At 65.4% G+C, this 56,168-nt stretch carries 57 protein-coding genes (2 of these 57 running past the window's edge); 24 read left to right on the plus strand and 33 right to left on the minus strand.

The window, feature by feature from the left end; genetic code table 11:
- The 8 genes from AC5Y5O_RS17885 to AC5Y5O_RS17920 all read right to left on the minus strand — a co-directional run.
- A protein-coding gene (locus AC5Y5O_RS17885) for a virulence factor Mce family protein (RefSeq protein ID WP_096290252.1) crosses the window boundary here: on the minus strand, positions 1–196 show its 5' portion. Its footprint begins 1,238 nt before the window's first position; 196 of the gene's 1,434 nt are visible here — the first part of the coding sequence; the start codon lies at positions 194–196; its stop codon lies beyond the left edge, outside the window.
- 16 nt (positions 197–212) lie between these two features.
- Positions 213–1,277: a virulence factor Mce family protein gene (locus AC5Y5O_RS17890; protein WP_096290253.1), complete on the minus strand. Its 1,065-nt coding sequence runs from the start codon at positions 1,275–1,277 to the stop codon at positions 213–215.
- Positions 1,264–2,319 carry an MCE family protein gene (locus tag AC5Y5O_RS17895; RefSeq protein ID WP_096290254.1) on the minus strand — a complete coding sequence of 352 codons (1,056 nt, stop codon included), beginning with the start codon at positions 2,317–2,319 and terminating at the stop codon, positions 1,264–1,266. Before AC5Y5O_RS17895 ends, AC5Y5O_RS17890 begins: the two co-directional genes overlap by 14 nt.
- Complete coding sequence (locus AC5Y5O_RS17900) at positions 2,319–3,521, minus strand: MCE family protein (RefSeq protein ID WP_500026284.1); 1,203 nt, start codon at positions 3,519–3,521, stop codon at positions 2,319–2,321. Before AC5Y5O_RS17900 ends, AC5Y5O_RS17895 begins: the two co-directional genes overlap by 1 nt.
- Before the next feature lie 17 nt (positions 3,522–3,538).
- Positions 3,539–4,381: an MlaE family ABC transporter permease gene (locus tag AC5Y5O_RS17905; RefSeq protein WP_096290256.1), complete on the minus strand. Its 843-nt coding sequence runs from the start codon at positions 4,379–4,381 to the stop codon at positions 3,539–3,541.
- Between the two features lie 19 nt (positions 4,382–4,400).
- Positions 4,401–5,165: an MlaE family ABC transporter permease gene (locus AC5Y5O_RS17910; protein WP_036471724.1), complete on the minus strand. Its 765-nt coding sequence runs from the start codon at positions 5,163–5,165 to the stop codon at positions 4,401–4,403.
- A gap of 237 nt (positions 5,166–5,402) precedes the next feature.
- Entirely contained in the window at positions 5,403–6,317 is a 915-nt protein-coding gene (locus AC5Y5O_RS17915) for a 3-oxoacyl-ACP reductase (protein ID WP_500026288.1), read from the minus strand.
- Between the two features lie 35 nt (positions 6,318–6,352).
- Positions 6,353–6,544, minus strand: coding sequence for a ferredoxin (locus AC5Y5O_RS17920; protein ID WP_096291388.1), 192 nt, complete (start codon positions 6,542–6,544; stop codon positions 6,353–6,355).
- Between the two features lie 191 nt (positions 6,545–6,735).
- Here AC5Y5O_RS17920 and AC5Y5O_RS17925 point away from each other — a divergent pair, with 191 nt between their 5' ends.
- The 4 genes from AC5Y5O_RS17925 to AC5Y5O_RS17940 are packed head-to-tail and all read left to right on the plus strand — an operon-like array spanning position 6,736 to position 11,278.
- The gene (locus tag AC5Y5O_RS17925) at positions 6,736–7,926 is read left to right on the plus strand and encodes an acyl-CoA dehydrogenase (RefSeq protein ID WP_096290258.1); all 1,191 of its coding nucleotides are present in this window, start codon (positions 6,736–6,738) and stop codon (positions 7,924–7,926) included.
- 23 nt (positions 7,927–7,949) lie between these two features.
- Positions 7,950–9,047 (plus strand): acyl-CoA dehydrogenase family protein, encoded by a 1,098-nt coding sequence (locus tag AC5Y5O_RS17930; protein ID WP_096290259.1) that lies wholly within the window; start codon positions 7,950–7,952, stop codon positions 9,045–9,047.
- A 4-nt stretch (positions 9,048–9,051) separates the two neighbouring features.
- Positions 9,052–10,560, plus strand: coding sequence for a long-chain-fatty-acid--CoA ligase FadD17 (fadD17, locus tag AC5Y5O_RS17935; protein WP_096290260.1), 1,509 nt, complete (start codon positions 9,052–9,054; stop codon positions 10,558–10,560).
- A gap of 4 nt (positions 10,561–10,564) precedes the next feature.
- Positions 10,565–11,278 carry a serine hydrolase gene (locus tag AC5Y5O_RS17940; RefSeq protein WP_500026291.1) on the plus strand — a complete coding sequence of 238 codons (714 nt, stop codon included), beginning with the start codon at positions 10,565–10,567 and terminating at the stop codon, positions 11,276–11,278.
- A gap of 24 nt (positions 11,279–11,302) precedes the next feature.
- Here the strand turns inward: AC5Y5O_RS17940 and AC5Y5O_RS17945 are convergent, their stop codons facing one another.
- A complete protein-coding gene (locus AC5Y5O_RS17945) occupies positions 11,303–12,853 on the minus strand; it encodes an acetolactate synthase large subunit (protein ID WP_500026292.1) in 1,551 nt (516 codons plus the stop codon).
- Positions 12,850–13,674 carry an amidohydrolase family protein gene (locus tag AC5Y5O_RS17950; protein WP_096290263.1) on the minus strand — a complete coding sequence of 275 codons (825 nt, stop codon included), beginning with the start codon at positions 13,672–13,674 and terminating at the stop codon, positions 12,850–12,852. The genes AC5Y5O_RS17945 and AC5Y5O_RS17950 overlap by 4 nt, the downstream gene beginning before the upstream one ends.
- Before the next feature lie 158 nt (positions 13,675–13,832).
- On the opposite strand from AC5Y5O_RS17950, the gene pstS reads away from it, so the two are divergent.
- Positions 13,833–14,963, plus strand: a complete 1,131-nt coding sequence (pstS, locus tag AC5Y5O_RS17955; RefSeq protein WP_096290264.1) for a phosphate ABC transporter substrate-binding protein PstS — start codon at positions 13,833–13,835, stop codon at positions 14,961–14,963.
- Positions 14,964–14,974: 11 nt separating this feature from the next.
- Here pstS and AC5Y5O_RS17960 read toward each other — a convergent pair whose 3' ends face one another.
- Together AC5Y5O_RS17960 and AC5Y5O_RS17965 are read right to left on the minus strand one after the other, a co-directional pair.
- Entirely contained in the window at positions 14,975–15,754 is a 780-nt protein-coding gene (locus AC5Y5O_RS17960; protein WP_500026603.1) for a fructosamine kinase family protein, read from the minus strand.
- A 4-nt stretch (positions 15,755–15,758) separates the two neighbouring features.
- A complete protein-coding gene (locus AC5Y5O_RS17965; RefSeq protein WP_096291389.1) occupies positions 15,759–17,423 on the minus strand; it encodes an acyl-CoA synthetase in 1,665 nt (554 codons plus the stop codon).
- 64 nt (positions 17,424–17,487) lie between these two features.
- Here AC5Y5O_RS17965 and AC5Y5O_RS17970 point away from each other — a divergent pair, with 64 nt between their 5' ends.
- A complete protein-coding gene (locus tag AC5Y5O_RS17970) occupies positions 17,488–18,312 on the plus strand; it encodes a crotonase/enoyl-CoA hydratase family protein (protein WP_096291390.1) in 825 nt (274 codons plus the stop codon).
- Between the two features lie 88 nt (positions 18,313–18,400).
- Here AC5Y5O_RS17970 and AC5Y5O_RS17975 read toward each other — a convergent pair whose 3' ends face one another.
- From AC5Y5O_RS17975 to AC5Y5O_RS17985, 3 genes are read right to left on the minus strand one after another with little or no spacing between them, the layout of a single operon-like run.
- Positions 18,401–19,609, minus strand: coding sequence for a cytochrome P450 (locus AC5Y5O_RS17975; protein ID WP_096290266.1), 1,209 nt, complete (start codon positions 19,607–19,609; stop codon positions 18,401–18,403).
- Positions 19,606–20,322 (minus strand): acetoacetate decarboxylase family protein, encoded by a 717-nt coding sequence (locus AC5Y5O_RS17980; RefSeq protein ID WP_096290267.1) that lies wholly within the window; start codon positions 20,320–20,322, stop codon positions 19,606–19,608. The genes AC5Y5O_RS17975 and AC5Y5O_RS17980 overlap by 4 nt, the downstream gene beginning before the upstream one ends.
- 43 nt (positions 20,323–20,365) lie before the next feature.
- The gene (locus tag AC5Y5O_RS17985) at positions 20,366–21,397 is read right to left on the minus strand and encodes an LLM class F420-dependent oxidoreductase (RefSeq protein ID WP_096290268.1); all 1,032 of its coding nucleotides are present in this window, start codon (positions 21,395–21,397) and stop codon (positions 20,366–20,368) included.
- An 81-nt stretch (positions 21,398–21,478) separates the two neighbouring features.
- Here AC5Y5O_RS17985 and AC5Y5O_RS17990 point away from each other — a divergent pair, with 81 nt between their 5' ends.
- The 6 genes from AC5Y5O_RS17990 (at position 21,479) to AC5Y5O_RS18015 (ending at position 27,261) form a co-directional block, all read left to right on the plus strand.
- Positions 21,479–22,468, plus strand: coding sequence for a Zn-ribbon domain-containing OB-fold protein (locus tag AC5Y5O_RS17990; RefSeq protein WP_500026306.1), 990 nt, complete (start codon positions 21,479–21,481; stop codon positions 22,466–22,468).
- A gap of 15 nt (positions 22,469–22,483) precedes the next feature.
- On the plus strand, positions 22,484–23,548 hold the full coding sequence (locus AC5Y5O_RS17995; RefSeq protein ID WP_096290270.1) for a thiolase family protein: 1,065 nt from the start codon (positions 22,484–22,486) through the stop codon (positions 23,546–23,548).
- The gene (locus tag AC5Y5O_RS18000) at positions 23,548–24,741 is read left to right on the plus strand and encodes a thiolase family protein (protein ID WP_500026314.1); all 1,194 of its coding nucleotides are present in this window, start codon (positions 23,548–23,550) and stop codon (positions 24,739–24,741) included. Before AC5Y5O_RS17995 ends, AC5Y5O_RS18000 begins: the two co-directional genes overlap by 1 nt.
- Positions 24,738–25,145 carry a nuclear transport factor 2 family protein gene (locus tag AC5Y5O_RS18005; protein WP_096290272.1) on the plus strand — a complete coding sequence of 136 codons (408 nt, stop codon included), beginning with the start codon at positions 24,738–24,740 and terminating at the stop codon, positions 25,143–25,145. Before AC5Y5O_RS18000 ends, AC5Y5O_RS18005 begins: the two co-directional genes overlap by 4 nt.
- Positions 25,103–26,179, plus strand: coding sequence for an NHL repeat-containing protein (locus AC5Y5O_RS18010; protein ID WP_243394190.1), 1,077 nt, complete (start codon positions 25,103–25,105; stop codon positions 26,177–26,179). Before AC5Y5O_RS18005 ends, AC5Y5O_RS18010 begins: the two co-directional genes overlap by 43 nt.
- A gap of 107 nt (positions 26,180–26,286) precedes the next feature.
- A complete protein-coding gene (locus AC5Y5O_RS18015; protein ID WP_207768608.1) occupies positions 26,287–27,261 on the plus strand; it encodes an NHL repeat-containing protein in 975 nt (324 codons plus the stop codon).
- A 10-nt stretch (positions 27,262–27,271) separates the two neighbouring features.
- Here AC5Y5O_RS18015 and AC5Y5O_RS18020 read toward each other — a convergent pair whose 3' ends face one another.
- Complete coding sequence (locus AC5Y5O_RS18020) at positions 27,272–27,796, minus strand: gamma carbonic anhydrase family protein (RefSeq protein WP_096290274.1); 525 nt, start codon at positions 27,794–27,796, stop codon at positions 27,272–27,274.
- Positions 27,797–27,922: 126 nt separating this feature from the next.
- On the opposite strand from AC5Y5O_RS18020, the gene AC5Y5O_RS18025 reads away from it, so the two are divergent.
- Together AC5Y5O_RS18025 and AC5Y5O_RS18030 are read left to right on the plus strand one after the other, a co-directional pair.
- A complete protein-coding gene (locus tag AC5Y5O_RS18025) occupies positions 27,923–29,095 on the plus strand; it encodes a 3-ketosteroid-9-alpha-monooxygenase, oxygenase component (RefSeq protein WP_096290275.1) in 1,173 nt (390 codons plus the stop codon).
- Between the two features lie 4 nt (positions 29,096–29,099).
- Positions 29,100–29,546: a hypothetical protein gene (locus AC5Y5O_RS18030; RefSeq protein WP_096291392.1), complete on the plus strand. Its 447-nt coding sequence runs from the start codon at positions 29,100–29,102 to the stop codon at positions 29,544–29,546.
- Between the two features lie 151 nt (positions 29,547–29,697).
- On the opposite strand, the gene AC5Y5O_RS18035 is transcribed toward AC5Y5O_RS18030, so the two are convergent.
- From AC5Y5O_RS18035 to AC5Y5O_RS18065, 7 genes are all read right to left on the minus strand, one after another.
- Positions 29,698–30,843: a sulfotransferase family protein gene (locus AC5Y5O_RS18035; RefSeq protein ID WP_096290276.1), complete on the minus strand. Its 1,146-nt coding sequence runs from the start codon at positions 30,841–30,843 to the stop codon at positions 29,698–29,700.
- Complete coding sequence (locus tag AC5Y5O_RS18040) at positions 30,843–31,625, minus strand: SDR family oxidoreductase (RefSeq protein ID WP_096290277.1); 783 nt, start codon at positions 31,623–31,625, stop codon at positions 30,843–30,845. The genes AC5Y5O_RS18035 and AC5Y5O_RS18040 overlap by 1 nt, the downstream gene beginning before the upstream one ends.
- 2 nt (positions 31,626–31,627) lie before the next feature.
- Positions 31,628–32,755, minus strand: coding sequence for a hypothetical protein (locus AC5Y5O_RS18045; protein ID WP_500026330.1), 1,128 nt, complete (start codon positions 32,753–32,755; stop codon positions 31,628–31,630).
- A gap of 101 nt (positions 32,756–32,856) precedes the next feature.
- Positions 32,857–33,159 carry a hypothetical protein gene (locus AC5Y5O_RS18050; RefSeq protein ID WP_096290279.1) on the minus strand — a complete coding sequence of 101 codons (303 nt, stop codon included), beginning with the start codon at positions 33,157–33,159 and terminating at the stop codon, positions 32,857–32,859.
- 88 nt (positions 33,160–33,247) lie between these two features.
- Positions 33,248–34,303: a 4-hydroxy-2-oxovalerate aldolase gene (gene dmpG / locus AC5Y5O_RS18055; RefSeq protein WP_500026333.1), complete on the minus strand. Its 1,056-nt coding sequence runs from the start codon at positions 34,301–34,303 to the stop codon at positions 33,248–33,250.
- 51 nt (positions 34,304–34,354) lie between these two features.
- A complete protein-coding gene (locus AC5Y5O_RS18060) occupies positions 34,355–35,269 on the minus strand; it encodes an acetaldehyde dehydrogenase (acetylating) (protein ID WP_096290281.1) in 915 nt (304 codons plus the stop codon).
- Between the two features lie 60 nt (positions 35,270–35,329).
- The gene (locus AC5Y5O_RS18065) at positions 35,330–36,115 is read right to left on the minus strand and encodes a 2-keto-4-pentenoate hydratase (RefSeq protein WP_500026336.1); all 786 of its coding nucleotides are present in this window, start codon (positions 36,113–36,115) and stop codon (positions 35,330–35,332) included.
- Between the two features lie 72 nt (positions 36,116–36,187).
- Here AC5Y5O_RS18065 and kstD point away from each other — a divergent pair, with 72 nt between their 5' ends.
- Both kstD and chsH3 read left to right on the plus strand, forming a co-directional pair.
- Positions 36,188–37,870 (plus strand): 3-oxosteroid 1-dehydrogenase, encoded by a 1,683-nt coding sequence (kstD, locus tag AC5Y5O_RS18070; RefSeq protein WP_096291393.1) that lies wholly within the window; start codon positions 36,188–36,190, stop codon positions 37,868–37,870.
- A 1-nt stretch (position 37,871) separates the two neighbouring features.
- On the plus strand, positions 37,872–38,732 hold the full coding sequence (gene chsH3, locus AC5Y5O_RS18075; protein WP_096290283.1) for an enoyl-CoA hydratase ChsH3: 861 nt from the start codon (positions 37,872–37,874) through the stop codon (positions 38,730–38,732).
- A gap of 62 nt (positions 38,733–38,794) precedes the next feature.
- Here chsH3 and AC5Y5O_RS18080 read toward each other — a convergent pair whose 3' ends face one another.
- The 7 genes from AC5Y5O_RS18080 to AC5Y5O_RS18110 all read right to left on the minus strand — a co-directional run bounded on the left by AC5Y5O_RS18080 (position 38,795) and on the right by AC5Y5O_RS18110 (position 45,703).
- Positions 38,795–39,640 carry a type IV toxin-antitoxin system AbiEi family antitoxin gene (locus AC5Y5O_RS18080; protein WP_500026340.1) on the minus strand — a complete coding sequence of 282 codons (846 nt, stop codon included), beginning with the start codon at positions 39,638–39,640 and terminating at the stop codon, positions 38,795–38,797.
- A gap of 113 nt (positions 39,641–39,753) precedes the next feature.
- On the minus strand, positions 39,754–40,923 hold the full coding sequence (ltp2, locus tag AC5Y5O_RS18085; RefSeq protein WP_096290285.1) for a 17-hydroxy-3-oxo-4-pregnene-20-carboxyl-CoA lyase: 1,170 nt from the start codon (positions 40,921–40,923) through the stop codon (positions 39,754–39,756).
- The gene (locus AC5Y5O_RS18090) at positions 40,923–41,324 is read right to left on the minus strand and encodes a MaoC family dehydratase (RefSeq protein ID WP_096290286.1); all 402 of its coding nucleotides are present in this window, start codon (positions 41,322–41,324) and stop codon (positions 40,923–40,925) included. The genes ltp2 and AC5Y5O_RS18090 overlap by 1 nt, the downstream gene beginning before the upstream one ends.
- Positions 41,321–42,277, minus strand: a complete 957-nt coding sequence (locus AC5Y5O_RS18095; protein WP_500026350.1) for a bifunctional MaoC family dehydratase N-terminal/OB-fold nucleic acid binding domain-containing protein — start codon at positions 42,275–42,277, stop codon at positions 41,321–41,323. The genes AC5Y5O_RS18090 and AC5Y5O_RS18095 overlap by 4 nt, the downstream gene beginning before the upstream one ends.
- Positions 42,274–43,437 (minus strand): acyl-CoA dehydrogenase FadE29, encoded by a 1,164-nt coding sequence (gene fadE29, locus AC5Y5O_RS18100; RefSeq protein WP_500026354.1) that lies wholly within the window; start codon positions 43,435–43,437, stop codon positions 42,274–42,276. Before fadE29 ends, AC5Y5O_RS18095 begins: the two co-directional genes overlap by 4 nt.
- Positions 43,428–44,453, minus strand: coding sequence for an acyl-CoA dehydrogenase family protein (locus tag AC5Y5O_RS18105; protein ID WP_500026358.1), 1,026 nt, complete (start codon positions 44,451–44,453; stop codon positions 43,428–43,430). The genes fadE29 and AC5Y5O_RS18105 overlap by 10 nt, the downstream gene beginning before the upstream one ends.
- Positions 44,453–45,703: a cytochrome P450 gene (locus tag AC5Y5O_RS18110; RefSeq protein ID WP_096290290.1), complete on the minus strand. Its 1,251-nt coding sequence runs from the start codon at positions 45,701–45,703 to the stop codon at positions 44,453–44,455. Before AC5Y5O_RS18110 ends, AC5Y5O_RS18105 begins: the two co-directional genes overlap by 1 nt.
- Positions 45,704–45,835: 132 nt before the next feature.
- Between AC5Y5O_RS18110 and AC5Y5O_RS18115 the strand changes: the two genes are divergently transcribed.
- The 4 genes from AC5Y5O_RS18115 to AC5Y5O_RS18130 all read left to right on the plus strand — a co-directional run bounded on the left by AC5Y5O_RS18115 (position 45,836) and on the right by AC5Y5O_RS18130 (position 50,107).
- A complete protein-coding gene (locus AC5Y5O_RS18115) occupies positions 45,836–46,999 on the plus strand; it encodes a steroid 3-ketoacyl-CoA thiolase (protein WP_500026362.1) in 1,164 nt (387 codons plus the stop codon).
- Positions 47,000–47,007: 8 nt separating this feature from the next.
- The gene (locus AC5Y5O_RS18120) at positions 47,008–47,406 is read left to right on the plus strand and encodes a DUF8021 domain-containing protein (RefSeq protein WP_500026364.1); all 399 of its coding nucleotides are present in this window, start codon (positions 47,008–47,010) and stop codon (positions 47,404–47,406) included.
- Positions 47,407–47,416: 10 nt separating this feature from the next.
- Positions 47,417–47,863 carry a nitroreductase family deazaflavin-dependent oxidoreductase gene (locus AC5Y5O_RS18125; protein ID WP_096290293.1) on the plus strand — a complete coding sequence of 149 codons (447 nt, stop codon included), beginning with the start codon at positions 47,417–47,419 and terminating at the stop codon, positions 47,861–47,863.
- 162 nt (positions 47,864–48,025) lie between these two features.
- Positions 48,026–50,107 (plus strand): MDR family MFS transporter, encoded by a 2,082-nt coding sequence (locus AC5Y5O_RS18130; RefSeq protein ID WP_500026370.1) that lies wholly within the window; start codon positions 48,026–48,028, stop codon positions 50,105–50,107.
- Here AC5Y5O_RS18130 and AC5Y5O_RS18135 read toward each other — a convergent pair.
- The 3 genes from AC5Y5O_RS18135 to AC5Y5O_RS18145 form a co-directional block, all read right to left on the minus strand.
- Complete coding sequence (locus tag AC5Y5O_RS18135; protein ID WP_500026373.1) at positions 50,097–50,972, minus strand: sulfotransferase domain-containing protein; 876 nt, start codon at positions 50,970–50,972, stop codon at positions 50,097–50,099. The two genes, AC5Y5O_RS18130 and AC5Y5O_RS18135, sit on opposite strands and share 11 nt — an antisense overlap.
- Before the next feature lie 192 nt (positions 50,973–51,164).
- Complete coding sequence (locus AC5Y5O_RS18140; RefSeq protein ID WP_096290296.1) at positions 51,165–52,070, minus strand: SDR family oxidoreductase; 906 nt, start codon at positions 52,068–52,070, stop codon at positions 51,165–51,167.
- 24 nt (positions 52,071–52,094) lie between these two features.
- The gene (locus AC5Y5O_RS18145; RefSeq protein ID WP_165796488.1) at positions 52,095–52,877 is read right to left on the minus strand and encodes an SDR family oxidoreductase; all 783 of its coding nucleotides are present in this window, start codon (positions 52,875–52,877) and stop codon (positions 52,095–52,097) included.
- A 65-nt stretch (positions 52,878–52,942) separates the two neighbouring features.
- Between AC5Y5O_RS18145 and echA20 the strand changes: the two genes are divergently transcribed.
- The 4 genes in view from echA20 to ipdC are tightly spaced (at most 49 nt apart) and all read left to right on the plus strand, a layout consistent with a single transcriptional unit that may run on beyond the window.
- On the plus strand, positions 52,943–53,701 hold the full coding sequence (gene echA20, locus AC5Y5O_RS18150; RefSeq protein WP_096290297.1) for a (7aS)-7a-methyl-1,5-dioxo-2,3,5,6,7,7a-hexahydro-1H-indene-carboxyl-CoA hydrolase: 759 nt from the start codon (positions 52,943–52,945) through the stop codon (positions 53,699–53,701).
- Positions 53,698–54,582 (plus strand): cholesterol ring-cleaving hydrolase subunit IpdA, encoded by an 885-nt coding sequence (gene ipdA, locus AC5Y5O_RS18155; RefSeq protein ID WP_096290298.1) that lies wholly within the window; start codon positions 53,698–53,700, stop codon positions 54,580–54,582. Before echA20 ends, ipdA begins: the two co-directional genes overlap by 4 nt.
- The gene (ipdB, locus tag AC5Y5O_RS18160) at positions 54,579–55,322 is read left to right on the plus strand and encodes a cholesterol ring-cleaving hydrolase subunit IpdB (RefSeq protein WP_096290299.1); all 744 of its coding nucleotides are present in this window, start codon (positions 54,579–54,581) and stop codon (positions 55,320–55,322) included. Before ipdA ends, ipdB begins: the two co-directional genes overlap by 4 nt.
- A 49-nt stretch (positions 55,323–55,371) precedes the next feature.
- Positions 55,372–56,168: the 5' portion of a (3aS,4S,5R,7aS)-5-hydroxy-7a-methyl-1-oxo-octahydro-1H-indene-4-carboxyl-CoA dehydrogenase gene (gene ipdC / locus AC5Y5O_RS18165; protein WP_096290300.1), read on the plus strand. Its footprint extends 274 nt past the window's final position; the window shows 797 of its 1,071 coding nt (coding positions 1–797); its start codon is at positions 55,372–55,374; its stop codon lies beyond the right edge, outside the window.

Here is a 56,168-nt window from a genome sequence, read left to right on the forward strand (position 1 = left end):
AGTCGATCGTGCCGATCGGCACACCGAGCACCCGTACCTGATCTCCGGGATACAACCCGACCGCGGACGTGAAGTATCCGGTGATGGTGCGTTTATTCGCCTTCGCGGTAAGCACATACACGCCACCCACCAGCACCGCGACCAGCGCGATGATGGTGGTGTAGCGCAGCCCGCGGCTGCCGGCGATCCTCCTCATGAGGACAATCCCGGCATCATGGCGACTTCGGGCGGATGGTCCAGCGTTCCTGGATCAACCCGCGCAGGTAGTCGGAGAGGCTGGCCGGCAGCTTGCCCGGCTGGTAGAAGAAGTCAAACATCGTGGCCAGCAGCGGTGCCGGAATGACGCCGTAGACGTTGACGTTGAATCCGGGCCCGGACCCGACCACCTCGCCGAGCTCGGTGGCGTACGTGGGCAACCGCTTGAGGGCCTCGGTGATGTAGTCGCGGCGCTCGTTGAGGTTGCTCAGCACGTCGTTGAGCTTGCTCAGGGCGGGGCCGAACTCCTTGCGGTTGTCGGCGACGAAGCCGGAAATCTGGACCGAGACGTCGTTGATGCCCGAGATCAATTGCCCCAGGGCGGCGCGGCGCTCGTCGAGCGCGGCGAACAACTCGTTGCCGTCGTCGACCAATTTGTTGACCTGATTGGCCCGGTCGGACAACACCGCTGTCACCGACTTCGCATGTGCAAGCAGGCTTTGCAGCGCCTCGTCTCGGCGATTCAGGGTGCGGGACAACGAGGTCACCCCGTCCAGCGCGCCGCGCAGTTCCGGGGTGGCGCCGTGCAGCGTGTCGGTGAGAACGTTCAACGCCTGTTCGAACTGCGGCTTGTTCAGGTTGTTGGCATTTTGACCCAGATCCTCGAGGGCACCGGCCAGCGTGTACGGCGTCGTCGTGCGGCTCAGCGGAATCGTGGTGGCCTTGCCGTGACCGGCAGGAGTCACCGCAATGGAGCGCTCACCCAGGATGGTGTCGGTGCGGATCGCGGCCAGTGACTGGTCACCGACCGCGACGTGGCGATCGACGGAGAACGTCACCTTCGCACTGTCGCCGGCCAGACCGACCGCCTGCACCTTGCCCACCTTGAAGCCCGACACGTACACGGAGTTGCCGGGCGAGATACCGCCGGCGTCACTGAAATAGGCGTCGTAGACCCGGCCCTGCGGCCAGAATGGCAAGTTGGAGTAACCGAACGCGAGCAACACCACGCACAGGACCAGCACCACGCCGAAGACCCCGGTGCGCAACGGATCACGTTCACGCTTGTCATTGCTTGACAAATGCGCACCTTCCTTGACTGGGATCCACCTGGCCACCCAGGGGCAGGCGGATGTCGCTACCGGCCGGTCCGTTGATTTTGATCGTCACGGAGCAGAAGTAGATGTTGAAGAACGAGCCATAGGCACCGAGTGCGGCCAGGCGCAGATAGTCCTCGCCCAGTTGCTCGACGTCGTTGTCGACCTCGGCCTTGCGGTTGTCGATCTCGGTGGCCAACGGCCGGGTGTTTTCCAGGATGCCTTGCAGCGGCCGACGTGAATTCTTCAGCAGCTCAGTGAGATCCGTCGTCGTCGACGCGAGCGGCGGAATGGCTCCGGCGATCGAGTCCTTGTTCTTGGCCAGCCCACTGATCAATTGCTGCAGCTGGTCGACGCTGGTCGAGAATTGCGCGCTCTTTTGATCGATGGTGCCCAGCACCTGGTTCAGATTGGTGATCGTGTCGCCGATGAGTTGGTCGCGCTGGCCCAGCGCCGTCGAGAAAGCACTGGTGTCGGCCAGCACGTTCGACAACGCCCCGCCCTGGCCCTGCAACAACTCGATGACGGCGCCGCTGATCGTGTTGACCTTGTCGGCGTCCAAACCCTTGAGCAGCGGCCGCAGTCCACCCAGCAGCGCATCCAAATCCAGTGCGGGCTGGGTGTGTTGGGCGTTGATCGTGCCGCCCGGCGCCAGCTTGCGCAGCTCCCCCGGACCCGACGTGATCTCGAGGAAACGGTCACCGACCAGGTTTTCGTAGCGGATCACCGCGCGCGTGGACGAGTACAGCGTGTAGCGGCTGTCGATGCCGAATGCCACGTCGACGGTGTTGTCCGGGTTGAGTTTGACGCCGTTCACCGAACCGACGGGTACACCGGAAATGCGAACCTTTTGGCCGGCCTTCAGTCGAGACGCGTCGATAAACGTTGCGTGATAGCTGCTTTCGTTGCCGAACCGGAAGTCGCCGAAGACCACCACCAAACCCGCGGCGACCAGCAGCATCGCTACCGTGAAAATGCTGACCTTGATCACCATCGACCGGTGCGATGGCATTTCCGACCCCGCCATCAGAAGTCGTCCCGTTCGGCGAACGAGCCGTGGAACAAGAACTGCAGCGTCGAGGGCGCGTCGAACTGCAGTTCGGTGAACGGCTCGTACGGGATGTTGGCGTTATCGGTGACCAGGAACGGCGCCCGATACCACGATCCGCCGTTCTGCTTGTTCGGAATGTCAGGCAGCCCACGGCAGTTGGGTCCGCCCGAAGCGTTGACGATCGGCAGGGACTCCGGGTACGTGTAAGCCGGCGCGCCCAGGACGAAGCTCGACGAGGTGAACAGGCCCGCCTTGCGGACACCCAGAATTGGGCCGAACTCCTTGAGCCCCCGATCGATACCCGCGAACAGGCAACCGAATTCGGGCGAGTAGTCCGAGGCCACCTTGAGTGGGGCCCGCAGCCTGTTGATCGTGTCGATCAGGTCCTTCTCGGCCGGCTGCAACGTCTCGTAAGCGTTGTTGGACAGGCCGATCGTGGCCAGCAGGGTGTCGTTGAGATTCTTCTGCTGGTCGACGACGGTCCTGTTGATGGTGGGCAGGTTGTCGAAGATCGTGTTCAGGTCCGGGGCGGCGTCGGCGTACACACCTGTGACGATCGCGGCCTTGCGGAAGTCCTCCTGCAGCGCGGGCAACTTCGGATTCGTTTGCTGTGCCAGGGTATTCACGCCCGAGAGCAGCGCACCCAAGTCGTCACCATGACCGCGCAAACCTTCGGCGAAAGCGCTGAGCGTCCCGTTCAATTCAACCGGGTCGACCTTGTGCAGCAGATCCATCAGCGACTGAAACAGCGTGTTGACTTCCAGTTGCACCGCGGAGGCCTCGACGTGTGCGTTGGGACGCAGCGATGTCGGCGAAGGAGCCTGGGGCGGCACGAATTCCACCGACTTGGCGCCGAAGATCGTATTACCCGCGATATGCACCGGCGCGTTGGAGGGGATGAAATGCAGGTCGTCGCTGTTGATCGCCAGCGTCAGGCGTGCCTGCTCACCCCCGTAGCTGATGTCGGTGACCTTGCCGATCTGGATGCCGCGGTACTTGACCTTGGCGCCCTTGTCCATCACCAGACCAGCACGTGGCGCCGCGACGGTGACCGTGTCGACGGAGGCGAAAGCCGCTGTGTACGAGAGGTACGTCAGCACCGAAAACGCCACCAACAAACTGGCCAGCAGCGCCGCTGCCAGCCGAACATGTGTGCGTCGCGATCCGGTATCCGACATGTGTTTAAGCGGTCCCCTTACCCCGAGAGGTTGAAGTTACCGGACGCGCCGTAAACAGCCAGCGAGATGAACAAAGTAATGACGACAACGACGATCAGCGAGGTCCGCACCGCCTGACCGACCGCGATGCCCACTCCCACCGGCCCGCCACTGGCGTTGTAGCCGTAATAGGTATGGACCAGCATCACCGCAATGGACATCACGATGGCCTGCAGGAACGACCAAAGGAGGTCCGAGGGGATGAGGAATGTATTGAAGTAGTGGTCGTAGAGACCCGCCGACTGCCCGTTGATGAAAACCGTGGTGAACCGGGCGGCGAAAAACGCGGCGAGCACCGAGAGCGAATACAGCGGCACGATCGCGACCAGGCCGGCGATCAGTCGCGTCGACACCAGGTAGGACACCGAGTGCACCGCCATGCATTCGACGGCGTCGATCTCCTCCGAGACCCGCATCGCGCCCAGTTGGGCGGTGGCACCGGCACCAATCGTGGCGGCCAGCGCGATGCCGGCAATGACCGGTGCGACCACGCGCACGTTCAGGAACGCCGAGAGGAAGCCGGTCAATGCCTCGATACCGATGTTGCCCAGCGACGAGTAACCCTGGACGGCGATGACCCCTCCGGAGGCCAGCGTCAGGAACGCCGCGACGCCGACCGTGCCGCCGATCATCACCAGCGCGCCGGCCCCCAGGGTCATCTCCGCGACCAGCCGGATCGTCTCCTTGCGGTACCGGGTCAGCGCGTTGGGGACGTAGCGCACGGTTTGGCCGTAGAAGAGCGCCTGCTCGCCGAAGTCGTCGACCGGCCCCTGCAGCCGGGAGAACACGCGGCGGAACCGGTAAGTGACGTCGTAACTCATCGCGTGATCACTCGCCTCGTCATTTGGTCGAGAACCGCACGCCGATGGCCGTCATCACGACGTTGATGACGAACAGACAGATGAACGCGTAGACGACGGTTTCGTTGACCGCGTTGCCGACGCCCTTCGGCCCACCCTTGACGGTGAGGCCGCGGTAGCAGCCGACCAGACCGGCCATCACACCGAACAACAGCGCCTTGACTTCGGCGAGCACCAACTCGCGCAGACCGGTCAACACGGTCAACCCGTTGATGAACGCGCCTGGATTCACCCCCTGGAGAAACACGGAGAAAACGTACCCACCGGACAAGCCGATCGCGCACACCAAACCGTTAAGCAACAGTGCGACAACGGTAGAAGCCAGAACGCGGGGCACCACCAGCCGGTGGATCGGGTCGATGCCGAGCACCCGCATCGCGTCGATTTCTTCGCGGATGGTGCGGGCACCGAGGTCGGCACAGATCGCGGTGGCGCCCGCCCCGGCGACAACGAGCACGGTCACCACCGGGCCCAACTGGGTGATGGTGCCGAACGCCGTTCCGGCGCCGGACAAATCGGCCGCGCCGATCTCGCGAAGCAGGATATTGAGGGTGAATGCGACCAGGACCGTGAACGGGATCGAGACCAACAGAGTCGGGACCAACGACACCCGCGCGATCATCCACGTCTGATCCAGAAACTCGCGGCCTTGAAACGGTCGTCGGAAAGAGGCACGGGCCGTATCGATCATCATCTCGAAAAACCCGCCGACAGCACGGGCGGGAACCGCAAGCTGTTCGATCAACCCGGTAGCCCCCCTTTGCTGCTCACGGCGAAGCCTGTGCTTCGCCTTTGCGTTGTCTTTACTCGCAGCCGGCTCCGTGTGAGCCGGATCATATTAACTCAGAGAAAGTTCACGGTGTCAATGAACAGGTTATCTCTGTCTAAACCGCTAATTTGTCCTGGTCAGCGGCCTTAAGTCAGTGCCAATCTGACACACGTTCTACTAGCTGATTTCGCCCGGAGAAACAGCTTCGCGTCGCTATTGTTCCATTAATGCGGTCGCGGCAAAGTTACGTTCTGGATCCCGACCAGCAAAGTAGTCGCGCAAAGTGCTGCTGAGGTAGTCCGAGTCCCACGCGGCGCCGTCCGCGATGAATCGGTGCTCCGCCGTCGGAGCTGAGACCAATGTCACTTGAGGTCCATAAACGATGAACACCTGACCGTTAACCTCGGCGGCCGCGGGAGACGCTAGGAACTGCACCAGGTTCACCACGTGATCGGGCGACAGCGGGTCGACGCCGCCGTCCTCTATATCCGGTGCGCTGCCGAACACGTCCGCCGTCATCGCGGTGCGCGCGCGTGGGCAGATCGCGTTGGCACACACCCCGTAACGGCCCAGCGCCCGGGCCGCGGTCAGGGTGAGCGAGATGATGCCGGCCTTGGCGGCGCCGTAGTTGGCTTGCCCGACCGGACCCACCAGTCCGGCCTCGGAGGCGGTGTTGACGATCCGGCCGAAGATCGATCCGCCGGCGTCCTTGGCCCGGCTGCGCCAGTAGGTCGCGGCGTTGCGGGTGAGCAGGAAGTGCCCACGCAGGTGCACCGCGATGACCTGGTCCCATTCCTCGTCGGACATGTTGAACAGCATCCGGTCGCGGGTGATGCCGGCATTGTTGACCACGATGTCGAGTCCGCCCAGGCCGTCGGCGCACGACACCAGCTCGTCGGCCGTCGAGCGCTGGCTGATGTCACCGGTCACCGCGACGGCCTTGGAACCGGCGGCGCCGATCTCGTCGATCACGTCCGAGGCATCCAGGGCGGCGGCGATGTCGTTGACGACGACGGTGGCGCCGAGGCGGGCCAGACCAAGCGCTTCGGCGCGCCCGAGTCCCGCGGCCGCACCGGTCACCACCGCGACCTTCCCGGATAGATCGGTCGCGTTCGTGCTGCTAGTCAATTTATGAATACCTCTAGTTTCGGGGTCTCTCGCCGCTAGTCTTCGCGCAGCAACGCCGCGCGCGGGCACTCGGCGATCGCCTGCTCGGCGAGATTTTCTTGGTCGGACGGAATCGGATCGAGCTTTACGACGGCGTAGTCCTCATCATCGAGGTCGAAGACATCTGGTGCGATTCCCAAGCACACCGCGTTGCCCTCGCACCGGTCACGATCCACGATCACCCGCACGGCATCCTCCTTGAAGCTGGCCCGGATCTCGTCCTGTGTCCCATCAGAATGTAGCTCCACCATAGGGCTCACGTGCGTCTGAGGAAACGGTCGCTGGATTCCCAGACTAGAACGTGTTACAACCGGGAAGACGAACGGGTCGCCGTTGGTCGAGTAGCCGCTTGTCACGTTCAACCAAAAGGACGGCTGGAATGCGCATCAGTTACACCCCTGAACAGGAGGAGCTGCGTCGCGAGCTGCGGTCGTACTTCACCGCGCTCATGACGCCGGAACGCCGCGAGGCGCTGCACTCGACCCAGGGCGAGGTCGGAACGGGCAACGCGTATCGCGACACCGTTGCGCAGATGGGCAAGGATGGGTGGCTCACCCTGAACTGGCCCAAGGAGTACGGCGGCCAGGACCGGTCCCCGATGGACTCGCTGATCTTCACCGACGAAGCCGCGATCGCCGGCGTGCCGGTGCCGTTCCTGACGATCAACAGCGTGGCACCCACGATCATGGCGTTCGGCACCGAAGAGCAGAAGAAATTCTTCCTGCCCAAGATCGCCGCCGGAGAACTGCACTTCTCGATCGGTTACTCCGAGCCCGGCGCCGGCACCGACCTGGCGAACCTGCGCACCACGGCGGTCCGCGACGGCGACGACTACGTGATCAACGGCCAAAAGATGTGGACCAGCCTGATCGCCTACGCCGACTGGGTCTGGCTGGCGGTGCGCACCAACCCCGAAGCCAAGAAGCACCGCGGCATTTCGATGCTGGCGGTGCCGACGACCGCCGAGGGCTTCTCCTGGACTCCCGTGCACACGATGGCCGGGGTGGACACCAGCGCCACCTATTACTCGGACGTGCGCGTCCCGGTGACCAACCTGATCGGCGAGGAGAACGGCGGCTGGAAGCTGGTGACCAACCAGCTCAACCACGAGCGAGTCGCCCTGGTCTCGCCGCAACCGATCTTCCTGGCCCTGCGCGAGGTTCGCGAATGGGCGCAAAACACCAAGGACGACGGCGGGGCCAGGCTGATCGACTCCGAGTGGGTCCAGCTGAACCTGGCGCGAGTGCACGCCAAGGCCGAGGTGCTCAAGTTGATCAACTGGGAACTGGCCTCTGAAGCAGGGGGGGCGCAGGGGCACGACCTGGGCCCCGCGGACGCGTCGGCGGCGAAGGTGTACGGCACCGAGCTGGCCACCGAGGCCTACCGGCTGCTGATGGAGGTGCTGGGCACCGCGGCGACGGTGCGCCAGGACTCGCCGGGTGCGCTGTTGCGCGGCCGGGTCGAGCGGATGCACCGCGCATGCCTGATCCTCACCTTCGGCGGCGGCACCAACGAGGTGCAGCGCGACATCATCGGCATGGTCGCCCTCGGGCTGCCTCGAAACCGCTAAGCATCGACAAGGACGGCATCGGAATGGATTTCACGACAACCGAAGCGGCGACTGACCTCGGCGGCCTGGTCGACACGATCGTGGACTCGGTGTGCACACCGGAGCATCAGCGCGAGCTCGACGGGCTCGATCAACGGTTCGACCGCGGCCTGTGGCAGAAGCTGATCGAGGCCGACATTCTCACCAGTGCGTCGGCGTCGGCGCTGGGCGGCGACGGTTTCGGTGCGCTCGAACAGGTCGCGATCCTGGTTGCCCTCGGTCGCCAGTTGGCCGCCGTGCCGTACCTGGAATCGGTGATGCTGGGCGCCGGAGTGCTGGCACGCTTCGGCTCCGAGGATCTGCAGCAGACCTGGGGAGTACCCGCCGTCAAGGGAGAGAAGATCCTGACGCCCGCCCTGGACGGCGAGATGGGTGAGGGCCCCGTGCGGGCCACCCGCGCCGGTGACGGTTACCAGCTGACCGGGACGCGCACCCAGGTCTTCTTCGGCCCCGTTGCGGATGCCTTCCTTGTTCCGGCCGAAACCGATTCCGGCACAGCCGTTTTCCTGGTCAGCGCCGAAGACGAGGGCGTCAAGGTGACCACGCTGGCGACCACCGGGAAGAACAGTGTCGGGCATCTCGCGCTGGACGGCGTAGCGGTGGACGAGGCCCGCAAGGTCGGCGGAAGCGAAGTCGTCGCCTGGCTCGGCACGCTGGGGACCCTGGGCCGCAGCGCCTATCAGCTCGGGGTGCTCGATCGCGGTTTGCAGATGACGGCCGAATACGCCCGCGAGCGCGAGCAATTCGACCGTCCGATCGGCAGCTTCCAAGCGGTGTCACAACGACTGGCCGACGGTTACATCGACGTCAAGGGGCTGCGGCTGACGCTCACCCAGGCGGCGTGGAAGGTCTCCGAGGACATCCCCGCCGAGATCGACGTGGCCAGCGCCGCGTTCTGGGCCGCCGACGCCGGACACCGCGTCGCGCACACCATCGTGCACGTGCACGGTGGCGTGGGCGTCGACACCGATCACCCCGCACACCGCTACTTCCTGGCCGCCAAAGAGGCGGAGTTCGCGTTGGGCGGTGCCACCGGGCAGCTGCGCCGCATCGGTCGCGAGCTGGCGGAAACTCCTGCCTAGCTTCGTGATTCCGGCCGACCCGACGGTCACCAAGCTGCTGGAGCCGCTGGCTGAGATCGACGACCGGGGGATCTACTTCGAGGAGTCGTTCACCAGCTGGCGCGATCATCTGCGACACGGTGCCGCGATCGCGGCGACGCTGCGCGAGCGGCTCGACCCCAACCGGCCGCCGCACGTCGGCGTACTGCTGGAGAACACGCCGTTCTTCTCGGCGATGTTGACGGCGGCCGGCACGTCGGGGATCGTGCCGGTCGGACTCAACTCGGTGCGCCGCGGCGAGGCACTGGCCCGCGATATCAGCCGGGCCGACTGCCAGCTGGTCCTCGCCGACTCGAAATCCGCTGCGACACTGGATGACATCGATCACCTGAACGTCGATTCGGCGCAGTGGGTGGCCGAAGTCGACGCACATCGTGATGCCGAGTTGAGTTTCCAGTCAGCGTCGGCCGAAGACCTCTTCATGCTGATCTTCACCTCGGGCACCAGCGGGGAGCCCAAGGCGGTGAAGTGCAGCCATGGCAAGGTCGCGATCGCCGGAACGACAATGACACAACGGTTCGACCTCGGCCGTGTCGACGTCTGCTATGTGTCGATGCCGTTGTTCCATTCCAACGCGGTTCTGGTCGGCTGGGCGGTGGCTGCGGCGTGCCGGGGCTCAATGGCGTTGCGGCGCAAGTTCTCTGCATCGAACTTTATGGTCGACGTCCGCCGCTACGGGGCGACCTACGCCAACTACGTCGGTAAGCCGCTGTCCTATGTGCTGGCCCAGCCGGAGCAACCCGACGACGCGGACAATCCGCTGCGGGTGGTGTACGGCAACGAGGGCGTGCCCACCGACATCGAACGATTCGCACGCAGATTCGGCTGCAAGGTGCAGGACGGGTTCGGCTCGACCGAAGGTGGAGTCGCGATCGCCCGCACACCCGACACGCCGCCGGGCGCCTTGGGACCGCTGACCGAGGGGCTGGACATCGTCGACCCCGAGACCGGCAAGTCCTGCCCGGCCGGAGTCGTCGGCGAGTTGGTGAACACCAGCGGGCCGGGCCGTTTCGAGGGTTACTACAATGACGCTGCCGCCGAGGCCGAGCGAATGGCCGGCGGCATCTATCACAGTGGTGACCTCGCCTATCGCGACGAGGACGGATTCGCGTACTTCGCTGGGCGCCTTGGTGATTGGATGCGGGTCGACGGCGAGAACCTCGGTGCGGCACCGATCGAACGGGTTCTGTCGCGATACCCCGACGCGGCCGAGGTCGCCGTCTATGCGATCCCCGACCCGGTGGTCGGTGACCAGGTGATGGCCGCTTTGGTGATGGCACCGGGCAGCGAGTTCGACGCCGAGAAGTTTCGGGCGTTCCTGGCCGAGCAGCCCGATCTGGGGCCCAAACAATGGCCGTCGTACGTCCGGATCAGCGCGGAGCTGCCGCGGACGGTGACTTTCAAGGTGCTCAAACGCCAGTTGGCGGCCGAAGGTGTCGACTGTCATGATCGGGTATGGCCGATACCCCGATAGCCCTATGACGTCCCGGCCTCTGGAACTCGCGCTGGAAGCGAGTTTTGAACAGCTCTCCGACGCGGTACCGGCCAACATCGGTGTGGCGATCGCGCGTCCGGACCGGACTTATTCACTGGGCAGGTGGTGGTCGGGCGTCGCCAGGTCGACGATCAAAGTGCCGTTGGCGATCGCGGCGTTGCGCAGCGATTGGCTCAACGCCCGCGAGCCGGCGGTCAAGGCCATCACCGAATCCGACAATCGCGCATCCGAACAGTTGTGGTCGCTGCTGGGCGAACCGGTGGACGCGGCCCGCAAGGTACAGGGCGTCGTCGCCGAAGGTGGCGACACCGCGACGGTGGTCGAATCGCGGCGACTTCGACGCGGCTACACCGCATTCGGCCAGACGCAGTGGACGCTGCAGCGGCAGGCGCGATTTGCCGCGGAGTTGCCGTCGGTACCGGGCGCGGCGGATGTGATCGAGCTGATGGGAGACCTCACGCCCGACCACCGATGGGGCCTGGCCGCCAATGGTGCTGCGGCTAAAGGTGGTTGGGGCCCGGGCACCGATGGCGAGTACCTGGTACGGCAATTCGGGATCCTGCCCACGCCTTCGGGGGAATGGGGCGTGGCAGTGGCGGCCGAAGTCCACGATGGCGGATTTGAAACCGGAGTCGAGGTCGTCAACACGTTGACGGACTGGCTCGTCAGCCGGCTTCCCGTGCTGGCCCGTTATTGACGGATGCGGCCCAATCATGGGGCGTCAACCCGTGATCGAAGGCACCACCGCGTCGATCAGATGCGGCCCCGGTTCGGCCAGGGCTTCGCGCAACGCGTCGGCGAACTCCTCGGCGGTGTCCACCCGGCGGGCCGGTACCCCCATGCCCTCGGAGATCTTGACGAAATCCATTGTGGGACGTGATAAATCAAGCAGATCAAGGGCCTTGGGACCGGGGGCAGAACCGGCACCGACGCGCTGCAGCTCAATCCGCAAGATGTCGTAGGCGCTGTTGTCGTACAGCACGGTGGTCACGTTGAGGTTCTCGCGCGCCTGCGTCCACAGCCCGGCGATCGTGTACATCGCCGACCCGTCGGACTCCAGGCACAGCACCGGCCGGTCCGGGGCGGCCACCGCGGCGCCGACCGCGGCGGGGATGCCGTAGCCGATCGCCCCGCCGGTCAGCGTCAGCCAATCGTGCGCCGGCGCCCCGGCAGTGGCCTGCGCCAGCATCAGGCCCGAGGTGTTCGACTCGTCGACGACGATCGCCCGTTCGGGCAGCAGCGCGCCGATCACGTCGGCCGCCGACGCCGAGGTCAACGCGCCGGTCGGCAGCCGCGGGCGCGACGCGGCGGCCAGGGGCGCGACCGTGCCGGGTGCGATCTCGTCGGCCAGCGCGATCAGCGCATCGGCCGCACCGAGGTAGTCGGCGAGCACGTGCACCTCGCAACCCGCCGGTACCAGGTCGCTGGGCATGTTCGGGTAGGCGAAGAACGACACCGGAGATTTGGCACCGGCCAGGATCAGATGCTTGGCGCCGTCCAGTTGGGCCGCGGCGGCCTCGGCGAAATACGCCAACCGCTCGACGGCGGGAACGCCGGCGCCTCGTTCCAGGCGCGTCGGAAACGTCTCGCAAAGCCAGCGAGTCCCGGTTGCCTGCGCGATCCGCGCGGCGGCGGCCAGCCCGGGGCCGCGGGTCGCGTCACCGCCCACCATGATCACCGCCGGTTCCCCCGATCGCAGGACCTGCGCGACCGCGGGCGCCAGCAGCGGGTCCGCACTCGCCGGCCGCGCGGACGGTGCTGCGGCGGGCTGGGCGCCATCCGACCAGGACGCGTCGGCGGGCAGGATCAGCGTGGAGATCTGCGAACGGGACCGACTCGCCGCGATCGCCTCGGCGGCGTCGAGCGCCACATCGGCGGCGGTGGCCGTGCGGCGCACCCATCCCGAGACACTGCCCGCGAGCGCGTCGATATCGGATTCCAGTGGGGCGTCGAACTTTTTGTGATAGGTGGCGTGGTCTCCGACGACGACCACCATCGGCACATGCGCCCGGCGCGCGTTGTGCAGGTTGGCCAGGCCATTGCCCAAGCCTGGCCCCAGATGCAGCAACACTGCCGCCGGCCGCTCGGCGATGCGGGCATAGCCATCGGCCGCGCCCGTCGCGACGCCCTCGAAAAGGGCCAGCACGCCCCGCATTTGGGGAACGGTGTCCAGTGCGGCCACGAAGTGCATCTCCGAGGTACCGGGATTGGCGAAGCACACGTCCACGCCGCCGTCGACCAGGGTGTTGATCAGAGCCTGCGCACCGTTCACCTGCTTGCCTCCAGTTTGAATATGCGTTCGGCATTGCCGTGCAGAAAGTCGTGGCGGGCCGCGTCGGGAAGCCCCAGCCCGTCGAGCCCGGCCAAGGCGTGCGTGTGCGTGATCATCGGGTAGTTGGTGCCGAACAGGACTTTGCGTTGTCCGGTACCGGTTTTCATGAACCGGATCAGTTCTTCCGGCAGCCGCTCAATGGTGTACGCGGACGTATCGATGTAGACATTCTCATGCTTGCGCGCGACGGCCACCATCTCCTCGGTCCACGGATAGCCGACATGTCCGCACACGATCACCAGCTCGGGAAAATCCAGCGCCACCTGGTCGATGTAGGGAATCGGGCGCCCGGTCTCCGAGGGGCGCAGTGGTCCGGTGTGGCCGACTTGCGTGCAGAACGGCACGCCGACCTCCACGCACTCGGCGAACAGCGGGTAGTAACGGCGATCGGTGGGCGGCGCGTTCCACAGCCAGGGCACCAACCGCAGCCCGGCAAATCCTTCGGCGATCCGGCGCCGTAGCTCACGGACCGCCTGCATCGGGCGATCCAGATCCACGGTCGCCAGACCGGCAAACCGGTTCGGGTGCAACCGAACCCACTCGGCGACCTCGTCGTTGGAGACCAGGTCCTGACCGTGGGGTCCATACCACGCGCTGAGCAGCCCGAAGCCGACGTCGGCCGCGTCCATCGCCGCGACGGTGACGTCGATCGGGATATCGGCGTCCGGCATGGCGCCACCCGTCCAGCGGCGCAAGGACGCCAGCATGTCGCTGCGCAGGAACCGCGCAGTGGGGTGCTGCATCCACACATCGATCGTCATCGCGATTCGACTGTACGGCCCGTACCGGCCACATAGGGCAAGCGGATGGTCAGGCAAGCAGCCTCGATTGGAACCGCTGTAGAACATGTGTGGAACTGCAATAGTGTTCGCAGGCTTCCCGGTGGCTGCCAGGGACGACGGAAACTCGACGAGGGCCGATGAACATTCGTTTGCTCGCGCTAGGCGCGGTCATTCCGCTGCTGTTGATCACCGCTGCCTGCGGTTCACACTCGTCGGGCGCGTCGTCGACCGCCAGCGCCGCCGTCACCATCGCCACCGCCCCACCAACGTCAAACGTGACGCTGTCGGAGACCGGCTCCAAGGACCTCTACCCGCTGCTCGATGCGTGGGTGGCCGCTTATCACTTCAAGTACCTCAACGTCACGATAAATATCAGCCGCGCGCCGGCCGCAGTCGGCATCTCGCAGGCCGCGGCCGGAGCGGTCAACCTCGGCGCCTCCGGCGTCCACCTGTCCGAGGCCGACATGGCGGCCCATCCAGGGCTGATGAACATTGCGCTGGCCGTTTCCGCCGTGTACGTCCACTACAACCTGCCCGGCGTCACCGACCACCTGAAGCTGAACGGCAAAGTGCTGGCGGCCATGTACCAGGGCACCATCAGAACCTGGAATGACCCGCAAATCGCGGTCCTGAACCCGGGGGTGAGTTTGCCGGCGATTCGCGTGGTTCCACTGCACCGTTCGGATCCGGGGACCAGCGACACCTTCCTGTTCACCGAGTACCTGTCCAAGCAAGACCCCGACGGCTGGGGCAAGTCCACCGGTTTCGGCACCGCCGTCGACTTTCCCGCGGTCCCGGGCGCGCTCGGTGAGACCGGTGCTCCCGGCATGGCGGGCATGGTGACCGGCTGCGCCGAAAATCCGGGCTGCATCGCCTACCTCGCCAGCAGCTACCACGAGCAGGCCAGTCAGAGGGGACTGGGCGAAGCCCAACTGGCCAACGCAGCGGGGAATTACGTGCCGCCCGCGCCTGAAAGTATTCAGGCGGCAGCGACCGGCTCCGCCTCGCAAGTTCCCGCCAACCAGGTGATCTCACTGGTCAACGGGCCCGCCCCGGACGGTTACCCGATCGCCAACTACGAGTACGCGATCGTCTACGCCAAACAGAAGGACCCTGCGGTGGCACAGACCGTGCAGGCCTTCCTGCACTGGGTAATCACCGACGGCAACAAACCCAACTTCCTGGACTCGGTGCACATTTACCTTCGGCCACTGCCGGATTCGGTCCAGAAACTGTCCGAGGCCCAGACCGCGAAGATCGCCAGCTAGCGCACGTCCTCTCAGACTTGTAACGCGGCGCGGGCACAAGCGTGGGTGCGCTGGGCGTACCCGCCCCCGAACAACACGACATGAGCCAGCAGCGGGTAAAGCTGATGCAGGCCGGCGCGCTCGCGCCAACCCGGTTGCAGCGGTCGCACCTGCTGATACCCCGCGATGACGGCGTCGTAGTGCGGACAGCCGAATAGCGCGAGCATCGCCAGGTCGCTCTCGCGGTGCCCGGCGTGCGCGGCCGGGTCGATCAGGACCACGCCCCCTGGAGTCCACATCACGTTGCCGCCCCACAGGTCGCCGTGCAGGCGGGCAGGCCGGTCGTCGTCGTCGTCGAAATCGGTTGCCCGGCAACGTCGTATCACGGCCTCGATCGCGGCCCGGGTCGACGCGTCGAGGCCGCGCGCGGCGAGCTCGAGCATCGGAGCCAACCGCTCTTCGGCGTAGAAGTCGCCCCAGCTTTGATGGCGGCGCAGCGGCATCGGCAATGGCCGCGACGGGGGCCTTACAGGCCCGAAGAAGCCCGGCCCGTCCCAACCGTCGGGACCGGCGCCGAACGCCGGAGCACCCGCGTCGTGCGTGACGGCCAATCGGCTGCCGAAGGTATGCGCCGCCACCGGATCGGGGCGCACCGATTCGAGGCGCCGCAGGGTCAGGCTCGTCGCGTCAACCGACACGATCGGCGCGCAGGGCACACCGCCGTCGACCGCCGCAAGCCATCGCAGTCCCGCGGCTTCCCAGGCGAAGTACCCCGAAGGTGCGCCGGCGTGCTGTTTGACGAAGTCGGTCAGGGCGTCAGGCGGTCGTCGCGTGGGCGGCGTGCACGTCGTCGGCCGGACGCGCCTCCGTCTGTTCCTTGGCCCAGCGGTAATCCGGCTTGCCGGCCGGTGAACGCTTCACCTCGTCGACGAGCCAAAGACTGCGTGGCACTTTGTATCCCGCGATCTCGGAACGCACGAAGCTATCCAGTTCGGACAGCGCCGGACGGGTCCCGGGCCGCGCCTGCACGACGGCGGCGACGTGCTGACCGTAGCGGGGGTCGGGCACGCCGACCACCAGCGCGTCGAAGACGTCGGGATGTCCCTTCAGCGCGGCTTCGACCTCTTCGGGGTAGATCTTCTCGCCACCGCTGTTGATCGACACCGAGCCGCGGCCCAGCATCGTGACCGTGCCGTCCTCCTCGACGGTCGCGTAGTCACCGGGGATGGCGTAACGGACACCGTTGATCGTCTTGAACGTCTCGGCGGTCTTCTTCTCGTCCTTGTAATAGCCGACGGGAATGTTGCCCTTCTTGGCGATGAATCCACGGACTCCGGAACCCGGCTGGACCTCGTTGCCGTCGTCGTCGAGCACGACGGTGCGGTGGTCGATCGTGACGCGCGGGCCGCCGCTGTGCGGGGCGTCCTTGGCGACCACGCTGGTGCCGCCGAAGCCGGTCTCCGAGGAGCCGATCGAGTCGGTGATGACCCGGTTGGGCAGCAGCTCGAGGAACTTCTCCTTGATGCTCGGCGAGAACAGCGCGGCGGTGGAGGCGAGCAGGAACAGCGAGGACAGGTCGTACTCGTTGCCCTTGTCCTGGTGTGCCAGCAACGCGTCCAGCAGCGGCCGCGCCATCGCGTCGCCGGTGAAGAACAGCAGGTTGACCTTGTGGTCGTGAATCGTGCGCCAAACTTCGTCGGCATTGAATTCCGGTGCCAGCACGGTGGTTTGACCCGAGAAGATCGACATCCAGGTCGCCGACTGGGTGGCGCCGTGGATCATCGGCGGAATCGGGTGGCGGACCATCGGCGGGTTGGCCGCGGCGGCCTTGGCCAGGTCGTACTCGTCGGAGATGAATTCGCCTGTGGCGAAGTCGGTTCCACCGAACAGCACGCGGTAGATGTCCTCATGGCGCCACATCACACCCTTCGGGAATCCGGTGGTGCCGCCGGTGTAGAGCAGGTAGATGTCGTCGGCGCTGCGTTCGCCGAAGTCGCGCTCGGGTGAGCTGTTGGCGATCGCGGAGTAGAACTCGACGCCGCCGTAGCGGGTGAAAGCGTTGTCTGGAAGGTCCGAGCCGTCCTCGACGACCAGGATCGTCTTGACGTTCGGGGTCTCGGGCAGCACGTTGGCCACCCGGTCGGAGTACTGGCGCTCGTGAACCAGCGCGACCATGTCGGAGTTGTCGAACAGGTAGCGAAGCTCGCCCTCGACGTAGCGGTAGTTGACGTTCACCAGGATGGCGCCGGCCTTGATGATGCCGAGCATCGCGATGACGATCTCGATGCGGTTGCGGCAGTACAACCCGACCTTGTCGTCCTTCTTCACACCCTGCTCGATCAGGTAGTGCGCCAGGCGGTTGGCCTTCTCCTCCAGCTCGGCGTAGGTCAGCTGCTCATCGCCGCAGATGAGGGCTACACGGTCAGGCACGGCGTCGATGGCGTGCTCGGCAAGATCGGCAATATTCAGGGCCACGGCCACCAAATTAGAACGTGTTACATTTCTTGACAAGTTCGTACTCGATGTGGAGGGAAAGGCGGTAGCCGTGGCCCCGGATACAGGTCAAGCGCCAGCAAACGAACCAACGGGACCCGATGCGATCGTTGAGCAGCGCGGTCACACACTCATCGTCACCCTGAACCGACCGCACGCCCGCAACGCGCTGAGCACCGAAATGATGGAAATCATGGTGCAGGCCTGGGACCGCGTCGACAACGACGACGACATCCGGTGCTGCATCCTGACCGGGGCCGGTGGCTACTTCTGCGCCGGCATGGATCTCAAAGCAGCAACCAAAAAGCCGCCGGGCGAGTCGTTCAAAGACGGCAGCTACGATCCGTCACGCATCGACGCCCTCCTCAAGGGTCGTCGGCTGACCAAACCGCTGATCGCGGCCGTCGAAGGTCCCGCGATCGCCGGTGGCACCGAGATCCTGCAGGGCACCGACATCCGCATCGCGGGTGAGAGCGCCAAGTTCGGCATCTCCGAGGCCAAGTGGAGCCTGTACCCGATGGGCGGCTCGGCCGTCCGGTTGGTGCGCCAGATCCCGTACACCGTGGCCTGTGACCTACTGCTGACCGGTCGGCACATCACCGCCGCCGAAGCCAAGGAGATCGGCTTGATCGGGCACCTGGTGCCGGACGGCCAGGCGCTGACCAAGGCGCTCGAGATCGCCGAGCTGATCGAGAACAACGGCCCGCTGGCCGTGCAGGCGATCCTGCGGGCCATCCGCGAGACCGAGGGCATGCACGAGAACGACGCGTTCAAGATCGACACCCAGATCGGTATCAAGGTGTTCTTGTCCGACGACGCAAAGGAAGGCCCGCGGGCGTTCGCCGAAAAGCGCAAGCCCAACTTCCAGAACCGCTGACGATCGGCGCCCACAACTTCGCGAGCGTAAGCGCACCGCGAAATCTGGTGTGATTTTTCGCAGTGCGCTTACGCTCGGAGCTAACGGGCTACGAAAGCGGCGCGCTCGGGGTGAAGGTGACCGGCATCTGCTCCAGGCCGGACACGAAGTTCGCCGGACGCAACGGCAGCTGCGCGTCGGGAGATGCCAGCCGCATGTCGGGCAGGCGCTGCAGCAGCCGGGTCTGCATGATCGACAGCTCGAGCCGGGCGAGCTGGTTGCCAAGACAGAAGTGCGTGCCGAAGCCGAACGCGAGGTGGTTGTTCGGGTAGCGCTCGATGTTGAAGCTCTCCGGAGAATCGAAGACCTTCTCGTCGAAGTTCGCCGACTCGAACAGCAGGATCATCTTTTCGCCCTTGCGCAGGGCAGTCCCGTGGAACTCGGTGTCAGCGGTGATCGTGCGGGCCATGTTCTTCACCGGCGCGGTCCAGCGCAGCATCTCTTCAATCGCGTTGGGCAACAAGCTCAAATCCCCCGCCAGGCGCTTGTGCTGATCGGGGTGCAACAGCAGTTGACGGGTGCCGCCGGACAGCGTGTGCCGGGTGGTCTCGTCGCCGCCGATCAGCAGCAGCAGCACCTCGGTGACGATCTGGTGGTCTTCGAGCCGCGCACCCTCGACCTCCGCGTGCACGAGCACGCTGACCAGGTCGTCGGTCGCTTCCTTCTTGCGCTCCTCGATCATGCCCATCATGTACTGGCTGTAGGTGGCGAAGGCCTCCATCGTGACCTGGACGTCGGCCTCGGCCGCGGTGCTGCTCAAGGAACTGACCAGGTCGTCGGACCACTTGAGGAACATCGCGCGTTCCTCGGGGCGCACCCCGAGCATGTCGCCGATGACCGCCATCGGCAGCGGCGCGGCCAGGTCCCAGACGAAGTCACATTCGCCGCGTTCGCATACCGCGTCGATCAGCGTGTCGCACAACGAGGTGATCGAGGCCTCCAGGTTCTTGACCCGCTTGCGGGTGAACCCGTAGTTGACGAGCTTGCGGCGCAACAGATGTTGCGGGTCGTCCATTTCGATCATCATCTCGACGCCCGGCTGGTCGGGTCGGATGCCACCGGCATTCGAGAACAGCTCGGGGTTGCGCTCGGCCTCGATGACGGACTGATACGTCGAGGCGGCGGCCAGCCCGTTGCGGTCCCGGAAGACCGGCTCGTTCTCGCGCATCCACTGGTAAATGGGCCGGGAATCGCCGGCGTAGAAAGCGCCGTCGGTCAGGTCGACGTCGGGTTTGGTCGGTAGTCCAACAACGGTCATGAGATCTCCTGGGCATCGCCGAATGTCATTTGAACCTGGTCAGCAGAGCTGGACAACATCGCGCGCTTCGGAAGACCAAGCGACGCAAGCTCCTTCGCGTACGGGTGATCGCCCAGCCGGACGCTCACGCCCCCGAGCCGCGTCCGAACCCCGTCCAGGGTGTGCTCGAAGGCGGTCTCGCGGGTGATTCCGTCGCGGTGGGAGTAGCTGCGCTGTGCCTGCTGACGCGGGGTCAACCGGATCGGCAGGCCCGGACGGAAGTCCATGCCGATCACCAGTTGCCCATCGACCGTGCAGTCGAACCCGAACTTACGACCCTCGCGAATCGTGAAGTCCGCCATGACTTTCGGGTAACCCCAGATTTTCGTCCCCGCCTCCAGGGTGAACGCCTGGTCGACGGGCAGGTGATGGATGAACGCGCCGGCCGAACCCAACGCGGCCGGCCCGCTCGCGTGCGACCCCGGCGGGTTGACCATGACGCTGGTGCCGAACTCGTAGTACTGGCCCAGGTCACCGTCGATGTAGTGCATCAGCATCAGCACCACGACCGCACGCCCGGGCAGATAGCGGCAGACCCGCAGGCCGCTGTAGTCGATCAGGTGCTGGGCGGCGTCGGCGTCCACCGAGAACATCGCCATGTGCTGATTTGCCTTGCGGATCCTCACCGGCATGGTGAGGACGGTGCCCGCGATGGTGTGCTGCGACACAGTCATCCGGTCAATCTAGAACGTGTTCTTGACATGTAGCAAGAACTGTCTAGACGAGCGTGGCGAGCTCCCGGACCTGCTCCGCACTGCGCCCGGAGACGACCATCATCGTGACGCCCGCCGCCTCCCAGGCCTTGATCTGCTTACGGACGTAGTCGACGTCGCCCACGATCGCGGCATCATCGATGACCTCGTCGGGGATGATCTCGGCGGCCTTGTCCTTCTGGTTGCTGCGGAACAGCTTGGTGACGTCGTCGACCACTTCGGCGTAGCCCATCCGGCGATACACGTCGGCGTGGAAGTTGGTGTCCTCGGCGCCCATTCCACCCATGTAGAGCGCGATGTAGGGCTTCATGGCCGCGAACGCGGCGCTGCGGTCCTCGGTGATCACGATGTTGGCCGTCGCGCAGATCTCGAAGTCCGCGCGACTGCGGCGGGCACCCGGCCGGGCAAAGCCCTCGTCCAGCCACTCGTTGTAGGTGTCGGCCATCCGCGGCGTGTAGAAGATCGGCAGCCAGCCGTCGCAGATCTCGGCGGCCAGCGCGACGTTCTTCGGTCCCTCGGCGCCCAGCATGATCGGGATGTCGCTGCGCAGCGGGTGGGTGATCGGCTTGAGCGGCTTGCCCAGGCCGCTGGTGCCCTCGCCGGTCCGCGGCAGCGGGTAGTGGGGACCGCCGCTGGTCACCGGCGCCTTGCGGTCCCACACCTGGCGGATGATGTCGACGTACTCACGAGTGCGGGCCAGCGGCTTGGGGAACCACTGGCCGTACCAGCCCTCCACAACCTGCGGCCCGGACACCCCGAGCCCGAGGATGTGCCGGCCACCGGAAAGGTGATCGAGAGTGAGTGCGGCCATCGCGCATGCCGTCGGGGTGCGCGCGGACAACTGGACGACCGACGTGCCAAGCCGCACCCGTTGCGTCGACGAACCCCACCAGGCCAGTGGCGTGTAGGCGTCCGAACCCCATGCCTCGGCGGTGAACACGGCGTCGAATCCGGCGGCCTCCGCTTCGGCCACAAGCTCGCCGTGGTTCTCCGGCGGGTGAGCGCCCCAATATCCAAGCTGCAAACCCAGCTTCATGTCTCCGCCTTTCCTGGCCGAACCAGACCCGACCACAACCCGGTGTTGAAACGGTTCTTAGAACCTGTTCTACTCGATGGCGTGACAGCCACTTCGAGCGGCCCGACCACGATCGATCACTCCGAGCCGCCCCTCTCAGCGCCGTTAACGCTGGCCTTCGACTACACCCGTTCAGTCGGCACCACGCTAGGCAGTTTCTTCACCGCACTGCGTGAGCGCCGCGTCCTCGGGGTGCGCGGATCGGATGGCCGGGTGCATGTGCCACCGCCGGAATACGACCCGGTCACCTACGAACCACTGGGCGAGATGGTACCGGTCTCACCCGTCGGCACCGTGGTCTCCTGGACCTGGCAGGCCGAGCCGCTGGGGGGCGAACCGCTGGACCGGCCGTTCGCCTGGGCCCTGATCAAGCTGGACGGGGCCGACACCGCGATGATCCACGCCGTCGATGCCGGCACTCCGGACAAGATCAAGACCGGCGCGCGGGTGCATGTGCACTGGGCCGACGAGACCGTGGGCGCTATTACCGACATCGCCTACTTCGCGCTGGGCGAGGACGCCGAACCCGAGGGACCCCCCAGCGACCAGGACCCGGTCACGATGATCGTCACACCGGTCTCGCTGACCATTCAGCACAGCGCCTCGCACGAGGAAAGCGCTTACCTGCGCGCCATCGCGGAAGGCAAGCTGCTGGGCGCCAAGACTGGGAAGAACGGCAAGGTCTACTTCCCACCGCACGGCGCGGACCCGGCCACCGGCCAGCCCACCACCGAGTTCGTCGAGCTGCCGGACAAGGGCACCGTGACAACGTTCGCGATCATCAACATCCCGTTCCAGGGACAGCGCATCAAGCCGCCCTATGTGGCCGCTTACGTGTTGTTGGACGGCGCCGACATCCCGTTCCTGCATCTGGTCGCAGACATCGACGCACATGAGGTCCGGATGGGCATGCGCGTGGAAGCGGTGTGGAAGCCCCAGGAGGAATGGGGATTTGGCATCGACAACATCGAGTACTTCCGGCCCACCGGTGAACCGGACGCCGAGTACGACACCTACAAGCACCACCTGTAAAGGGCTTACCTACACATGAGCGAACGCAATGTTGCGGTCGTCGGCTTTGCCCACGCCCCGCATGTCCGCCGCACTGACGGCACCACCAACGGCGTCGAGATGTTGATTCCGTGTTTCGCCCAGCTCTACGAAGAGCTCGGCATCGCCCGCACCGACATCGGTTTCTGGTGCTCCGGATCGTCCGATTACCTTGCCGGAAGGGCCTTTTCGTTCATCTCAGCGATCGACTCGATCGGTGCCGTACCGCCGATCAACGAGTCGCACGTCGAGATGGATGCGGCGTGGGCCCTCTACGAGGCCTACATCAAGATCTTGACCGGCGAGGTGGACACCGCGCTGGTGTACGGCTTCGGCAAGTCCTCGGCGGGCATCCTGCGCCAGATCTTGTCGCGGCAGACCGACCCCTACACCGTCGCACCGCTGTGGCCTGACTCGGTGTCGATGGCCGGACTGCAGGCCCGTCTGGGACTCGACTCCGGCAAGTGGACCGAAATGCAGATGGCCCGAGTCGCATTCGATTCATTCGCCAACGCCCGCCGGGTCGACAAGGTGGAATCGGCGGTCAACGTCGAGGGCCTGCTGGACCGGCCCTTCTTCGCCGACCCGCTGCGCCGGCACGACATCGCACCGATCACCGACGGCGCCGCCGCGATCGTGCTGGCCGCCGACGACCGCGCGCGCGAGTTGCGCGAAAACCCGGCCTGGATAACCGGAATCGAGCATCGCATCGAAACCCCGGTGCTGGGCGCGCGCGACCTCACCGACTCTCCGTCGACGCGGGCCGCGACCAAGGCGGCCACCGGCGGCACCACGGCCAACCTCGACGTCGCCGAGATCCATGCGCCGTTCACCCACCAGCACCTGATCCTGACGGATGCCATTCGGATCCCGGGTAAGACGAAAGTCAATCCGTCCGGCGGTGCGCTGTCGGCCAACCCCATGTTCGTTGCCGGTCTCGAGCGCATCGGATTTGCCGCACAACACATCTGGGACGGTTCTGCGAATCGGGTGCTGGCGCACGCCACCAGCGGGCCTGCGCTGCAACAGAACCTGGTCGCGGTCATGGAAGGAAAGAACTGATGGCCGGTGCAGGAGCGCACCTCGCCGCGGTACTGGGTACCGGGCAAACGAAGTACGTAGCCAAGCGCAAAGACGTCTCGATGAACGGCATGGTGCGCGAGGCCATCGACCGGGCGCTGGCCGACTCCGGTTCCACGTTCGACGACATCGACGCGGTAGTGGTCGGCAAGGCGCCCGACTTCTTCGAAGGCGTCATGATGCCCGAGCTGTTCATGGCCGACGCCATGGGCGCCACCGGCAAGCCACTCATCCGGGTGCACACCGCGGGATCGGTCGGCGGATCCACCGCGGTGGTGGCGGCCAGCCTGGTGCAGTCGGGCAAGTACAAGCGCGTGCTGGCCATGGCCTGGGAGAAGCAGTCGGAATCAAATGCCATGTGGGCGTTGTCGATTCCGATCCCATTCATCAAGCCGGTCGGCGCCGGCGCGGGTGGATACTTCGCCCCGCACGTGCGCTCGTACATCCGCCGCTCGGGCGCACCGTTGAACATCGGTGCCATCGTCGCGGTCAAAGACCGGCTCAACGGGGCCCGCAACCCGCTGGCGCACTTGCATCAGCCCGACATCACCGTGGAAAAAGTGATGGAGTCCCCCATGCTGTGGGACCCGATCCGCTACGACGAAACCTGCCCGTCGTCCGACGGTGCAGCCGCGGTCGTGATCGGTAACGAGGAGATCGCCGAAGCCCGTCTGGCGCAAGGAGAGCCGGTGGCCTGGATCCATGCGACCGCGCTGCGCACCGAGCCGCTGCAGTTCTCGGGCCGCGACCAGGTCAGCCCGCAGGCCAGCCGCGACGCGGCCGCCGCACTGTGGGAGGCGGCCGGCATCGAGAGTCCCATCGACGAGATCGACGCTGCTGAGATCTACGTGCCGTTTTCCTGGTTCGAGCCAATGTGGTTGGAAAGCCTCGGATTTGCTCCCGAGGGTGAGGGTTGGAAGCTCACCGAGGCCGGCGAGACCAAGATCGGCGGAAAGCTGCCGGTGAACCCGTCCGGCGGGGTGCTGTCGTCGAACCCGATCGGCGCGTCGGGCCTGATTCGCTTCGCCGAGGCGGCCATCCAGGTGATGGGCAAGGGCGGCGAACACCAGGTTCCGAACGCCCGAAAAGCGTTGGGACACGCCTACGGCGGTGGCTCGCAGTACTACTCCATGTGGGTGGTTGGTGCCGACAAGCCCGAGAAAGTCAGCGCGTGAGCGGAACTCCCGCCCACGAGGCGGGCCGTCGCTCGCGCGAGGCGGTCGGCGCCAGGGACAAACAAGCCTGGCTCGAGGTCTTCACCGACGACGCCATCGTCGAGGATCCGATCGGGCCGTCGGTTTTCGACCCCGAAGGTAAGGGACACCGCGGCCGCGACGCGATCTCGGCGTTCTGGGACAAGGCCATCGCCCCCACCACCAAGATCGAGTTCTTCTTCCGTGATACCTACCAGTGCGGCAACGAGGAAGCCAACGTCGGCCACATCCTGATCACCACGGGCGACTACCAGACGACGGCCGAAGGCGTGTTCACCTACAAGGCCAACGACGAAGGCAAACTGGTTGCCCTGCGGGCCTATTGGGAGATGGACCGCGCCGCGGCCAATACCCGCAAAATCTAGGTCGTCCGCACACCCGTTCCGGGAATTCACCTGAATCTTCCTGTGCGCGTGCAACGTCGCGCGGTACTCTCCTGGTTCTCATGGACGAAATCAGGTCGAAGACCCCCCCAACGAGTCGGTCGCACCTGCGGCTGCGGATCCTGTCCCTTGCCGGCGCGGCAACCCTGGTGGTCCTCGCGGTCGTCGCCGTCTACCTACTGTTCGGCCGGACATCGGCAACCCAGGCGTCCGTCAAACCCCGTCCGACGCCTGCGGCGAAATCCGCCGCGACCGCCCTGCCGTTCGAGCTCGTGGATACCGACGGGCTGGAGGTGGATGGTGCGGGCAACGTGTACGTCTCCGACTCGGGCACCGACCGGGTGTGGGAGCTGAAAGCCGGCTCTGATACGCCGATCGTGCTCCCCTTCACCGGACTCAAAGAGCCGGGCGGTCTAGCGGTGGACGGCCACAATGCCCTCTATGTGGTCGACCAGAAAAACAAGCGGGTGCTGAAATTGCCGGCCGGCTCGAGCGCACAGGTCGAATTACCAATGACCGGGCTCGAAGAGCCTCATGGAATCGGCGTGAATAGCCGCGGCAACGTCTTCGTCGTCGACTTCAAGGGCAATCGGGTGCTGGAATTGCCGTCAGACTCGAATACGCAGGTCGAGTTGCCATTCGCCGGTCTCAACCAGCCTTACGACCTTGCGGTGGACGAGGCCGACACCGTGTATGCCGCCGACGCCGGAAACAACCGGGTGGTGAAACTGGCGGCGGGAACCAACACCCCGGTCGACCTCCCGTTCACTGGTCTGAATTTCCCGAACAGTCTGGCGATCGACCACAGCGGCAACCTGTACGTGACGGACCTGAACAACAATCGGGTCCTCAAGCTCACGGCCGGTTCGAATACCGTGTCGACACTGCCGTTCAGCAATTTGGTCGCCCCATTTGAGGTGGCGGTGAGCCCGCAGGGCGATATCTACGTCGCCGATTTCCACAACAGAGTGCTCAAATTGCCCGCGGGATACGAGACGGTACCACTGGGAAGCTGAACGGACATTTCTGGTCAGCGCTTTCTTCTGAAGTTGCTATGCGTCCGGGAAAGCCGCGCGGTAGTGTCCTGGTGTCGCGAACACCGTGGTGGTTGAGGAGCCGGCGCATGGACGACGATTGGGAGTTCGAGACACCCGCAAAGGTCAAGCCGCAACGGCGGTCACGACCCTCTCTGACGATCATGGGCGCCGCGGCCGTCGTCATCGTCGCGGTCGTCGCCGTGGCCGCATACCTCGCCTTGGCGCGAACGTCGTCGGGCAGCGCGTCGTCCACTCAGACCACGACACCGAGCGCTGCGCCGCCCACGTCTGGCGCGGTCGTGCTGCCGTTCACCCTCGCGGATCCCGAAGGGGTGGAAGTAGATAACGCCGGCAACGTGTATGTCGCCGACTCCGGCGGCAACCGGGTGCTCGAGTTGCGGGCCGGCACGAACACGCCAATCGAGTTGCCGTTCACCGGCCTGGACCGTCCGGCCGGCCTGGCCACGAACCACAACGGTGATCTTTATGTCGTCGACGAATACCACAAGCGGGTGCTGGAACTTCCCGCCGGCTCCAAGACCCAGATCGAACTTCCGTTCACCGGCCTGACCGAGCCCCACGGTGTGACGGCGGACAGCGTCGGCAATGTCTACGTCGCCGACTTCAAGAACAACCAGGTACTCGAAATGCCGGTCGGCTCAACGGTTCAGGTTCCGGTTCCGTTCACCGGACTCAACCAGCCGTACGATCTCGCAGTGGACAGCAGCGACGGCATCTACGTCGCCGACGCCGGCAACAACCGGGTGCAGAAGCTGCCCGCGGGCTCGACCACCCCGGAGATTCTCCCATTCACCGGCCTGAACTTCCCGAACAGCGTGGCGATCGACCGCAGCAACAGCGTCTACGTCACCGACTTGAACAACAATCGGGTGCTGCGATTGACGGCGGGCTCGAACACGGTGGCGGTGTTGCCTTTCGGCGATCTCTTCGCGCCCTATGGGATCGCGGTCGGGCCGCAGGATGACGTGTATGTGGTTGACTTCCGCAACCGGGTGCTGAAGTTGCCGGCCGGATATCAGCCGACGGAACTTTCGCATTGATCCCGACGGTCTAGATCGGCTCCAGCCCGGTGAGATGCCGCTGCGCGAGGTCGCGGTAGGCCTGCGGGTTCAGGTTGATCCACATCTCGGCACCCGTCCCGGCGATCGGGCCCTTGATTTGAGCCGGCGCTCCGACCACCAGCACGCCGGCCGGAATCTGCGTGCCGGCGGTCACCAGAGAATGCGCTGCGACCAAGCTGCGCGCACCGATCACCGCCCCGTCCAGAACGGTGGCGTGGTTGGCGATCATTGCCTCAGAACCCACGTGAACGCCGTGAATGACACACATATGGGCCACCGTCGCGCCCGGTCCGATGTCGACGGGGATGCCAGGCGGCGCGTGCAACACCGATCCGTCCTGCACATTGGCGCCTTCTCGCACGACGATCGGCCCATAGTCGCCGCGCAGTACGGCGTTGAACCAGACCGACGCCCCGGCCTCGACCGTGACGTCGCCGATCAGGGTCGCGGTCGGCGCCACGAAAGCTGTCGGATCGATCCGGGGCGCCCGACCCTCGAAAGCAAACAGTGGCATCGTCTAGATATACCCCAAGCGTGAAACGCCCCCGGGACAACGCAGCTAGGCCCGCTGTCGTTGCGCGTCCGTGGCAGAAAACTGTAACGTGTTCTAGTTAGAGGGCAACATAGCTGGAGGTGACAGGTGAGTACCGACACTAAAGCGGTCGGCATCCGGGAAATCGATCCCGGCGCGTTGCCGACCCGGTACGCCCGAGGCTGGCACTGCCTGGGCGTCGCAAAGGACTTCCAGGACGGCAAGCCGCACTCGATTGAGGCCTTCGGCACCAAGCTGGTGGCCTTCGCGGACTCGCAGGGCGACATCAAGGTGCTCGACGGCTACTGCCGCCACATGGGCGGAGACCTGTCCGAGGGCACCATCAAGGGTGACGAGGTCGCGTGCCCGTTCCACGACTGGCGATGGGGCGGCGATGGCCGCTGCAAGCTGGTGCCGTACGCCAAGCGCACGCCCAAGACCGCACGCACCCGTTCCTGGACGACCGACGTGCGCGGCGGCCTGCTGTTCGTGTGGCACGACCACGAGAACAACCCGCCCGACCCCGCTGTGCGCATTCCGGATATCCCGGAGTCCCACAGTGACGAGTGGACCGAGTGGCGCTGGAACAGCATCCTCATCGAGGGGTCCAACTGCCGCGACATCATCGACAACGTCACCGATATGGCGCACTTCTTCTACATCCACTTCGGGTTGCCGACGTACTTCAAGAACGTCTTCGAGGGCCACATCGCCTCGCAGTACCTGCACAACGTGGGCCGCCCGGACGTCAGCGATCTGGGCACCTCCTACGGCGAGGCACACCTGGACTCCGAGGCTTCCTACTTCGGCCCTTCGTTCATGATCAACTGGCTGCACAACAGCTATGGCGGTTACAAGGCCGAATCGATCCTGATCAACTGCCACTACCCGGTGACCCAGAACTCGTTCGTGCTGCAGTGGGGCGTCATCGTCGAAAAGCCCAAGGGCATGGACGAAAAGATGACCGAGAAGCTGTCCAGGGTCTTCACCGAAGGTGTCAGCAAGGGCTTTTTGCAGGACGTCGAGATCTGGAAGCACAAGACGAGGATCGACAACCCGCTGCTGGTTGAGGAAGACGGCGCCGTGTACCAGCTGCGTCGCTGGTATCAGCAGTTCTATGTCGATGCCGCCGACGTCGAACCGGAAATGGTGGAGCGCTTCGAGATCGAGGTCGACACCACCCGCGCCATCGAACACTGGAACGTCGAGGTTGCCGAGAACCTCAAGGCACAGGATGCCGAAGCCGCTGCGGCCGAAGAAGTTCCAGCCGAACAGCACTGACGACATGGGTGACGATCAGCCGGCGGTTCCCGACGTCGATCGGCTCGCCCGGTCAATGCTGTTGCTGCATGGCGACGGCCATGACCACGAGGACAAACCCGGGCACAACGGTGGGTCTGGATCATGGTCGAAGTCAAGGGATTTCGCCAACGACCCGAAGCGAGCGGCTGCGGTCCGCGAGGCCAGCCTGGCCGACCGGCAGCGCTACCTGACGTCAGGTCTGCAGCCGGTCGATTGCCGCTTCTGCCATGTCACGGTGACTGTGCGCAGGATGGGGCCGGGACATACCGCGGTGCAATGGAATACCGATGCGTCTCAGCGCTGCGCCTATTTCACCGAGGTGCGGGAATCCGGCGGTGATCCGGCACGAACCAGGTCCTGCCCTCGCCTGTCCGACAGCATCGAACACGCGGTGGCCGAGGGCTATCTGGAGCGTCCAGAAGAAGACTGATTCGAGGGTTGACGGCCGCGCGGCCGACTGGCCACGCCGACCGCTCCGGGGAGGAATTGGCGTTGTGCCCGCCTACGAGCGACAAATCGCCGAGGCCGTCGGCACTGTCGCTCAGAGGCGGGCAAATCGTGTACCGCCCGGGCTCTGCCGATCACAGCCCGGCGAAGCGCTCCTTGACTTCGTCGGCAGTGAGCCCGTAGTCGGCCAGCGAGTACTTGTGCTTCGGGGCCCGCGCACCGGTCTGACTCTCGGCGTGGCTGTCCTCCATTGCCTTTCGCGCCTCGTCGGTCAGGTTCAGGCCGAAGTGGCGGTACACCGTGGCGACCGTCCCGAGCGGATCTGCGATCAAGTCGCGGTAGTCGACGTCGCAGAATTGGGCGGGATCGTACTTGGCGCGTGCGGTGTTGAACAACTGCAGACCGCGCGACCAGGTTTCCATTGCGTCAGCACCGATCTGGGCGCCCGAGAAGGTCGTCGACCATCCCTCGGCGGTGTGCTGTGCTAACGAGCACATCGACCCCATGATCGTCTCGACCGGCCGGTGCGTCTGGATCACCAAGGCGTCCGGATAGGTCGTCATCAACGCGTCCAGCGCAAACAGATGACTGGGATTCTTGAGCACCCAACGCTTTTCGATGTCATTCAGCCCGATCAGCTGAAGGTTGCGGCGGTGCCGCTGGTATGACGGCGTCCAGTCCTGTTGTGACAGCCACTGCGAGTAGGTGGGTAGGTGCGACAGCGTCTCGTAGGACACCGAATGCAGCGACTGCCGCAGCAGCTGCCAGCACTCCTCGAGCTCATAGGCGGCCATGAAATGCAGACCGGTGTATTCCGGATTCTCCGCGTGAGCCTTCTCGAACTGCGCGTTCAGCGAGCTGTACCACGGGTTGGCATCCCACTCGTCGCGCGGCGGACGCGGTTGCGGGAACTCGGCCAGCCACAGGTGCAGTCCCTGATGCACGGGATCGGCTCCGAGCAGGCGGTGCAAGATCGTGGTGCCGGTGCGCGGCAGGCCGGTGACGAAGATCGGCCGCTCGATGGTGACGTCTGCGTGCTGCGGATACTGCTTCCAGGCCGATTCGGAGAACAGCCTGGACACCAACGCACCGCGCAAGAAGAATCGGTTCATCTTGCTGCCCAACGGGGTTAGGCCGGCATCACGTCGATATGACTCCAGCAGCACCTCGAGGGCTTCGCGGTAGTTGTCGTCGTCAACGCCGAAGTCGTCAAGCCCGACCAGCTTGGTTGCCGACGCGTGCATGTCCTCGACGGTGCCGACGTCGGTACGCTCTGCCATTAGGTGTGGTACTCCCCGCAGTTGACATCCAATGTCTGCCCGGTGATGCCGCTGGACAGATCGCTGGCCATGAACAGAATTGCCGAGGCGACCTCGTCCTCGGTAGGCAGTCGCTTCAAGTCGGAGTTCGCCGCAGTGGCCTGGTAGATCTCCTCGGCCGTGGTGCCATATTTGCCGGCCTGGTGGTTGAAGTAGGCCTGCAACGTGTCGCCCCAGATATAACCGGGCGCAACGGAATTGACGCGGATTCCCTTGTCGCCGAGCTCGGTGGCCAGCGACTGCGACATGGACAGCAGCGCAGACTTGGCCATCTTGTACGCGCCGTACTTGGCCTGCGAGTGCCGCAGCACCATCGAGTTGACGTTGACGATCGAGCCCTTGGAGGCTTCCAGCGCCGGAGTATAAGCCTGGATCAGCCGCAACGCCCCGAGCGCGCTGAGTTCGATCGCGTCACGGATATGCTGAAATGTGGTGCCCGCCAACGGCTTCATCGAAGGCACCCGGAACGCGTTGTTGATCAGCACGTCGACCTTGCCGTAGGTCGCCATCGTCTGTTCGACCAGGTTGTTCACCTGATCGTCGTCGGTGATGTCCGTCGACACCGCCAGCGCCTGGTGACCGGCGTCCTTGAGTTGCTGGGCGACCTCTTCGAGCCGCTCGGCGGTGCGTGCCGCCAGCACCAGATCGGCCCCGTCGCGCGCACATCGATGCGCCAGCGTGGTACCGAGGCCCGGTCCGACGCCGCTGATGACGACTACTTTCTTCTTGAGCATCCCGGACATCGTCACCCCAGCATTCTTGCTTGAATTTGTTGCTGGCGCAGCGCAATTCGTGCACGCCAGTCATCCTCGGAAATCTTGTTGTGGTCGAAATACGGCAGCTTGCTCGCCACCGCGTCCAGGCCGACCAGCTCCACAGTCGGCCCGTCGGCATCAGTCAGCTCCCGTGACACTCGCTGCCAACGGAATTGCAGGTACCCGCGCCGGTGCCCCAGAGTCTCGACCCAGTTGGTCACACCCGGGTTGCCGTCGGCGACGACAATGCGGACCTTGCCATCCGGATCTGCCTGTGCCTGAGTGTTGTTCAGCGAGGTCTGGTGGTTGATGTAGTCCAGCGAGATGTACCACAGGCTGCCGAGCTGGAAGCCGAGGTAGGGCGCATCGCTCACCGGAATGGTGATGATCAGCGCCTGGTCGGGCCGCAGATCCCAGTGCCCGACCGACGAATACTGGGTGGCCAGTCCGCCCGGGGTCAGCCGCGGCGCCACCATGGTGTTGACCGGGAGATTGTCATAGAACCACTGCGGAAATTGCAGCCAGGTCTTCACCCGCTGCACCAGCTGCTTTCCGGCTGTGGCGTAACGCTTTTCGATCAGCTCGCGGGTCAGCGGCGGCGGGGCGGTACCGGCGGTGTCCAGCCGGGCAATGGCCAAGGTGCCGCGCTGAGCTGACCAGTCGCCGTAGACCTCACGCATCACCAACTGCCCATTGCTGGTGGGTCGCACCCGCCACTCGAAGGTGCCGTCGGCGGCGATCTCCAGTTCGCGGTCATCGAACGCGGCCTGGCTGGCGGGCACGTTGTCGTCGGTGTACTCACCGCCGAGCAGCTGGAAGCTCAAGTCGGTGGTGGTACCGCGGACACCGGTGACGACGTAGTCGTGGTTGGCGTGCACGCGGGTGCCGAAATACAGAGTGTCGGGATTGTCCAGACCCATCTTGGTGAATGGCCCGGTGCCCGATTGCAGGAAGGGATGGTCGCGATCGTAGTCGACGGCCATATGGATGCACGCCGAGATACCGCCGGCCAGGTACTGCATCCCTTCGAGCAGGTCGGCTTCGGTCTCGATGAAGGGCGCGGCGGCTACCAGCTTCTCGGCTTCGGCGATCGCGTCAGTAAGGGGATTAGAGAACACGCCTAGACGCTAGAACGTGTTCTACTTTTTCGTCAATGGCGAACATTCCCGCGTGTCGTCGCCGGGGTTTGCCGACTTGACAGACTAAGCCGATCCGCGCGCTACGAGGTGCACTGCTGGGACAGGTTGATCAGCCGCTGGCGGACATCCGGATGCCGATTCAGGTAGTCGATCACGTTGGGGCCGCCGCCCTCGGCCTGAGACTTGGCGGACAGCGTCGCCTTCACGTCGGGATGCCGCGACAGGTACGCATCGATGGATTGGCCCACGGTCTGGTTGCAGGGATCCGCGCTTGCGACCGGCAGTGCGATCACGGTGGCAGCGGTTGCGGTGAGTAGCCCCCCGGCGATCAGGCCGTACAGTCCGCGGCGACCCATGCCGCTTGTGGTGAATGTCGTCCTCATGCGCGTCACGCTACGCGCGACAACTGTGCCCGGGCTGTGCCCCGACTGTGTTTGAGAGCAACGTGTGCCCTGCTCGAATGCAGTGTTGTTAGTGCGTGACCGCGGTGCCGTTTTCGCGTTCGCGTTTGATTTCCAGCGCGATGTCGATGAGTTGGTCTTCTTGGCCGCCGATGAGTTTGCGTTGGCCGGCGCGGTGCAGGAGTTCGTGGGCGGGGACGCCGTAGCGTTCGCCTTGGCGGACGGCGTGTTTGAGGAAGCTGGAGTAGACCCCGGAGTAGCCCATGATCAGTGCGTTGCGGTCCAGCAGGCATTCGGCGGGCATGGCCGGGCGTACCACGTCTTCGGCGGCGTCGGCGATGTCGAAGAAGTCGATGCCGGTCTTGACGCCGATCTTGTCGAACACCCCGATCAGGGCCTCCACGGGCGCGTTGCCCGCACCGGCGCCGAAGCGGCGCACGCTGCCGTCGATCTGCTTGGCTCCCGCGCGCACGGCTTCCACCGAGTTGGCCACGCCGAGCCCGAGGTTCTCGTGCCCGTGGAAGCCGACCTGGGCGTCGTCGCCGAGTTCGGCGACCAGCGCTGACACCCGCTCGGCGACACCGTCGAGGACCAGGGCGCCGGCGGAGTCGACGACGTAGACGCATTGGCAGCCGGCGTCGGCCATGATGCGGGCTTGGGCGGCCAGTTTCTCCGGGGTGATGGTGTGGGCCATCATCAGAAACCCGACGGTTTCCAGGCCGAGTTCGCGGGCCAGCCCGAAGTGCTGGATCGACACGTCGGCCTCGGTGCAGTGGGTGGCGATGCGGCAGATCGACCCGCCGTTGTTCTGCGCCTCCTTGATGTCCTCTTTGGTGCCCACCCCCGGCAGCATCAAGAACGCGATCTTGGCGTCGGTGGCCGTCTCGGCGGCCAGCTTGATCAGTTCTTGTTCGGGGGTTTTGGAGAAGCCGTAGTTGAACGACGAGCCGCCCAGCCCGTCGCCGTGGGTCACCTCGATCACCGGCACCCCGGCCGCGTCCAGGGCCGCCACGATCGCCTGGACTTCATCGGTGCTGAACTGGTGGCGTTTGTGGTGGGAGCCGTCGCGCAGCGAGGTGTCGGTCATCCGCACGTCCCACACCGGGTTGAAGAAGACTTCACTCATGGCGCCACTCCTTCGCATCGCTGCGCTCTGCATCGTCGACGGCGCGGGTACTCATGCCTGCGCTCCTGTGACCGCCAGCGTTTCCTTGGCGATCTCTTCGCCGACCTTGGTGGCCGCCGCGGTCATGATGTCGAGATTGCCGGCATACGGCGGCAGATAATCACCGGCACCCTCGACCTCGACGAACGTCGTGACCACGTGGTGGCCACCGTTGACCACCGACGGCTCGTCGAACTGCGGCTCGTTGAGCAACCGGTATCCGGGCACGTAGGTTTGCACCTCGGCGACCACGTCCTTGATGGACTGGGCGATCGCGTCGCGGTCGGCGTCGGCAGGGATCGCGCAGAAGATGGTGTCGCGCATGATCATCGGCGGATCGGCCGGGTTCAAGATGATGATCGCCTTGCCCCGCGCGGCTCCACCGATGGTCTGCACGCCCTTGCTGGTGGTCTTGGTGAACTCGTCGATGTTGGCCCGAGTGCCCGGCCCCGCCGACACCGACGACACCGACGCGACGATCTCGGCGTAGGGCACCGCCACCACGCGGCTGACCGCGTACACGATCGGGATGGTGGCCTGCCCGCCACAGGTGATCATGTTGACATTCGGGGCGTCCAGGTGCTGGCGCAGGTTCGCCGGCGGAATCACCGCCGGACCCACCGCGGCCGGCGTCAAATCAATGGCCCGGATCCCGGCGGCCTCGTATTTCGGCGCCGCGTCCCGGTGCACATAGGCGCTGGTGGCCTCGAACACCAGGTCGGGTTTCTCCGACTGCGCCAGCAGCCAGTCCACCCCCTCATGGGTGGTCTCCAAACCCAGCGTGCGGGCCCGCGCCAGGCCCTCGCTGTGCGGGTCGATGCCCACCATCCAGCGCGGTTCCAGCCAGTCGGACCGCAGGAGCTTATAAAGCAGATCGGTGCTGATATTTCCCGACCCGACAATCGCCACACTCGCCTTTGACGGCATGATGCTGCCTTTCGCTGCTCTTTCAGGCGTTAAATCAACTGATTCAAAACTAATCCGAGCCTATTCGAACGACAAATGGACCGAACCCAGGCCCGTGAATTCGGCGACGAAGTCGTCACCGGGGCGGGCATCGATCGCCTTGGTGCAAGAACCCGGAAGCACGACGTCACCTTGACGCAGCCGTACCCCAAAGCTTTCCACCTTGCGGGCCAGCCATGCCACCGCCGTCACCGGATTGCCCAGCACGGCATCGCTGCGGCCCTCGGCGATCACCTCACCATTGCGGGTCAGCACCGCATCGATCGCCGTGACGTCGATGTCCGCGGGTGACACCCGGGCCTTGCCCAGCACGTAACCGGCCGAGGAGGCGTTGTCGGCGATGGTGTCACACAACGCGATCTTCCAGTCGGTGATCCGGGTATCGATCAACTCGATCGAGGGCACCAGGGCTTCGGTGGCCGCCAGCACATCCTCCTCAGTGCACCCGGCGCCCGGCAGGTCGGCAGCCAGGATGAAACCGACTTCCACCTCGACTCGCGGGTAGAGGAAGCGGTCCGCCTTGACCGGGACGTCCTCAAACACCTGCATCTCGTCGAGCAGGTGACCGTAGTCCGGCTCGTCGACGCCCATCATCTGCTGCATCGCTTTGCTGGACAGGCCGACTTTGTGGCCCAGCACCCGCGCACCCTCAGCAACCCGCTGGCGGATATTGATCAGCTGGATCTCGTAGGCGTCGACGACGTCGATATCCGGGTGCGCGGACGTTAACGGAGCGATCGGTTCACGGCTGCGCTCGGCCTGCGCCAGGTCGGCCGCCAGCTCGTCGCGGGTCGCAACACTGAGCATTTACCGAAGTCCCCTCGTCCGTTTGACCGGGCCGGTAGCGGCCAGCCCGGGCAATTCTATAACGTGTTCTACATGACAGCGCAGGAGTACGACGTCGTCGTGGTCGGAAGCGGCGGAGCCGGCATGGTGGCTGCCCTCGCCGCCGCGCACCGAGGCCTTTCGACATTAGTCATCGAGAAGGCCCCGCATTTCGGCGGCTCCACCGCACGCTCAGGGGGCGGCGTCTGGATCCCGAACAACGAGGTCCTCAAGCGCGACGGCGTCCGTGACACGCCCGAGGCCGCCCGCACCTACCTACACGGAATCGTCGGCAAAGTGGTCGAGCCGGAGCGGATCGACACCTACCTGCAGCGCGGTCCCGAGATGCTGTCGTTCGTGCTCAAGAACACGCCGCTGAAGATGTGTTGGGTGCCGAAGTACTCGGACTACTACCCCGAGGCGCCCGGCGGCCGGGCGGAGGGGCGCTCGATCGAGCCCAAGCCGTTCGACGCGCGCAAGCTCGGTGAAGACGAAGCCGGGCTCGAGCCTGCTTATGGCAAGGTGCCCCTCAATGTGGTTGTGATGCAGCAGGATTACGTGCGGCTGAACATGCTGAAGCGACACCCGCGGGGGGTGCTGCGTAGCTTGAAGGTCGGGGCGCGCACCATGTGGGCGAAGTCGACCGGTAAGAACCTGGTCGGTATGGGCCGTGCCCTGATCGCCCCGTTGCGGATCGGGTTGCAGCGCGCCGGGGTTCCGGTGCAGCTGAATACCGCTTTGACCGATCTGTACGTCGAGGACGGCGTGGTGCGCGGAGTGTATGTACGCGCCACCGGTTCGGCGGAATCCGCTGATCCGCAGCTGATCCGGGCCCGGCGCGGCGTGATCCTGGCCAGCGGCGGCTTCGAGCACAACGAGCAGATGCGGGTGAAGTACCAGCGCGCGCCGATCACTACCGAGTGGACGGTCGGGGCCAAGGCCAACACCGGTGACGGCATCATCGCGGGCGAAAAGCTCGGCGCCGCACTGGATATCATGGAAGACGCCTGGTGGGGGCCCACGGTTCCGCTGGTGGGCGCGCCGTGGTTCGCGTTGTCGGAGCGCAACTCGCCGGGGTCGATCATCGTCAACATGTCCGGCAAGCGGTTCATGAACGAGTCGATGCCCTACGTCGAGGCCTGCCACCACATGTACGGCGGCGAATTCGGCCAGGGCCCCGGGCCGGGCGAGAACATTCCCGCGTGGCTGGTGTTCGACCAGCAGTACCGGGACCGCTACATCTTCGCGGGACTGCAGCCCGGACAGCGCATTCCGACTAAGTGGATGGAATCCGGCGTCATCATCAAGGCCGACACACTCGAAGAGCTGGCCGAGAAGGCGGGCTTACCCGTCGCCGCGTTCACCGCGACCGTGGCGCGGTTCAACGGCTTTGCCCGCTCCGGAGTCGACGAGGACTTCCACCGTGGTGAGAGCGCCTATGACAAGTACTACGGCGACCCCACCAACAAGCCCAACCCCAACCTCGGCGAGCTGACCCACGCGCCGTATTACGCCGCCAAGATGGTGCCCGGCGATCTGGGCACCAAGGGCGGCATCCGCACCGATGTTCACGGCCGCGCGCTGCGCGACGACGGCAGCATCATCGATGGCCTCTACGCCGCGGGCAACGTCAGCGCACCGGTCATGGGGCACACCTATCCGGGTCCGGGCGGCACCATCGGGCCGGCGATGACCTTCGGGTACCTCGCCGCGCTGCACATCGCAGGAGAGAACTGACATGCCGATCGACGTGGACGTCGCGCTGGCCGCCGAGCTGGAGCCGCTCGAATTCTCTTGGTCCAGTAGCGATATTCAGCTGTATCACCTGGGGCTGGGCGCGGGCGCCGATCCGATGGATCCACGCGAGCTGCGCTACCTGGTCGACGACACCCCGCAGGTCCTGCCGACGTTCGGCAATGTCGCGGCGTCGTTCCACATGACCAAGCCGCCGACGGTGCAGTTCCCCGGCATCGACATAGAGCTGAGCAAGGTGCTGCACGCCAGCGAGCGCATCGAGGTGCCCGGGCCGCTGCCGCCGTCGGGTTCGGCCACGGCCGTCACCCGGTTCACCGATATCTGGGACAAGGGCAAGGCCGCGGTGATCTGGAGCGAGACGACGGCGACCGCGCCCGACGGCACCGTGCTGTGGACGCAGCGGCGGTCGATCTTCGCCCGCGGTGAAGGTGGATTCGGTGGCGAGCGCGGGCCGTCGTCGTCGGACGGCGCGCCCGATCGGGCTCCGGACCTCGAGGTGGACTTGGCGATCCTGCCGCAGCAGGCGCTGCTGTACCGGCTGTGCGGCGACCGTAATCCGCTGCATTCTGACCCCGAATTCGCTGCTGCCGCAGGCTTTCCCCAGCCGATCCTGCATGGCCTGTGCACCTACGGCATGACCTGCAAGGCCATCACCGACGCATTGCTGGACGGCGACGCTGGTGCAGTGGCCGCGTACGGTGCGCGCTTTGCCGGTGTCGCGTTCCCGGGCGAGACGCTCAAGGTCGGCATCTGGAAAGACGACGGCCGTTTCGTGGCCAGCGTGGTCGCGCCGGCCCGCGAGAACGCCGTGGTGCTGTCCGGCGTCGAGCTCCTCCCGGCGTAATTGCGTTTGCTGCCTTTCGGCCGAGCGCCCCGCTAGCCGGGCCTGAGAGTTCGTGCCCCCGGCTAGCGGGGGACTCGGTCGGCACGCGCGGCACGAACCCTGCGAACGATGTCGCCAGGCCGGTCCCCCGCGACTATTCGGACGACAATCCAGCCGAGCCGCTCGAGCGTTTCCAGTCGCCGGATGTCCCAGCTGTATTGCCTTCGATCGCTGCGGTGCTGATCGCCGTCGTACTCCACGGCGACTTTCAACTCTTCCCACCCCATGTCCAAATACGCGAAGGCACTGCCACATTCGTCTAACACCGGAATCTGCGTTTGCGGCCGCGGCAAGCCGGCCTCGATCAGCACGATGCGAAGCCACGACTCCTTCGGGGACTGTGCCCCGCCATCGAAGAGATCCGCCGCCCGTCGTGCTCGCGCGATGCCCCGGCGTCCCCCGTACCTGCGGGCCAGCAGCTCTACGTCAGCCGCCTTGATTTCCGTCGCTCCAGCCAACGCGTCTATACCCGCCACGGCGGTCGTGGTTGGATACCAGCAACCGAGGTCCAGCGCTGTTCTCGTCGGGGATGTCACCGCGAGGCCGTCGATCATTTCGATTTCGTCCGCCTCGACAACGTCTCTGTGCAGCTGTATCCCCGCCGGGCAATGGTGGTTGTCATGGATCAGCTCCACGGCTCGTCTGTCATCGACCCACTTGCTCCCGTGCAACGCGGCCGCCGAGAACCCCGCTACAACTCCCCGACGTCCGGTCCACAACCACCCGGCCTCGGCGCGGACCGCTACGGTGATGTCGGCGTCGCGATCGATGTAGACGCCTCGAAAGAGCCGTAAGTAGCGCGTCTCCAACTGGCTCTTGCTCAGCAATCCAGCCGCAACGGCTTCGCTCCCGATAAACGGCCCACCCACAAGCGCAGAGTCGCACGCCAAACCGCTGCCGTCACTTCAGCTGTCGAGAGCCCGGCTAGCCGAGCGTTGGGCGCCGAACGCCCGTCCAGCCGGGCGTATGCAGGAGTAGAGAGCTAGCCGAGGATCAGACCGGAGGTGGGCACACCCGTTCCGGCGGTGACGAGTACGTGCTCGACGTCGGGCACCGGGTTCACCGATGTGCCCCGCAGCTGCCGCACACCCTCCGCGATGCCGTTCATGCCGTGGATGTAGGCCTCGCCGAGTTGGCCGCCGTGGGTATTGATCGGCAGCCGCCCGCCCATCTCGACCGCCCCATTGGCGATGAAGTCCTTGGCCTCGCCGCGACCGCAGAAACCCAACTCCTCCAACTGGATCAGCGTGAAGGGCGTGAAGTGGTCATAGAGGATCGCGGTCTGGATGTCGGTCGGCTTGAGACCGGACTGCTGCCACATCTGCTGACCGACCAACCCCATCTCGGGGAGACCCAATTCGGGGCGGTAGTAGCTGACCATCGTGTACTGGTCGGGGCTGGACCCCTGAGCCGCCGCCTCGATGATCGCCGGCCGCTGCTTGAGGTCCTTCGCCCGCTCCGGCGACGTCACCACAATTGCGACGGCTCCGTCGGTCTCCTGGCAGCAGTCCAACAGCCGCAGCGGTTCGGCGATCCACCGCGAATTCTGGTGATCCTCAATGGTTATCGGCTTCTCGTAAAAGTACGCCTTGGGGTTCTTGGCGGCGTGCTTGCGGTCGGCCACCGAGATAGCGCCGAAGTCGCGGCTGGTCGCCCCGGACCAGTGCATGTACCGCTGGGCGATCATCGCAACCTGTGCCGCCGGTGTCGATAGCCCATGCGGATACGAGAACGAGTTGTCGGCAGCGGTCGAATCAGCCTGCACACCAGCATTTCCCACGAGCCTGGTCTGCACCTGGCCGAAGCGCATGCCCGAGCGTTCGTTGAACGCGCGGTAGGCGACGACGACGTCGGCCACACCGGTCGCCACGGCCATCGCCGCATGCAGGATGGTCCCGCACGCCGCACCCCCGCCATAACCGGTCTGGGCGAAGAATTTCAGGTCACCGATGCCGGTCGCGCGCGCCACCGCGGTCTCGTTATTGGTGTCCATCGTGAAGGTGGTCAACCCGTCGACGTCGGACGGGCTAAGGCCCGCGTCGTCCAGCGCATCCAGAACCGCCTCGGCCGCCAGCCGTAGCTCACTGCGGCCGGAGTCCTTGGAGAAGTCGGTGGCACCGATGCCGACGATCGCGGCCTTACCCGACAACATCAGGCACCCCCGATCGTGAGCGTCACGTTCGCGATGACGTGATCGCCAAGACTGTTGCGGCCGAACACCTTCAACGTGATCAGGCCGTCTTCGACGGCGGTTACCTCACCGGAAAAGGTAACGGTGTCGTAGGCATACCACGGCACTCCAAGCCGCAGCCCGATCGATTTGATCAGGGCCGTCGGTCCCGCCCAGTCGGTGACGTAGCGCTGCACCAGCCCCGTGTCGGTCAGGATGTTGACGAAGATGTCCTTGGAACCCTTGGCCTGCGCCAGGTCCCGGTCATGGTGCACATCCTGAAAGTCCCTGGTGGCCAACGCCGTTGAGATGATGAAGGTGGGGGTGCCTTCGAGCTTGAGTTCGGGCAGTACGGTGCCCACCTCCACGACAGGTGCGCTCATGCGTCCGGCTCCCAGGCGTACAGGCTCCACGCTGGGCCGGACTCACCGGCCGGGAAGTCGATGTAGGTTGCGCGAACCGGCATTCCGATCTTGATTGCGGCATGGTCGACCCCACGCAGCTCGCCGAGCATACGAACGCCCTCTTCCAGTTCGACCAGCGCGATTACGAAGGGCAGCGTGCGGCCCGGCACTTTCGGCGCGTGGTGCACCACATAGCTGTACAACGTGCCACGACCACTGGCCACCGCGAAGTCAATGGGGTCGGCTTTGTCCTGCCACACGGCCGGCACCGGCGGGTGCTGCAGGCTACCGTCGGGCCGCCGCTGGATGCGCAACTCGTGGGCTTTGACGCCCTCCCAGAAGAAGGCGGTGTCACGCGACATCGCCGGACGCATCATGGCATCGGCGTCCAGGTCGGCAGGGACGGAGGCGGTATCGGTAGCCGAATCCTCGCGAGGTTTGAATTTCAGGATGCGCCAAGCCATCTCGGCTACATCTTCGTCACCCACCCGCCAGGTGATGTGCTGGTTGATGAACCAGCCCTCGCCGAGCCCGGTCTGTTTCGGGCCGACGACGTCACGCATCTCGGAATGGATCGTGACCTGCTCACCGGGACGTAGATACCGGTGGTAGGTCTGCTCGCAGTTGGTCGCGACCACGCCGATGTAGCCGGCGTCATCGAACAGCTGCATGATCGGGCCCATCGGGTCGTCGGTCGGGCGCTCCCCACCCTGGCCGAACATCGTCCACACCTGAATCATGGCCGGTGGAGCCACGATTCCCGGATGACCCGCAGCCTTGGCGGCGGCCTCGTCGACATAGATCGGATTGGCGTCGCCGAGAGCCTCGACCCAGTTGTTGATGATCGGCTGATTCACCGGATCCCGGGCATCGCGCGGGGCGGCGACAACGGTGGCGGTGATCTCCGCGACCGCTTCCTTGATATCGGTCATCGAGGCACCCTCGGCACTTTGAGGCCGGCCGCCGCGATCATCTCGCGCATCACCTCGTTCACGCCTCCACCGAAGGTAATCACCAGATTTCGCTTGGTCTGCGAGTCGAGCCATTCGAGCAGCTCGGCGGTGTCGGGCTCCGCCGGGTTGCCGTATTTGCCGACGATCTCCTCGGCCAGCCGGCCGATACGCTGAATGCTCTCGGTACCAAAGACTTTCGTCGACGCGGCATCCGCGACGTTGATATCCTCGCCGGCCGCGGCCACCTGCCAGTTGAGCAGCTCGTTGATCCGCCACATCGAGTAGATCTCGCCGAGCACGCGCTTGACGTCATCGTGGTCGATCGGAGTGACCCCGTTCCCGCCCGGCTTGGACGCCCAGAAATGAAGGCGGTCGTAGATGCCGGCGGTACGGCCGGCCGGACCCAGCATCACCCGCTCGTTGTTGAGCTGCGTGGTGATCAGCCGCCAGCCGCCGTTCTCCTCGCCGACGAGCATGTCGACCGGCACCCGGACGTCGTTGTAGTACGTCGCATTGGTGTGGTGGGCGCCGTCGGAGAGGATGACCGGCGTCCAGGAGAAGCCGGGATCCTTGGTGTCGACGATCAGGATCGAAATACCTTTGTGCTTGACGGCTTCCGGGTCGGTGCGGCAGGCCAGCCAGATGTAGTCGGCGTCATGCCCTCCGGTGGTCCACATCTTCTGGCCGTTGACGATGTACTCGTCGCCCTGGCGCACGGCCGACGTCCGCAGCGATGCCAGGTCGGTTCCCGCCTCGGGTTCGCTGTAGCCGATCGCGAAGTGCACCTCACCGGCGAGGATCGCCGGTAGGAACTTCTTCTTCTGCAACTCGCTGCCGTACTGCTGCAGGGTCGGGCCGACCGTCTGCAGCGTCACGGCGGGCAACGGCACGTCGGCGCGATGCGCCTCGTTGACGAAGATCGACTGCTCGATCGGGCCGAACCCCAAGCCGCCGAACTCTTTTGGCCAACCGACCCCGAGCTTGCCGTCCTGGCCCATCCGCCGGATCACCGCGCGATAGGCCTCGTTGTGCCGGTCGGACTCCATCGCCTTCGCCTCTTCGGGCGTAATCAGATTCGAGAAGTATTCGCGGAGCTCCGCTTGCAGCGCACGCTGCTCGGGAGTCAGATCTATGAACATTGCGCTCCCACCAGATCGAGGCGATGAGATGGCCCGCCCAGCAGGCGGGACAGGTCTTTGATCGTGGAGTAGTACCGGTGCATAGGATAAGTGATGTCCATACCCATGCCGCCGTGCAAATGATGGCAGGTCTGCATCACCGGCGGGGCCTGCGACGCGATCCAGTATCCGAGCACATCGAGATCGGCCTGCAATTGGGGGGCAGGTTCGCCCCCCAAGGACAGCCGCCACACCACCGACTTCGCGGCCAAACCGATGGTGCGCGAAGCGATGTAGACCTGGGCCAACTGCGCGGCCACGGTCTGGAAGGTCGACAGCGGCTTGCCGAACTGCTTGCGCCCGGCCACGTAGTCGGCGGTCAGCCGCAGTGCACCGGCCACCAGGCCGTCGGTGAAGGCGCCGATCGCCGCGAGCGCCAGCTCGTTGATCCGGCGAGCGGTGGCGCCGCCGAGCACGTCGGTGTCGGGAATCGCGACCGCGGCGAAGGTCACCGTGTACTCATCGGAACCATTTGACGTCGGGGTACGAACCAGCTCCACCCCGTCGGCCTTCGGCGACACCACAACCACCGCACTGTCGGCGGTCACGACAATCCAATCCGCTTGTTCGGCATATGCCACAGCGACTTTGGTGCCCGACAACCGCCCGTCGGCGAATGTGGTGGCCGGCCGGTCGGGCAGCGCCGAGCCGGGCTCGTTGAGCGCCGCGGTCAATACTGCGCCCTCGGCGACACCGGCCAGGAACCGTTCCTGCTGTTCTTCGGAGGCCAGATCCACCAGCGGCACCACGCCAAAGCCCAGGGTGGCCAATGCCGGCGTGATGGCGCCGTGCCGGCCGACCTCGGTCAGCACCGTGGCAACCTCGGCCAGACCTACGCCGTCACCGCCCAGGCGCTCCGGCACCGGCAGCGCCGTCACACCACCGCGCACCAAAGCGTCCCAGCCCAAATCTTTTTGAAGGACCGACGTAGCCACGTCGGCGACAGCCTGCTGCGTTGCAGTGAGATCGAAGTCCATCAGTTGGCAACCGCGCTCTTTCCGGTGTAGTCGACCTGCCAGTGCTTGATGCCGTTGAGCCAACCGGACCGTAGCCGTTCGGGTTCCGAAAGCGGTTTCAGGTCCGGCATGTGGTCGGCGACCGCGTTGAAGATCAGGTTGATGGTCATCCGGGCCAGGTTCGCGCCGATGCAGTAATGCGCGCCGGTGCCACCGAAGCCGACGTGCGGATTCGGGTCGCGCAGGATGTTGAACGAGTGCGGGTCGTCGAACACCTCTTCGTCGAAGTTGGCCGACCGGTAGGACATCACCGCTCGCTGCCCCTTCTTGATCAGCACACCACCCAGCTCGACGTCCTCGTTGGCGGTGCGCTGGAAGGCCGAGACCGGGGTGGCCCACCGGATGATCTCGTCGGCGGTGGTCGACGGGCGCTCCTTCTTGAACAGCTCCCATTGATCCGGGTTGTTCGCCATCGCGATCATGCCGTGGGTGATGGAGTTACGAGTGGTCTCATTCCCCGCGACCGCGAGCATCACCACGAAGAAACCGAACTCGTCGTCGGAGAGCTTCTCGCCGTCGATGTCGGCCTGGACCAGCGTCGTAACGATGTCGTCGGTGGGGTTCTCGTTGCGCTCGGCCGCCATCGCCATCGCGTACGTGATCAGTTCCATCGAGGACTGCGCCGGGTCGACCGTCGCGTACTCGGGGTCCGTACCCCCGGTCATCTCGTTGGACCAGCGGAACAGCTTGTCGCGGTCCTCCTGTGGAACGCCGAGCAGGCCGGCGATGGCCTGCAGCGGTAGCTCACACGAGACCTGTTCGACGAAGTCGCCGCTGCCCTCCGCGGCGGCAGTTTTAGCGATGTTCTCCGCACGTTGGGCGAGCTCGGCTTCCAGCCGTCCGATGGCCCGGGGGGTGAACCCGCGGGAAATGATCTTGCGCAGCCGGGTGTGGTGCGGCGCATCCATGTTCAGCATGACGCTGCGCTGCAGCTCCACCTGCTCACGCTTCATCTCCGGCGGCCACGTCGGGATAGCGCCGTTCTGCCAGCTGGAAAAGACGTCACTGCGGCGCGAGATCTCCTTGACGTCGGCGTGCTTGGTGACAATCCAGTAACCGTTGTCCTCGAAGCCGCCCGAACCGCCCGGGATGTCCACCCAGTGGATGGGCTCGGCCTTCCGTAGCTCGGCGAGCTCCGCAACCGGCAGCCCGGCCAGGTTGACGTCGGGGTCCAGAAAGTCGAAGTCTGCGGGAATGTTGGGGGGTGCCATGTAGCGTGCGCTCCTTTTACAAGGCCAATTGCAACGTGTTCTAGTGCCAGTAAAACACGGCTCCTGCGCTGATAAAAGCCGCCCGGGCATCCTCGCTTGTCAGAGTAATGAAACGTGTTCTAGCCTGACGGAATGGGTAACCCTGTCATCGTCGAAGCCACACGTAGCCCCATCGGTAAGCGGAACGGGTGGCTGTCCGGTCTGCACGCCACCGAGTTACTGGGCGCCACGCAGAAGGCTCTCGTGGAGAAGGCCGGCATCCAAGCCGGCGACGTCGAGCAAGTCATCGGCGGCTGCGTCACGCAGTTCGGCGAGCAGTCCAACAACATCACCCGGGTGAGCTGGCTGGTTGCCGGGCTCCCGGAGCACGTGGGCGCTGCGACCGTGGACTGCCAGTGCGGCAGCGGCCAGCAGGCCAACGGCCTGATCGCGGGCCTGATCGCGGTGGGTGCCATCGACATCGGCATCGCCTGCGGCATCGAGGCGATGAGCCGAGTTGGGCTGGGCGCCAACGCCGGACCCGATCGCGGGATCCTTCGGCCGGCGTCGTGGGACATCGATCTGCCGGATCAGTTCACCGCCGCCGAGCGCATCGCCAAGCGTCGCGGCATCAGCCGCGAGGACATCGACCAGTTCGGCTTCGACTCGCAGCGCAAGGCCCAGCAGGCGTGGGCCGAAGGCCGGTTCGACCGCGAGATCAGCGGCATCGAGGCGCCGGTGCTTGACGAGAACAAGCAGCCGACCAGCGACCGTCACGTCGTGACCAAGGACCAGGGCCTGCGCGAGACCACGCTGGAGGGTCTGGCCTCGCTGAAGCCGGTGATCGAGGGCGGGATCCACACGGCGGGTACGTCGTCGCAGATCTCCGACGGCGCGGCCGCGGTGCTATGGATGGACGAGGACAAGGCCAAGGCACTGGGCCTGAAGCCGCGGGCCCGCATCATCAGCCAGGCGCTCGTTGGCGCCGAGCCGTACTACCACCTGGACGGGCCGGTGCAGTCGACCGCCAAGGTGCTGGAGAAGGCCGGGATGAAGATGGGCGACATCGACATCACCGAGATCAACGAGGCCTTCGCCTCGGTCGTGCTGTCCTGGGCGCGGGTGCACAACCCCGACATGGACAAGGTGAACGTCAACGGCGGCGCGATCGCGTTGGGCCATCCCGTGGGCAGCACCGGCAGCCGGCTGATCACCAGCGCGCTGCACGAACTGGAGCGCACCGATCAGACCACCGCGCTGATCACGATGTGTGCGGGCGGCGCGCTGTCCACCGGCACCATCATCGAGCGCATCTAGCACCAGAAGTGCTTGTCACAAAGCCGGTTTCGGAGAAGAACCGTATCGCCGCGGCGCAGGCATACATCGACGCCCTAGTCAGCCACGCCGGCGATGCGGTTCCGTTCGCGCCGGGGTGCACCCGCATCGAGCAGGGATTCAAGAACGGCTTCTCCGGAAATCACCTGCGGCGCAGCCTCACTCGCGGACCGCAGTACCGGTTGCTCGCCGGGACCACGCCGCCGGACTATTCCATCAACGGTGACGAGGTAAGTGCCCAATACAACGTGCTGACCAAGGCGGCGTTCGGTGGACGCCGCCTCGGCGCACGGGTTGACGAGACGTTCGTGATCCCTGCCGACAGCCCAAGCGGGGAAGCAGAAATCCACCACATCAGGGTCCGGTTCCACCCCTTCATTCAGCGCTAGGGACTACGACATGGAAAAACCCAAATCTCTCAACTCACCCGCCGTCGGCTTCTTCATCAAGTGGATGTCGAAGGGCAACGCGTGGATCTACAAGATCAGCAACGGAAAGCTCGGCGGCGTCTTCCAGAAGGCGCCGGTCGCACTGCTGACGACGACAGGTCGCAAGACCGGTGAGCCCCGGGTGAGCCCGCTGCTCTACCTGCGCGAGGGCAACCGCGTGATCCTGGTCGCATCACGGGGCGGTAGCGACAAGCACCCCATGTGGTATCTCAACCTCAAGGCCAATCCCAAAGTCTCGGTACAGATTAAGGACGAAGTCCTGCAGTTGACGGCACGCGACGCCACCGAGGCGGAGCGTGCAGAATATTGGCCGAAGTTGGACGCCATGTACCCGTCGTTCGGCGACTACCGGTCGTGGACCGAGCGGGTGATCCCGATCGTCATCTGCGACCCGTAGGCCTGGGCCCCCGTACACCGGGAGCGTCGGCCGACCGTCCGCGCCGTACCGGCCGCATGCCTTCGCGTGAAGACCCGCCAACAACAGGACACGACCGCGTCCAACTGCTAGAACGAACGTGGCGAACCCATGCGGGGCTCCGACATCGACGGGAGCGCAGTGATGACGAGACCGGCCGCACCCGCGACCTCCGATTCCGTTCCCCTGCTCCCCTGCACGCCGGCGATCAGCCCCGCGCGGCGCGGCCTCCTTTTCGCGGCGCTGTCGCTCGGGGTGTTGATCGCGGCAATGGGCCAGGCGATGGTGGTGCCCGCATTGCCGACGATCGTGGAAGACCTGGGCGGCTCCGGTCAGCAATCGTGGGCCGTTGCCGCCTATCTGCTCGGGGGCATCGTCGTCGTACCGGCAGCCGGCAAGCTCGGTGACCTGCTGGGCCGCAAGCGGGTGCTGGAAAGTGCCGTGGTGGTCTTTCTGATCGGGTCGGCGCTGTGCGCGTCCTCCGAAACGATGACCATGTTGGCACTTTCGCGCGTGGTGCAGGGTATCGGCGCGGGGGCGACGTCGGTGACCGCCGCGGCACTGGTCGGCGAGGTGTTCCCGATCCGGGACCGCGGCAGCTATCAGGGCATCCTCGGGGCGGTGTTCGGCGTCGCCACCGTCGCCGGCCCCTTGCTCGGCGGGTTCTTCACCGACTACCTGAACTGGCGGTGGGCGTTCTGGGTCAACGTGCCGAGCTCCATCGTGGTTCTCGCCGTAGCCGCCGCGACCATCCCGGTGCTGCCCCGGCGCCCCAAACCGGCCATCGATTACGTCGGCATCGTGATAATCGCCCTGGCCACTACGGCTTTGATCATGGCCACGAGTTGGGGCGGAACCACCTACCCGTGGGGCTCGGTCCCGATCATCGCGCTGTTCGGCGGCGCCGCGCTGGCGCTGCTCGTCTTCGTCCGAGTGGAAAGCCGGGCCCCCGCGGGCATCCTGCCGCCCCGACTGTTTCGCAGCCCGGTGTTCTCGGTGTGTTCCCTGCTGTCCTTATTGGTCGGATTCGCGATGCTGGGCGCACTCACCTTCGTGCCGATGTACCTGCGCTACGTCGACGGCGCCTCGCCGACCATCTCGGGTCTGCGCACGCTGCCCATGGTGGTCGGGCTGCTGACCACCTCGCTGGCCGCGGGCACCCTGGTCGGCCGGACCGGCCGGTACAAGATCTTTCCGCTCGCCGGAACGGCATTGATGGCTGTCGGCTTCTTGCTGATGGCGCGAATGGACGAGTCGACGCCTTGGCTGGTGCAGTTCTGCTACCTCGTCGTCCTGGGTGCCGGGATCGGCTTCTCCATGCAGGTGCTGATCCTGATCGTGCAGAGCACCTCCCGGTTCGAGGACCTGGGCCTGGCCACCTCGGGTGTGACGTTCTTCCGTTTGGTGGGTGGAGCTTTCGGCGCGGCGATATTCGGGGCGCTGTTCGCCAACTTTCTGAACCGGCGCATGGGATCAACCCTGGCGTCGCGCGGCCTGCCGGCCGACGCCGTGCATTCGCCGGCCGCACTCCATCGGCTTCCTCAGGATGTCGCAGCCTCGGTGGTCCGGGCTTACGCCGGGTCGCTGGGACAAATGTTTCTGTGCGCGGCCTTCATCGCGCTGGTGGGATTCGTCCTCGCGCTGTTTCTGCGCGAGGCGCCACTGAACGCGATCCACGACAGCCCCAGCTGCCTGGGAGACGGCTTCGCCGTGCCGAGAATCAAGACGCCCCAGGATGTTTTGGAGATCGCGGTCGGACGCCTGTTGGACGAGGCGCCCGAGCTGCCCCTGGGCGATCTCGCCGAGCAGCCGGGTTGTCCGCTCGACGTAGCCGGGCTGTGGGGAGTGTTGCGGATTTACCAGTACGAGCGATGGTTCGAGGCGGCCCGGCTCGCCGACATCGCCACCCACCTGCACCTGCCTCATCAAGTTCTCGAACCACTCTTCGACCGCCTCGTCGAAACCGGTTACGCGTCACGCGACGGGGACCGGCTCGTTCTGACCGCGAATGGGCTGCGGCAGGTCGACTCCCTGGCCGGCCTGGTCCGGCGGCGGCTCGTCGAGCATCTGGCAGCGTCGTCCGGCTCCGTCGAGCTGCCGAATGACGAGGAGTTCGACGCCGCCCTGCGACGCATCGCCGATGGCGTTCTGCTGCAACGAGATTGGGGTGACGACCTCGACGGGCTGGCGGTGTCCGGCAGCGCAGCCGCGCCGGTCAGCCGGTGACGGAGAGTTCGCCCGTTTCCAGCCAGCCGGCGCACGACACGCCCAGCTCGTGCAATGCGACCTGGTCGAAGCGCGCGACTTGCGCCGCCGTCAGCTCGTCGCGGTAATCACGCTTGGGCCCCTTGGGAAAGAAGGCTTTGGCGCTGGACATGTGCGCCCCGTTAAACGGCGCCATCTTTTCCGCCCGGCCGCTCATATAGTCGAACGAGCAATGCTCGGCGATGACGTCGGTGCGCAGCGATGCGGGATCGATGCCCAAGAACCCGGCGATCCGGGCGATCTGACCGGTCAGGTCATCGGTCAGATCGCGGTAGTGCAGGTGCAATACGTTCGGCTCGCCGCGCAGCTTCCACCATGACCGCACGATGTCGAACAGGTCCGAACAGCCATAGCCGCCGGTGTCGAGCCACAGGTCGAAGAAGGCTTGCACGTCCTGCGGGATCACCAACGGCGTCGAACTACCCGACCACTGCGCGTAGATCCGGTTGATTTTCGCCAGTGTCGACTCGGAGTAGTGATAGATCATGTTGTGAAAGCTAATCGCGGCGTCCTTGCCGTTTCTGCCGACAAACACGTACCGGGCCTCGCGGGCAAGAGGCAGAGCATCCGCGGGCAGGTGCGACTTGATCACTCGCCTGCTGCCCGCCTCCTGCTGTCGCTTGAGCACGTCGAGCATTCCGTCGTGATCGCCCCAGCTGGATTCGAGCCACGGCGAGGTGTCTGAAAGAGTGCCTTCGGTCTCGTCCCCGTTGTGCAATATCTGCTGGATTATCCGCTGGGTCCACGTGGTGCCGGCCTTGACCGGGGTGACGATGACGACGTCGCCGTCGACCAGGCCGCCCTGGGCAAGAAAATCGTTCCACACCAAGGAATTATGTAAATAGTCCCGCACAACTCGAGTTGGGGCGATCAACGGTTTCGTCATCACAGCGCCGCTTTTCGATCGGGCACGACGCACGAGATACGCCCGTCGTGCCAAGTTTTCCGATGGTGTCGTATCCGTGTTGGACACACTGACAATACGACATCGGTGTTCGCGTCCGCCAGAAATAACGTCCTAGGCGCCGTAGACCGGGACCGGCGGCCGCGCCTTGGCCAGCAGGTCGGCGACGACCGGGCCAAGCTCGGCGGGATCCCACCGGTCGCCCTTGTCGATCTGCGGGCCGTGCGCCCAGCCCTCGGCGACGCGGATCTTGCCACCCTCGACCTCGAACACCTTCCCGGTGACGTCGCGTGATTCGACGCTGCCCAGCCAAACGACAATGGGCGAAACGTTTTCCGGTGCCATCGCGTCGAACGCCTGGTCCTGCGTTGCCATCATCTCCGCGAAGACGGTCTCGGTCATGCGGGTCCGGGCCGACGGCGCGATCGCGTTGACCGTGACGCCGTATCGGCCCATTTCGGCGGCGGCTACCAGCGTCATGGCCGCGATGCCGGCCTTGGCGGCGCTGTAGTTGCCCTGCCCGACACTGCCCTGCAGGCCCGCACCCGAGCTGGTGTTAATGATCCGTGCGTCAACGGTTTTGCCCTCCTTGGACAACCCTCGCCAGTACGACGCGGCATGACGCATCGTGGCGAAGTGGCCCTTGAGGTGCACAGCGATGACCGCGTCGAACTCTTCTTCGCTGGTGTTGGCCATCATCCGGTCGCGCACAATCCCGGCATTGTTCACCAGGACGTCGAGTCCGCCGAACGTGTCGACCGCGGTCTGAACCAGCGCGGCGGCTTGGTCCCAGTCCGCGATGTTGGATCCGTTGGCGACGGCTTCGCCTCCGGCAGCAGTGATCTCGTCGACCACGCTCTGCGCGGCACTGCCGCCGCTTGCCGGTGACCCGTCCAGACCCACGCCAATGTCGTTGACGACTACGCGCGCACCTTCGGCCGCGAAGGCCAGTGCATGCGCGCGACCGATCCCGCCGCCCGCTCCGGTGACGATGACGACACGGCCGTCGACTATTCCCATTAGCTGCCCATCTCCTTGGATCTTCTACTTGACCGCGCTGGCGTTCGTGGTGGCCAGATAGTGCGGCGGCTCGCCGCCCCCGTGCACCTCGAGCGAAGCACCGCTGATGTAGGACGCCGCGTCGGAGGCCAGAAAGGCTGCTGCCCAACCGACGTCCTCGGGTTTGGCCATCCGGCCCAGTGGCACATTCTTGGAAATCGCGGCGATCGACTCGGCGTCGCCGTAGAACAAGTCGGCCTGTTCGGTCTCGACCATGCCGACGACGCAGGCATTCACCCGGACCTTGGGTCCCCACTCCACCGCCAGCGTCTGGGTGAGGCTTTCCAGGCCGGCCTTCGCCGCGCCGTATGCGCCGGTGCCCGGGGATGGCCGCCGCCCGCTGAGGCTGCAGATGTTGACGACCGAACCACCGCCCGGCTGGGTCTGCATCTTCTCGTTGGCGAACTGCGAAACCAACAGCGCGCCAATGAGATTGAGCTCAATGATCTTGCGGTTGAACTTAGGACTGGACTCCGCGGTCAGCACATAGGGCGATCCGCCGGCGTTGTTGACGACGACGTCGAGCCGTCCATGCCGCTCGACGATCGCGTCAATCAGCGACTTGACCTGGTCCTCTTCGCGGATATCGCAGGCGTGAAATTCATACGGCAACCCCTCGACGGCACGGCGCGCGCAGGTGATCACCGTCGCGCCCTGTTCGGCGAATACCGCACTGATTCCCGCGCCCACCCCGCGGACACCGCCCGTCACCAGAACCACCCGCCCGGCCAATCCCAGATTGATGGCGGATGCTTCGGCGCGAGTCACTGTGCTAGCGTACCAAGCAAGTGCTTGCTTAGGTAGTCGGCCTCAATTTCACGAGGAAGTGCCAATTGACCATTACATCCACCAGCACCGAACCGGGCATAGTCGCGGTCACCGTTAACTACCCGCCCGTCAACGCCATCCCGTCGCGCGGCTGGTTCGAACTCGGCGACGCGATCACTGCCGCCGGCGCGAACCCCGAGACCCACGCAGTGATCCTGCGTGCCGAGGGTCGCGGATTCAACGCCGGCGTCGACATCAAAGAGATGCAGCGCACCGAGGGATTCACCGCGCTGATCGATGCCAACCGCGGCTGCTTCCACGCCTTCCGCGCGGTGTATGAATGCGCCGTTCCGGTGATCGCCGCGGTGAACGGGTTCTGCGTCGGCGGCGGCATCGGCCTGGTCGGCAACGCCGACGTCATCGTGGCATCCGACGACGCCACCTTCGGGTTGCCGGAGGTGGAACGCGGTGCACTGGGCGCGGCCACCCACTTGTCGCGACTGGTCCCGCAGCACATGATGCGACGGTTGTTCTTCACCGCCGCCACCGTGGACGCCGCGACCCTGCACCACTTCGGTTCGGTACACGAGGTGGTCCCCCGAGACGAACTCGACGAGGCCGCTCTGCGGGTCGCCCGCGACATCGCCGCCAAGGACACTCGCGTGATCCGCGCGGCCAAAGAGGCGCTGAACTTGATCGACGTGCAGCGGGTCAACTCGAGTTACCGGATGGAACAAGGCTTTACGTTCGAGCTCAACCTCGCCGGGGTGGCCGACGAGCACCGCGACGCATTCGCCGGTACGACGAAGGGTGAGAAGCCTTGAGCGACAAGAGAACCACTCTCGACGAAGCCGTTGCCGGGCTGCGTAGCGGCATGACCATCGGCATCGGCGGCTGGGGGTCGCGGCGCAAGCCGATGGCGTTAGTGCGCGCCATGCTGCGCACCGACGTCAAGGACCTGACAGTGGTCACCTATGGCGGACCCGACCTTGGACTACTTTGCGCCGCGGGCAAGGTCAAGCGGGCCTACTACGGATTCGTCTCCCTGGACTCGCCGCCGTTCTATGACCCGTGGTTCGCCAAAGCGCGCAGCGCCGGGCAGATCGAGGCCCGAGAGATGGACGAAGGCATGCTGCGCTGTGGGCTGCAGGCCGCGGCACAACGGTTGCCGTTCTTGCCGATTCGCGCGGGACTGGGCAGCTCGGTGCTCGACTTCTGGGAAGGCGAGCTGCAGACGGTGACCAGCCCGTATCCCGCACCGGGTGGTGGCTTCGAGACGCTGCTGGCGATGCCGGCGCTGCGCTTGGACGCGGCGTTCGTGCACCTCAATCTCGGTGACAGCAGAGGCAATGCGGCCTACACCGGCATCGACCCCTACTTCGACGACCTGTTCTTGATGGCCGCCGACAAGCGCTACCTGTCGGTGGAGCGGGTGGTGTCGACCCAGGAGCTGATCAAGGCGGTGCCGCCGCAGGCGCTGCTGGTGAACCGGATGATGGTCGACGGTGTCGTCGAAGCACCCAACGGTGCGCACTTCACCACCGCCGCACCGGATTACGGACGCGACGAGAAATTCCAGCGGCACTACGCCGAGGCCGCCTCCACCGAAGAGGGCTGGCAGCAGTTCGTGGCGACCTACCTGTCCGGCGGCGAAGCCGAATACCAGTCAGCCGTACGGGCTTTCGCAAAGGAGGCAGCCAAGTGAGCACCCGAGCCGAAGTGTGTGCGGTCGCCTGCGCCGATCTGTTCAGGGACGCCGGAGAGATCATGGTCAGTCCGATGACGAACATGGCCTCGGTCGGCGCACGGTTGGCCCGGCTGACGTTCTCCCCCGACATCCTGCTGACCGACGGCGAGGCACAGCTGCTGGCCGACACCCCCGCGCTGGGAGCCTCGGGTGACGTCGAGGGGTGGATGCCGTTCGGCCGGGTCTTCGAGACCCTGGCCTGGGGCAGGCGCCACGTGGTGATGGGCGCGAATCAGGTTGACCGCTTTGGCAATCAGAACATTTCGGCGTTCGGGCCCCTGCAACAGCCCAAGCGCCAGATGTTCGGCGTCCGCGGCGCGCCCGGCAATGCCATCAACCACGCGACCAGTTACTGGGTCGGCAACCACTCCAAGCGAGTGTTCTGCGAGAAGGTCGACATCGTCTGCGGAGTCGGCTGGGACAACGTGGACGCTGACAATCCGGCATTCCGGTTCGCCAACACCTATCGGGTTGTCTCGAACCTCGGCGTGTTCGACTTCGGCGGGCCGGACCGCAGCATGCGGGCGGTGTCGCTGCATCCGGGTGTGTCGGCCGACGAGGTCCGGGAGAACACGTCGTTCGAGATCGACGGCCTCGAAGGCGCCGCGGAAACGCGGCTGCCGACCGACGAGGAACTACGCCTGATCCGGGAGAAAATCGACCCGAAAGCGTTGCGCGACCGAGAGATACGTTCATGAGCATTCCACCTCCTCCTCATCGCTTCGCTCTGCATCGTCGGCGGTGGCTATGAAGTTGCGCACGCCGCTGACCGATCTGGTCGGCGTCGAGCACCCAGTGGTGCAAACCGGGATGGGCTGGGTGGCCGGCGCGCGGCTGGTGGCGGCCACCGCCAATGCCGGCGGGCTCGGCATCTTGGCGTCGGCCACGATGACACTGGACGAGTTGGCGACGGCCATCGGCAAGGTCAAGGCCGCCACCGACAAGCCGTTCGGTGTGAACATGCGCGCCGATGCGGCGGATGCCGGCGACCGGGTTGAGCTGATGATCCGCGAGGGCGTGAAGGTGGCGTCGTTCGCGCTGGCGCCCAAGCAGGAATTGATCGCCCGCCTGAAAGAGGCCGGGGCGGTGGTGATTCCGTCGATCGGAGCGGCCAAGCACGCACGCAAGGTCGCGAGCTGGGGTGCCGACGCGATGATCGTGCAGGGCGGCGAGGGCGGCGGGCACACCGGACCCGTCGCGACCACGCTGCTGCTGCCGTCGGTGCTGGACGCCGTGCAGGGCACCGGTATCCCGGTGATCGCGGCGGGTGGCTTCTTCGACGGGCGCGGGCTGGCTGCCGCGTTGTCCTACGGTGCGGCCGGGGTGGCGATGGGCACCCGGTTCCTGCTCACCTCGGATTCGACCGTTCCCGAAGCGGTGAAGCGCCGTTACCTGGAGTCGGCCCTGGACGGCACCGTGGTCACCACGCGGGTCGACGGCATGCCGCATCGGGTGCTGCGCACCGGGCTGGTCGAGAAGCTGGAAAACGGCACGCCGATAAGGGGTTTGACCGCCGCCGTGCGCAATGCCGCGAAGTTCAAGCA

The organism is Mycobacterium sp. NGS40, assembly GCF_059812735.1.

Excerpts from the sequence above, each read along its gene's own strand:
- AC5Y5O_RS17995 (WP_096290270.1), top strand. The coding sequence starts at position 22,484 with ATGAGCGAACGCAATGTTGCGGTCGTCGGCTTTGCCCACGCCCCGCAT.
- AC5Y5O_RS17975 (WP_096290266.1), bottom strand. The coding sequence starts at position 19,609 with ATGACCGTTGTTGGACTACCGACCAAACCCGACGTCGACCTGACCGAC.
- AC5Y5O_RS17985 (WP_096290268.1), bottom strand. The coding sequence starts at position 21,397 with ATGAAGCTGGGTTTGCAGCTTGGATATTGGGGCGCTCACCCGCCGGAG.
- chsH3 (WP_096290283.1), top strand. The coding sequence starts at position 37,872 with ATGCCGATCGACGTGGACGTCGCGCTGGCCGCCGAGCTGGAGCCGCTC.
- fadE29 (WP_500026354.1), bottom strand. The coding sequence starts at position 43,437 with ATGTTCATAGATCTGACTCCCGAGCAGCGTGCGCTGCAAGCGGAGCTC.
- pstS (WP_096290264.1), top strand. The coding sequence starts at position 13,833 with ATGAACATTCGTTTGCTCGCGCTAGGCGCGGTCATTCCGCTGCTGTTG.
- AC5Y5O_RS18115 (WP_500026362.1), top strand. The coding sequence starts at position 45,836 with ATGGGTAACCCTGTCATCGTCGAAGCCACACGTAGCCCCATCGGTAAG.
- AC5Y5O_RS18030 (WP_096291392.1), top strand. The coding sequence starts at position 29,100 with ATGGGTGACGATCAGCCGGCGGTTCCCGACGTCGATCGGCTCGCCCGG.
- kstD (WP_096291393.1), top strand. The coding sequence starts at position 36,188 with ATGACAGCGCAGGAGTACGACGTCGTCGTGGTCGGAAGCGGCGGAGCC.
- AC5Y5O_RS18015 (WP_207768608.1), top strand. The coding sequence starts at position 26,287 with ATGGACGACGATTGGGAGTTCGAGACACCCGCAAAGGTCAAGCCGCAA.
- AC5Y5O_RS18130 (WP_500026370.1), top strand. The coding sequence starts at position 48,026 with ATGACGAGACCGGCCGCACCCGCGACCTCCGATTCCGTTCCCCTGCTC.
- AC5Y5O_RS18105 (WP_500026358.1), bottom strand. The coding sequence starts at position 44,453 with ATGGACTTCGATCTCACTGCAACGCAGCAGGCTGTCGCCGACGTGGCT.
- AC5Y5O_RS18040 (WP_096290277.1), bottom strand. The coding sequence starts at position 31,625 with ATGTCCGGGATGCTCAAGAAGAAAGTAGTCGTCATCAGCGGCGTCGGA.
- AC5Y5O_RS18090 (WP_096290286.1), bottom strand. The coding sequence starts at position 41,324 with ATGAGCGCACCTGTCGTGGAGGTGGGCACCGTACTGCCCGAACTCAAG.
- ltp2 (WP_096290285.1), bottom strand. The coding sequence starts at position 40,923 with ATGTTGTCGGGTAAGGCCGCGATCGTCGGCATCGGTGCCACCGACTTC.
- AC5Y5O_RS17980 (WP_096290267.1), bottom strand. The coding sequence starts at position 20,322 with ATGACTGTGTCGCAGCACACCATCGCGGGCACCGTCCTCACCATGCCG.
- AC5Y5O_RS18020 (WP_096290274.1), bottom strand. The coding sequence starts at position 27,796 with ATGCCACTGTTTGCTTTCGAGGGTCGGGCGCCCCGGATCGATCCGACA.
- AC5Y5O_RS18035 (WP_096290276.1), bottom strand. The coding sequence starts at position 30,843 with ATGGCAGAGCGTACCGACGTCGGCACCGTCGAGGACATGCACGCGTCG.
- AC5Y5O_RS18140 (WP_096290296.1), bottom strand. The coding sequence starts at position 52,070 with ATGGGAATAGTCGACGGCCGTGTCGTCATCGTCACCGGAGCGGGCGGC.
- AC5Y5O_RS18125 (WP_096290293.1), top strand. The coding sequence starts at position 47,417 with ATGGAAAAACCCAAATCTCTCAACTCACCCGCCGTCGGCTTCTTCATC.
- AC5Y5O_RS18050 (WP_096290279.1), bottom strand. The coding sequence starts at position 33,159 with ATGAGGACGACATTCACCACAAGCGGCATGGGTCGCCGCGGACTGTAC.
- AC5Y5O_RS17940 (WP_500026291.1), top strand. The coding sequence starts at position 10,565 with ATGACGTCCCGGCCTCTGGAACTCGCGCTGGAAGCGAGTTTTGAACAG.
- AC5Y5O_RS18110 (WP_096290290.1), bottom strand. The coding sequence starts at position 45,703 with ATGGCACCCCCCAACATTCCCGCAGACTTCGACTTTCTGGACCCCGAC.
- AC5Y5O_RS17905 (WP_096290256.1), bottom strand. The coding sequence starts at position 4,381 with ATGAGTTACGACGTCACTTACCGGTTCCGCCGCGTGTTCTCCCGGCTG.
- AC5Y5O_RS17930 (WP_096290259.1), top strand. The coding sequence starts at position 7,950 with ATGGATTTCACGACAACCGAAGCGGCGACTGACCTCGGCGGCCTGGTC.
- AC5Y5O_RS17950 (WP_096290263.1), bottom strand. The coding sequence starts at position 13,674 with ATGACGATCGATGTGTGGATGCAGCACCCCACTGCGCGGTTCCTGCGC.
- AC5Y5O_RS17900 (WP_500026284.1), bottom strand. The coding sequence starts at position 3,521 with ATGTCGGATACCGGATCGCGACGCACACATGTTCGGCTGGCAGCGGCG.
- AC5Y5O_RS17925 (WP_096290258.1), top strand. The coding sequence starts at position 6,736 with ATGCGCATCAGTTACACCCCTGAACAGGAGGAGCTGCGTCGCGAGCTG.
- AC5Y5O_RS17895 (WP_096290254.1), bottom strand. The coding sequence starts at position 2,319 with ATGGCGGGGTCGGAAATGCCATCGCACCGGTCGATGGTGATCAAGGTC.
- AC5Y5O_RS18060 (WP_096290281.1), bottom strand. The coding sequence starts at position 35,269 with ATGCCGTCAAAGGCGAGTGTGGCGATTGTCGGGTCGGGAAATATCAGC.
- AC5Y5O_RS18095 (WP_500026350.1), bottom strand. The coding sequence starts at position 42,277 with ATGACCGATATCAAGGAAGCGGTCGCGGAGATCACCGCCACCGTTGTC.
- dmpG (WP_500026333.1), bottom strand. The coding sequence starts at position 34,303 with ATGAGTGAAGTCTTCTTCAACCCGGTGTGGGACGTGCGGATGACCGAC.
- AC5Y5O_RS18000 (WP_500026314.1), top strand. The coding sequence starts at position 23,548 with ATGGCCGGTGCAGGAGCGCACCTCGCCGCGGTACTGGGTACCGGGCAA.
- AC5Y5O_RS18065 (WP_500026336.1), bottom strand. The coding sequence starts at position 36,115 with ATGCTCAGTGTTGCGACCCGCGACGAGCTGGCGGCCGACCTGGCGCAG.